Annotated in this window: 51 protein-coding genes and 1 tRNA gene (1 of these 52 only partly in view); 20 read left to right on the top strand and 32 right to left on the bottom strand. The window is 63.9% G+C overall.

The genetic code is table 11. From position 1 onward, the window contains the following. Window positions 1–44: 44 nt before the first annotated feature. Together QUG03_RS02405 and QUG03_RS02400 are read right to left on the bottom strand one after the other, a co-directional pair. The gene (locus tag QUG03_RS02405) at window positions 45–1,019 is read right to left on the bottom strand and encodes a hypothetical protein (RefSeq protein WP_500819267.1); all 975 of its coding nucleotides are present in this window, start codon (window positions 1,017–1,019) and stop codon (window positions 45–47) included. Between the two features lie 726 nt (window positions 1,020–1,745). Further along, window positions 1,746–2,087: an FKBP-type peptidyl-prolyl cis-trans isomerase gene (locus QUG03_RS02400; RefSeq protein ID WP_107800876.1), complete on the bottom strand. Its 342-nt coding sequence runs from the start codon at window positions 2,085–2,087 to the stop codon at window positions 1,746–1,748. A 308-nt stretch (window positions 2,088–2,395) separates the two neighbouring features. Between QUG03_RS02400 and QUG03_RS02395 the strand changes: the two genes are divergently transcribed. The 11 genes from QUG03_RS02395 to QUG03_RS02345 all read left to right on the top strand — a co-directional run bounded on the left by QUG03_RS02395 (window position 2,396) and on the right by QUG03_RS02345 (window position 13,378). Beyond that, window positions 2,396–3,145 carry a sulfite exporter TauE/SafE family protein gene (locus QUG03_RS02395; RefSeq protein ID WP_500819266.1) on the top strand — a complete coding sequence of 250 codons (750 nt, stop codon included), beginning with the start codon at window positions 2,396–2,398 and terminating at the stop codon, window positions 3,143–3,145. A gap of 160 nt (window positions 3,146–3,305) precedes the next feature. Next, window positions 3,306–4,832 (top strand): 4-hydroxyphenylacetate 3-hydroxylase family protein, encoded by a 1,527-nt coding sequence (locus QUG03_RS02390; protein WP_199225936.1) that lies wholly within the window; start codon window positions 3,306–3,308, stop codon window positions 4,830–4,832. Between the two features lie 23 nt (window positions 4,833–4,855). Beyond that, the gene (locus QUG03_RS02385; protein ID WP_500819265.1) at window positions 4,856–5,902 is read left to right on the top strand and encodes an aromatic ring-hydroxylating dioxygenase subunit alpha; all 1,047 of its coding nucleotides are present in this window, start codon (window positions 4,856–4,858) and stop codon (window positions 5,900–5,902) included. A 13-nt stretch (window positions 5,903–5,915) separates the two neighbouring features. After that, entirely contained in the window at window positions 5,916–7,289 is a 1,374-nt protein-coding gene (locus QUG03_RS02380; protein WP_500819264.1) for a diaminobutyrate--2-oxoglutarate transaminase family protein, read from the top strand. Window positions 7,290–7,305: 16 nt separating this feature from the next. After that, complete coding sequence (locus tag QUG03_RS02375) at window positions 7,306–8,622, top strand: lysine N(6)-hydroxylase/L-ornithine N(5)-oxygenase family protein (RefSeq protein WP_500819263.1); 1,317 nt, start codon at window positions 7,306–7,308, stop codon at window positions 8,620–8,622. Then, window positions 8,603–9,916 (top strand): NAD(P)/FAD-dependent oxidoreductase, encoded by a 1,314-nt coding sequence (locus QUG03_RS02370; protein ID WP_500819262.1) that lies wholly within the window; start codon window positions 8,603–8,605, stop codon window positions 9,914–9,916. Before QUG03_RS02375 ends, QUG03_RS02370 begins: the two co-directional genes overlap by 20 nt. Further along, window positions 9,913–10,545, top strand: coding sequence for an FMN-binding negative transcriptional regulator (locus QUG03_RS02365; protein WP_227105466.1), 633 nt, complete (start codon window positions 9,913–9,915; stop codon window positions 10,543–10,545). Before QUG03_RS02370 ends, QUG03_RS02365 begins: the two co-directional genes overlap by 4 nt. Further along, entirely contained in the window at window positions 10,538–11,614 is a 1,077-nt protein-coding gene (gene zapE / locus QUG03_RS02360) for a cell division protein ZapE (RefSeq protein WP_500819261.1), read from the top strand. Before QUG03_RS02365 ends, zapE begins: the two co-directional genes overlap by 8 nt. Beyond that, on the top strand, window positions 11,605–11,994 hold the full coding sequence (locus tag QUG03_RS02355; protein WP_107800885.1) for a tautomerase family protein: 390 nt from the start codon (window positions 11,605–11,607) through the stop codon (window positions 11,992–11,994). Before zapE ends, QUG03_RS02355 begins: the two co-directional genes overlap by 10 nt. Before the next feature lie 2 nt (window positions 11,995–11,996). Beyond that, entirely contained in the window at window positions 11,997–12,500 is a 504-nt protein-coding gene (locus QUG03_RS02350; protein WP_107800886.1) for a flavin reductase family protein, read from the top strand. After that, window positions 12,497–13,378, top strand: coding sequence for an isocitrate lyase/PEP mutase family protein (locus QUG03_RS02345; protein ID WP_227105470.1), 882 nt, complete (start codon window positions 12,497–12,499; stop codon window positions 13,376–13,378). Before QUG03_RS02350 ends, QUG03_RS02345 begins: the two co-directional genes overlap by 4 nt. A 44-nt stretch (window positions 13,379–13,422) precedes the next feature. On the opposite strand, the gene QUG03_RS02340 is transcribed toward QUG03_RS02345, so the two are convergent. Then, window positions 13,423–14,106, bottom strand: coding sequence for a response regulator (locus QUG03_RS02340; protein ID WP_474454855.1), 684 nt, complete (start codon window positions 14,104–14,106; stop codon window positions 13,423–13,425). 583 nt (window positions 14,107–14,689) lie between these two features. Here QUG03_RS02340 and QUG03_RS02335 point away from each other — a divergent pair. Continuing rightward, entirely contained in the window at window positions 14,690–17,050 is a 2,361-nt protein-coding gene (locus QUG03_RS02335) for an ATP-binding protein (protein WP_500819260.1), read from the top strand. Here QUG03_RS02335 and QUG03_RS02330 read toward each other — a convergent pair. The 5 genes from QUG03_RS02330 to QUG03_RS02310 all read right to left on the bottom strand — a co-directional run bounded on the left by QUG03_RS02330 (window position 17,047) and on the right by QUG03_RS02310 (window position 26,476). Continuing rightward, window positions 17,047–17,709, bottom strand: coding sequence for a fimbria/pilus periplasmic chaperone (locus tag QUG03_RS02330; protein ID WP_500819259.1), 663 nt, complete (start codon window positions 17,707–17,709; stop codon window positions 17,047–17,049). The genes QUG03_RS02335 and QUG03_RS02330 overlap by 4 nt on opposite strands. Before the next feature lie 62 nt (window positions 17,710–17,771). Then, window positions 17,772–22,466 carry a fimbrial adhesin EcpD family protein gene (locus QUG03_RS02325; protein ID WP_500819258.1) on the bottom strand — a complete coding sequence of 1,565 codons (4,695 nt, stop codon included), beginning with the start codon at window positions 22,464–22,466 and terminating at the stop codon, window positions 17,772–17,774. Window positions 22,467–22,520: 54 nt separating this feature from the next. Continuing rightward, entirely contained in the window at window positions 22,521–25,010 is a 2,490-nt protein-coding gene (locus QUG03_RS02320; RefSeq protein ID WP_500819257.1) for a CS1-pili formation C-terminal domain-containing protein, read from the bottom strand. A gap of 73 nt (window positions 25,011–25,083) precedes the next feature. Further along, complete coding sequence (locus tag QUG03_RS02315) at window positions 25,084–25,779, bottom strand: EcpB family pilus assembly chaperone (RefSeq protein WP_474454860.1); 696 nt, start codon at window positions 25,777–25,779, stop codon at window positions 25,084–25,086. 64 nt (window positions 25,780–25,843) lie between these two features. Then, window positions 25,844–26,476 (bottom strand): common pilus major fimbrillin subunit EcpA, encoded by a 633-nt coding sequence (locus tag QUG03_RS02310; RefSeq protein WP_500819256.1) that lies wholly within the window; start codon window positions 26,474–26,476, stop codon window positions 25,844–25,846. Window positions 26,477–26,703: 227 nt separating this feature from the next. Between QUG03_RS02310 and QUG03_RS02305 the strand changes: the two genes are divergently transcribed. Both QUG03_RS02305 and QUG03_RS02300 read left to right on the top strand, forming a co-directional pair. Beyond that, window positions 26,704–27,477 (top strand): isocitrate lyase/PEP mutase family protein, encoded by a 774-nt coding sequence (locus QUG03_RS02305; protein WP_500819255.1) that lies wholly within the window; start codon window positions 26,704–26,706, stop codon window positions 27,475–27,477. Beyond that, window positions 27,464–28,537, top strand: a complete 1,074-nt coding sequence (locus QUG03_RS02300) for a bifunctional transcriptional activator/DNA repair enzyme AdaA (RefSeq protein WP_500819254.1) — start codon at window positions 27,464–27,466, stop codon at window positions 28,535–28,537. The genes QUG03_RS02305 and QUG03_RS02300 overlap by 14 nt, the downstream gene beginning before the upstream one ends. Window positions 28,538–28,726: 189 nt before the next feature. Here the strand turns inward: QUG03_RS02300 and QUG03_RS02295 are convergent, their stop codons facing one another. The 18 genes from QUG03_RS02295 to mnmG form a co-directional block, all read right to left on the bottom strand. Further along, window positions 28,727–29,251, bottom strand: a complete 525-nt coding sequence (locus QUG03_RS02295; RefSeq protein ID WP_500819253.1) for a hypothetical protein — start codon at window positions 29,249–29,251, stop codon at window positions 28,727–28,729. 356 nt (window positions 29,252–29,607) lie between these two features. Continuing rightward, on the bottom strand, window positions 29,608–30,204 hold the full coding sequence (locus QUG03_RS02290; protein ID WP_500819252.1) for an HD domain-containing protein: 597 nt from the start codon (window positions 30,202–30,204) through the stop codon (window positions 29,608–29,610). Between the two features lie 2,011 nt (window positions 30,205–32,215). Then, window positions 32,216–34,045, bottom strand: coding sequence for a glutamine--fructose-6-phosphate transaminase (isomerizing) (gene glmS / locus QUG03_RS02285; protein ID WP_279720431.1), 1,830 nt, complete (start codon window positions 34,043–34,045; stop codon window positions 32,216–32,218). Continuing rightward, window positions 34,045–34,836, bottom strand: a complete 792-nt coding sequence (locus tag QUG03_RS02280; protein WP_227105517.1) for a DeoR/GlpR family DNA-binding transcription regulator — start codon at window positions 34,834–34,836, stop codon at window positions 34,045–34,047. Before QUG03_RS02280 ends, glmS begins: the two co-directional genes overlap by 1 nt. Window positions 34,837–35,010: 174 nt before the next feature. Further along, window positions 35,011–36,378 (bottom strand): bifunctional UDP-N-acetylglucosamine diphosphorylase/glucosamine-1-phosphate N-acetyltransferase GlmU, encoded by a 1,368-nt coding sequence (gene glmU, locus QUG03_RS02275; RefSeq protein ID WP_500819251.1) that lies wholly within the window; start codon window positions 36,376–36,378, stop codon window positions 35,011–35,013. A gap of 75 nt (window positions 36,379–36,453) precedes the next feature. Next, the gene (locus tag QUG03_RS02270) at window positions 36,454–36,876 is read right to left on the bottom strand and encodes a F0F1 ATP synthase subunit epsilon (RefSeq protein WP_019103740.1); all 423 of its coding nucleotides are present in this window, start codon (window positions 36,874–36,876) and stop codon (window positions 36,454–36,456) included. An 11-nt stretch (window positions 36,877–36,887) separates the two neighbouring features. Continuing rightward, window positions 36,888–38,285 carry a F0F1 ATP synthase subunit beta gene (atpD, locus tag QUG03_RS02265; protein ID WP_019103741.1) on the bottom strand — a complete coding sequence of 466 codons (1,398 nt, stop codon included), beginning with the start codon at window positions 38,283–38,285 and terminating at the stop codon, window positions 36,888–36,890. Between the two features lie 41 nt (window positions 38,286–38,326). After that, window positions 38,327–39,193: a F0F1 ATP synthase subunit gamma gene (gene atpG, locus QUG03_RS02260; RefSeq protein WP_048410022.1), complete on the bottom strand. Its 867-nt coding sequence runs from the start codon at window positions 39,191–39,193 to the stop codon at window positions 38,327–38,329. A 43-nt stretch (window positions 39,194–39,236) separates the two neighbouring features. Next, a complete protein-coding gene (atpA, locus tag QUG03_RS02255; protein WP_107800956.1) occupies window positions 39,237–40,781 on the bottom strand; it encodes a F0F1 ATP synthase subunit alpha in 1,545 nt (514 codons plus the stop codon). 8 nt (window positions 40,782–40,789) lie between these two features. Next, entirely contained in the window at window positions 40,790–41,326 is a 537-nt protein-coding gene (locus tag QUG03_RS02250; protein ID WP_043589588.1) for a F0F1 ATP synthase subunit delta, read from the bottom strand. A gap of 7 nt (window positions 41,327–41,333) precedes the next feature. Beyond that, a complete protein-coding gene (locus QUG03_RS02245) occupies window positions 41,334–41,804 on the bottom strand; it encodes a F0F1 ATP synthase subunit B (RefSeq protein WP_048410019.1) in 471 nt (156 codons plus the stop codon). 50 nt (window positions 41,805–41,854) lie between these two features. Continuing rightward, the gene (gene atpE / locus QUG03_RS02240; RefSeq protein WP_019101091.1) at window positions 41,855–42,142 is read right to left on the bottom strand and encodes a F0F1 ATP synthase subunit C; all 288 of its coding nucleotides are present in this window, start codon (window positions 42,140–42,142) and stop codon (window positions 41,855–41,857) included. Window positions 42,143–42,219: 77 nt separating this feature from the next. Next, entirely contained in the window at window positions 42,220–43,032 is an 813-nt protein-coding gene (atpB, locus tag QUG03_RS02235; RefSeq protein ID WP_048413016.1) for a F0F1 ATP synthase subunit A, read from the bottom strand. 11 nt (window positions 43,033–43,043) lie between these two features. Further along, a complete protein-coding gene (locus QUG03_RS02230) occupies window positions 43,044–43,406 on the bottom strand; it encodes an ATP synthase subunit I (protein ID WP_048413015.1) in 363 nt (120 codons plus the stop codon). Window positions 43,407–43,496: 90 nt separating this feature from the next. Then, window positions 43,497–44,354, bottom strand: a complete 858-nt coding sequence (locus QUG03_RS02225; RefSeq protein WP_500819250.1) for a ParB/RepB/Spo0J family partition protein — start codon at window positions 44,352–44,354, stop codon at window positions 43,497–43,499. Between the two features lie 5 nt (window positions 44,355–44,359). After that, complete coding sequence (locus QUG03_RS02220; RefSeq protein WP_107800958.1) at window positions 44,360–45,151, bottom strand: ParA family protein; 792 nt, start codon at window positions 45,149–45,151, stop codon at window positions 44,360–44,362. Next, window positions 45,148–45,789, bottom strand: a complete 642-nt coding sequence (gene rsmG, locus QUG03_RS02215) for a 16S rRNA (guanine(527)-N(7))-methyltransferase RsmG (RefSeq protein ID WP_048410014.1) — start codon at window positions 45,787–45,789, stop codon at window positions 45,148–45,150. The genes QUG03_RS02220 and rsmG overlap by 4 nt, the downstream gene beginning before the upstream one ends. After that, window positions 45,786–47,681 (bottom strand): tRNA uridine-5-carboxymethylaminomethyl(34) synthesis enzyme MnmG, encoded by a 1,896-nt coding sequence (gene mnmG, locus QUG03_RS02210; protein WP_227105522.1) that lies wholly within the window; start codon window positions 47,679–47,681, stop codon window positions 45,786–45,788. Before mnmG ends, rsmG begins: the two co-directional genes overlap by 4 nt. Window positions 47,682–47,879: 198 nt before the next feature. Between mnmG and QUG03_RS02205 the strand changes: the two genes are divergently transcribed. From QUG03_RS02205 to QUG03_RS02190, 4 genes are all read left to right on the top strand, one after another. Continuing rightward, on the top strand, window positions 47,880–48,629 hold the full coding sequence (locus tag QUG03_RS02205; protein ID WP_107800960.1) for a GNAT family N-acetyltransferase: 750 nt from the start codon (window positions 47,880–47,882) through the stop codon (window positions 48,627–48,629). Between the two features lie 468 nt (window positions 48,630–49,097). Continuing rightward, window positions 49,098–49,799, top strand: a complete 702-nt coding sequence (gene tsaA / locus QUG03_RS02200; RefSeq protein ID WP_107800961.1) for a tRNA (N6-threonylcarbamoyladenosine(37)-N6)-methyltransferase TrmO — start codon at window positions 49,098–49,100, stop codon at window positions 49,797–49,799. A 56-nt stretch (window positions 49,800–49,855) separates the two neighbouring features. Then, window positions 49,856–50,845 (top strand): Tim44 domain-containing protein, encoded by a 990-nt coding sequence (locus QUG03_RS02195; RefSeq protein ID WP_500819249.1) that lies wholly within the window; start codon window positions 49,856–49,858, stop codon window positions 50,843–50,845. Window positions 50,846–50,989: 144 nt separating this feature from the next. After that, entirely contained in the window at window positions 50,990–52,183 is a 1,194-nt protein-coding gene (locus tag QUG03_RS02190) for a sensor domain-containing phosphodiesterase (protein WP_107800963.1), read from the top strand. A gap of 17 nt (window positions 52,184–52,200) precedes the next feature. Here QUG03_RS02190 and QUG03_RS02185 read toward each other — a convergent pair whose 3' ends face one another. From QUG03_RS02185 to QUG03_RS02165, 5 genes are all read right to left on the bottom strand, one after another. Next, entirely contained in the window at window positions 52,201–52,998 is a 798-nt protein-coding gene (locus tag QUG03_RS02185) for a DNA-binding protein (RefSeq protein ID WP_500819248.1), read from the bottom strand. Window positions 52,999–53,233: 235 nt separating this feature from the next. Further along, window positions 53,234–53,815, bottom strand: coding sequence for a BON domain-containing protein (locus QUG03_RS02180; RefSeq protein WP_227105528.1), 582 nt, complete (start codon window positions 53,813–53,815; stop codon window positions 53,234–53,236). Then, complete coding sequence (locus QUG03_RS02175; RefSeq protein WP_107800966.1) at window positions 53,815–54,405, bottom strand: phosphoheptose isomerase; 591 nt, start codon at window positions 54,403–54,405, stop codon at window positions 53,815–53,817. The genes QUG03_RS02180 and QUG03_RS02175 overlap by 1 nt, the downstream gene beginning before the upstream one ends. A 39-nt stretch (window positions 54,406–54,444) precedes the next feature. Continuing rightward, window positions 54,445–54,780 (bottom strand): YraN family protein, encoded by a 336-nt coding sequence (locus QUG03_RS02170; RefSeq protein ID WP_107800967.1) that lies wholly within the window; start codon window positions 54,778–54,780, stop codon window positions 54,445–54,447. Beyond that, the gene (locus tag QUG03_RS02165; protein ID WP_500819247.1) at window positions 54,780–55,862 is read right to left on the bottom strand and encodes a penicillin-binding protein activator; all 1,083 of its coding nucleotides are present in this window, start codon (window positions 55,860–55,862) and stop codon (window positions 54,780–54,782) included. The genes QUG03_RS02170 and QUG03_RS02165 overlap by 1 nt, the downstream gene beginning before the upstream one ends. 30 nt (window positions 55,863–55,892) lie before the next feature. Between QUG03_RS02165 and rsmI the strand changes: the two genes are divergently transcribed. Continuing rightward, window positions 55,893–56,789, top strand: coding sequence for a 16S rRNA (cytidine(1402)-2'-O)-methyltransferase (rsmI, locus tag QUG03_RS02160; RefSeq protein ID WP_488905418.1), 897 nt, complete (start codon window positions 55,893–55,895; stop codon window positions 56,787–56,789). An 82-nt stretch (window positions 56,790–56,871) separates the two neighbouring features. Then, a tRNA-Leu gene (locus QUG03_RS02155) sits at window positions 56,872–56,956 on the top strand. Between the two features lie 79 nt (window positions 56,957–57,035). Here the strand turns inward: QUG03_RS02155 and QUG03_RS02150 are convergent. Beyond that, on the bottom strand, window positions 57,036–57,340 hold the 3' portion of the coding sequence (locus QUG03_RS02150; protein ID WP_107800970.1) for a DUF2939 domain-containing protein. It continues 256 nt past the right edge of the window; the window shows 305 of its 561 coding nt (coding positions 257–561); its start codon lies off the right edge, out of view; it ends in the stop codon at window positions 57,036–57,038.

Raw genomic sequence — 57,340 nt, 5'->3', positions numbered from 1 at the left:
GACTAAATTGACCTTAACTGCTACTTCACAATCACCCTTTACATTCAGAACCAGTAAGCAAATGCACGAACTGGCGGCTCGCCCCCGAAGCTTGTAGGCGCTTTTCCTCCCACTCGAGGGACAGCAAGCGCGGTGTAGGCCAAGACCGCCTGCCCAGTAGTATTAATTGCAACCTGCGGTTCAGATAGATTTGCTTTATTTGCAATAGTCTCCCATGCAGTCCAACCACTAGCAAAAGTAAAACGACCAATTGCGATAGATTGGTTTAGTGAAGAACCATCCAAGCCATTCACTATAACGCTAGCCACCGCCTTGCCATCCATATTCATGGCCAGCGAAATATGTCCTGAGCGAGGAACTGTTCCCAACGCTCCCAAATCCACCACAGCAGGTATAGACCAAGCACCTCCATAAGATGAACGAGACCACATCAATCTAGTGGTACTCGGTACAGACTCATCAAATGCATGCCCCGTTGACTCCTTCCAAACTGCCAACGCATTACCCAATCGATCTACCGCCACAACTGGCGAAACAGGCAAGAAAGTCGCTGGAGCATTAAGACGTGTGCTGTCTACACGAATAGAACCTGCAGTATAAACTCGATGCAGCTGCAGGTTATGGGTTCTACACCCCACCGCATCAGCGGCAAGAACAGTAAGTACACCTTCAACCTGGGGAGTAATAGCTGCAACTAAAGGGCTGTCATAGGACGGGGTGTAACAAAGTCCTCGATAGGAACCAATAGGAAATGCACTGAAAGCACTGCTATAGACATCCGCTATCTGAGCTTTAATATCCACTTGCCCTGAACCACCAGCTGAGTCGGATAGTTGATAAAACAGGCCATAACCATTGGGCTTGGTCGAGAAAGCAGCATACGGGTAATACTCATTATGATCACCCGTTTTTAAGTTGAGGCTCGGCTGCCCCTGACGATTATTTCTCAAAACGGCACTAGTATAGCCAGAGCTTCCTGATACACGAACCGATGTAGTAAAAGAGTCGTCATCCAGCATGGTCAAATCCCACGCACTGGTACTACCAAAGGTACTGCTGGAGCTCCCCCCTCCCGCATCATAAGCCTGAGCATCCCAACCGGCCCCCTGAATAAACCGTGCGGTCTTATAGCCCCACTTATCCGTGGAGGGAGCCTCCCTCTCTTGATTCACCCACCCTAATACTGCATTACCAGCTGCATTCATTCTCAAAGTTAGGCCAAATTGGATAGATGAGTTGCGGGCCTGTGGTAATGCTTGAGGCTCCCCGAAGGTGCTTGTAGTTGTGAACTGAGTCCAAGATGCCTCTTGCTCCCCACCTCCAGCCGCAGTCACTTGCCATACCGCTAGCGCTCGTCCTTGGTCCGACAAGGCGATAGCTATCTTTGGAGTACCACCATAAGTCGCGCCAGGTAGAGCAGCCTTCCCTAGGTCCATAGTGCCTGTGGCATGGCCAAGCCTGCCCAGCCCATCCGCATCATTGACCAAGCTTGCCCCAGCACCCGGCGAGCTTGAAGCCCCTCCTCCACCGCCGCCACATGCACTCAGCAACAACACTAGCGATGTGGACAAAAGTAGTTGATACCTCAAAATCATTCCCCAAGAATTCAAAACACGGAATTTGCCAACATTTGTCATATGCTGTAAAGAGCTATTCAGTGCCACAACATTAATATGTTTATATTTTGCAACATGCAAAATCGCATCACTTTCGATAGATGAGGCAGAATATGCCGCCGCGCCGCCTCAATCGTCGCGGGTCAGCACTTCCAGCAGCTCGATCTCGAACAAGAGATTGGAATTGGGCTGGATGCGGGCGCCGATCTGGCGCTCGCCGTAGGCCAGATGCGCCGGCACGTACAACCGGCGCTTGCCGCCCGCCTTCATCCCCATCAAGCCCTGATCCCAGCCCTTGATCACGCGGCCGGTGCCGATCACGCACTGGAACGGCCGCCCCTTCGCGTAGGACGAATCGAACTCGGTGCCGTCCTCCAGCCAGCCGGTGTACTGCGTGGTGATCAAGGCGCCCTTGACCACCTCCTTGCCCGTGCCCTCCACCAGATCGGTGATGTGCAGTTCATCGCTCATATGGCTTCCTCGCCTTCAATCTGCCGCGGATGATAGCGGACTCGTCCCGCCGCGGCGAGCCCGGCTCGCCAGCCGGCGCGGTAGTCGCGCGTAAAACTTTTTCTACAAATATATTAATCATTAAATGCAATTCAAATACTACAAGGACAAACTTTCCCATTTGACATACATCATGACAAATCAGTAGGATGCAAACACTTGAGAACGGCTGATCCCATACAAAATAGCCGTCGGAGAAATAGCAGGAGCCGTCAGGCCAACGCCCGGGAGAGTGTTCCAAGCGTGGCAGGCAGGCCAGGAGAACCCCTATGTTGCTGGATTTGCCATGGCAGGACCTGAGCGCCATCTTTGCGGCGGTCACCATTGCTTACGTGATTTTCGGCGTGGCCGGTTTCGGCACCGCCCTGGTCGCCAGCCCGGTGCTGGCCATTTTCATCCCGGTGGCCAAGATCGTGCCGCTGCTGGCGCTGATGGATATGTTCGCCGCCTTCAGCAACATCCTGCGCGACGGCAGCAAGGCGGACCTGGGCGAACTGAAGCGGCTGATCCCGCTGATGGTGGCCGGCAGCCTGATCGGCGCCGCCATCCTGCTGAAAGCCCGGCCTGACGCGCTGCTGCTGGCCTTGGGCGTGTTCGTGGTGGCCTACTCGCTGTATTCGCTCAGCGGCCTCAGCCCCAAGCGGCAATTCCAGCCCCGCGCGGCGGTGCCCTTCGGCCTGGTGGGCGGCGTCTTCAGCGCGCTGTTCGGCAGCGGCGGCTTCATCTACGCCATTTATCTGTCCGGCCGCATCGAGCAGAAAGAACATCTGCGCATCACCCAGACCACGTTGATCGGCCTGAGCACCCTGACCCGGGTGGTGCTGTTCGCGCTGGCCGGCGTTTATATGGACGCCTCCCTGCTGCTGCTGGCGCTGATCCTGGCGCCGGCCATGCTGTGCGGGGTGTTCGCCGGCCGACACATCACCCTGCGGCTGACCCGCGAACAATTCATCCGGGTGATCAATACCGTCGTCCTGTTTTCCGGCATCGTCCTGCTGGGCCGTTACTTCAGCCACTGAGCGGCCCCACTACTCAATACCCGCCGTAGCCATCCGCCGGCCGTGACCACGCGCGGCCGCGCCCATGGCATCGATTCTCTCATCCCTGACGGGAGGGCGTCGTGTCGCCCGCAGTCCGGGAATGTGTTTGCTGCTCTTAAATGACGATGAGGAGTGCCAAGTGAATCATGCTGCATTGAACGAAATGATGACGCCGGAGGAGTACCTGGCCAGTCTCAACGATGGCCGCGAAGTCTACATCTACGGCCAGAAGGTGGCGGACGTCAGCCGGCACCCGGCTTTCCGCAACAGCGCTTACTCGATGTCGCGGCTGTACGAGGCGCTGCACCACCCGGACAGCCAGGAATTGATGACCGACATCGATCCGGAAGGCTATCGCACCCACCGCTATTTCATGCCCAGCCGCTCCTGTGAGGACTTGCTCAAGGCCCGCGACGCCATCGCCCACTGGTCGCGGCTGACTTACGGCTTCATGGGCCGCACCCCGGACTACAAGGCCGGCTTCACCGCCACGCTGAAATCCGACCCCCATCTGTACGCGCCCTTCCACGACAACGCGCTGAACTGGTATCGCCAGAGCGCGCGCAAAGTGCTGTTCCTCAACCACGTGCTGGTGAACCCGCCGGCGGGCCGCGCCCGCGCCGCCTCGGAGATGCGCGATCTTTACCTGCACGTGGAGAGGGAAACCGACGCCGGCATCATCGTGCGCGGCGCCAAGATGGTGGCCACCAGCGCGGCCATCTCCAACGCCACCTTCGTCGCCCAGAACAGCGCCGCCCAATACCAGGCCGGCGGCGAGGAGGACTTCGCGCTGTGCTTCATCCTGCCGATGAACGCGCCCAATCTCAAGATCATCTGCCGCCGCTCTTACGAGGCCGCGGCGCTCAGCCCCTTCGACAACCCACTGTCCAGCCGCTTCGACGAAAACGACTCGGTGCTGATCTTCGACGGCGTGTTCGTGCCCTGGGAAAACGTGCTGATCTACCGCGACATCGAGCGCGCGCGCAGCTTCTATTCCGCCTCCGGCTTCCTCAACCGCTATCCGCTGCAATCCGGCACCCGGCTGGCGGTGAAGATGGATTTCATCTGCGGCCTGCTGGCCAAGGTGCTGGAATCCAACGGCAGCGACGGCTTCCGCGGCGTGCGCGCCCGGCTGGCCGACATCGTGGCGCTGCGCAATCTGATGTGGTCGCTGACCGAATCGCTGTGCCACAACCCGGAACCGCGCCGCGACGGCTCGGTGGTGCCGCGGCTGGAAGCCGCCGCCACGGTGCGCTATTTCGGCACCCAGATGATGTCCCAGCTCAAACCGGTGTTCAACACCATACTCGGCGGCTCGCCCATCATGCAGGTGTCCAGCTGGCTGGACCTGGCCAATCCGGAACTCAAGGACCTGATCGGCTGCTACTTCCAGGGCACCGATCAAGAGGCGGTGGACCGGCTCAAATTGATCAAGCTGCTGTGGGACGCGCTGGGCAGCGAGTTCGGCGGCCGCCACGAACTGTACGAGCACAACTACGCCGGCAACAACGAGCAGGTGCGGCTGGACATGCTACGCCACTGCGAGAGCAGCGGCGTGCTGGAGCAATGCCGCGCGCTGGTGGACGACTGCATGGCCGACTACACGCCGGACGGCTGGGCACGTCCGGGCTGGCAGTTCGACGGCGCTTGCCGCGACCGCGCGTGAACCGGACCGGAAAGGAGGCAAGCATGCTGTACACAGGCAAATGGGACCGCGCCGGTCTGGACTACCAGGCCTTGAAGAACCAATGGCACGTGGTGGCGCGCGCCGACGAAGTCAGCGCAGAACGCCCCAAGGCGGTGCGGCTGCTGGGCGAGGAACTGGTGCTGTGGCGCGACGGCGCCGGCCAGATCCACGCCTGGAAAGACTATTGCGGCCACCGCGGCGCCAAGCTGTCGCTGGGCTGCGTCAAAAAGGGCGAGATCGAATGCCCGTACCACGGCTGGCGCTTTGACGCCGGCGGTCAATGCACGCGGGTGCCCGCCCACCCGGACCAGGCCACGCCCTCGTCGGCGCGGCTGATCTTCCGCCACCACGCGGCCGAACGCTACGGCCTGATCTGGGCCAGCCTGGACGCGCCGCAACGGCCACTGCCGGTGTTCCCGGAATGGGAGGACGACAGCTTCCGCAAGGTCTTCGCCGGCCCCTATCGCTATATGGGCAACGCCTTGCGCTCAGTGGAAAACTTCCTCGACGCCTCGCACTTCCCCTTCGTCCACGCCAATCTCAACGGCGACCCGGACGCGCCGGAGCCCTTGCCGGACTACCAGGTGTTCAAGGACGAACACGGGCTGCGCACCTCGGAAATCTCGGTGTTCCAGCCCTATGGCGACCACCGCGGCATCCCGGTCACCGCGCGCTACACCTACTCGGTGTTCAACCCCACCACCGCCTACTTCGTCAAGAAGACCGGCGACACCGAGCGCTTCTGCACCTTCCTCAACGCCACCCCGGTAGACGAGGCCGAGTGCGTGATCTGGCTGATCGTCGCCATCAACTTCGGCGCCGACTTGAGCGAGGAAAAAATCCTCTATCGCCAGGACATGGTGTTCGAGCAAGACCGGCTGATCGTGGAATCGCAGCGCCCGGCGCGGCTGCCGCTGGACCTCCAGCAGGAAATGCATGTGCGCAGCGACCGCTTGGGCATCGAATACCGGCGCTGGATCAAGGAACTGGGTCAGCGCGCCGACGCGCAGGACCACGCCGAGCCGCGCGCCGCGGCCTTGCTGAACTGACAGGGAGCAAACGATGGACGCCTTTGAACCCCGCCGCCTGCAACTGGCCGAACGCGAATCCAACGCCCGCACCTACGCGCGCGGCATAGACCGCGTGATCAGCCGCGGCGAACTGGCCCGAGTCTACGACAGCGAGGGCCGCGAATACCTGGACTGCCTGGCCTGCGCCGGCGCGCTGCCGCTGGGCCACAACCACCCCTTCGTCCAACAGCGGGTGGCCGATTTTCTGCAATCCGGCCAGCTGCAGCAGGCGCTGGACATCGCCACCCCGGCCAAGCTCGCCTTCGTGGAACAGCTGTACCAGGCCCTGCCGACCGCCTTCGCCGAACACGCCAAAGTGCAGTTCTGCGGCCCGTCCGGCTCCGACGCGGTGGAAGCCGCGCTCAAATTGTTCAAGACCGCCACCGGCCGCCGCCCGGTGCTGGCCTTCCAGGGCGCCTACCACGGCATGACCATGGGCGCGCTGGGCATGATGGGCAATCTGGGGCCGAAACAGGCGGTCAGCGGCTACCCGGCGGAAATCCAGTTCCTGCCGTTTCCCTACGCCTACCGCAGCCCCTTCGGCGCCGACGCCGCCGACACCGAACGTCTGTCGCTGGCCTATCTGGAAAACCTGCTGTCCGACCCGGAAAGCGGCGTAGGCAAGCCGGCCATGCTGCTGGTGGAACCCATCCAGGGCGAAGGCGGCTGCATTCCGGCCAGCGCGGAATGGCTGCGCGGCCTGCGCGAGATCACCGCGCGCCACGACGTGCCGCTGGTGATGGACGAGGTGCAGACCGGCTTCGGCCGCAGCGGCGATATGTTCGCCCATGAGTGGGCCGGCATCGTGCCGGACGCGGTCATCCTGTCCAAGGCGGTGGGCGGCGGTTACCCGCTGGCCTTGGTGGCCTACCACCGGAAATACGACCGCTGGGCACCCGGCGCCCACGCCGGCACCTTCCGCGGCAACCAGATCGCCCTGGTCAGCGGCGCGGCCACGCTGGAATACCTGCGCCGGCCCGGCGTGCTGGAACAGGTGCGGGAAGTGGGCCAGCTGCTGCGTCGGCGCTTGCAGGCGCTGCAAACGCGCTTCTCCTGCATCGGCGAGGTGCGCGGCCGCGGCCTGATGCTGGGCGTGGAACTGATAGACCCCAACGGCGCGCCGGACGCGCTGGGCCACCCGCCGGCCAACGGCCTGCTGGCCAAGGCGCTGAAACGCGCCTGTCTGGAACACGGCCTGATCCTGGAGAGCGGCGGCCGCCACGGCGCGGTGATGCGGCTGCTGCCGCCGCTGATCATCAGCGCCGACGACGCGGAGGACATCGTCCGCCGTTTTGAAACCGCGCTGGCCAGCCTGTGGCCCGCCGCCCCGGCCGCCGCGCACGCCCCGGCCGCAATGGCATTCTGAACCCTGGAGCGACAGCATGACGCACACCGTACACGACATCATCGGCATCGGCTTCGGCCCCGCCAACATCGCGCTGGCCATCGCGCTGGAAGAACTGGCGCCGCAGCTGTCCGTGCGCTTCCTCGAGCGGCGGCCCTCCGCCGCCTGGCAGCCCGGCATGCTGCTGGAAGGCTCGGACATCCAGAACCACCCGCTGCGCGACCTGGTCACCCCGCGCAACCCGCGCAGCCGCTACACCTTCACCAACTTCCTGCACGAGCACAACCGGCTCTACGAGCACCTGAACCTGCCGCTGCACTACCCGCTGCGGCTGGAGTACGCGCAATACGTCAGCTGGGCCGCCGGCTGCTTCCAGCACCTGGTGGAATACCAGCGCGAAGTCATCGACATCCTGCCGGTCAGCGACAGCGACGGCGCGCTCAGCCATTACCGCGTGCTCTGCGCCGACGGCCGCGAATACCTGGCGCTCAGCGTGGTGCTGGCGCCGGGCCGCACCCCCAACATCCCGGAACCGTTCCAGCGCGCGCCGGACCCGCGCGTGGTCCACCTCAACCACTACCTGCCGGCGCTGGAACGATTGAAAGCCAAGGGCGGCGGCCGGGTGGCGGTGATAGGCGGCAGCCAGAGCGCGGTGGAAATCCTGCTGCACGCCAGCGCCGAGCCGGCGCTGACGCGGGTGGTCGGCGTCACCCGCAACTTCGGCTACCGTCAGAAAGACACCAGCCCCTTCTCCGACGAGGTGTATTTCCCCGCCTTCGTCGACGCCTTCTTCGCCGCCAGCCCGGAACACAAGACCCGGCTGCGCCAAGAACTGGTATTCACCAATTATTCGGCCGCCGACATCGACGTGCTCAACCAGCTCTACGTCAAGCAATACGCCAACCGGCTGCAGGACAAGGACAGCCTGGCCCTGCTCACCTGCATGGACACCGAGGCCTGCGAACCCGGCGCCGACGGCGTCACCCTGCGGCTGCGCCACTTCCTGGGCGGAGAAATCGTCAGCGAAACCGTGGACCTGGTGATCTTGGCCACCGGCTTCCTGGATCTGGGGCGCGGCCCCAAGCGCGAACCCTGGCCGCGCGTATTGGAAACGCTGGCGCCGCAGCTGTGCGCCGAGCGCGACACCGTGGACATCGCGCTGGACTACCGCGTGCGCCTGCAGGGCGAGGCCGACCGCGGCGCGCCGCTCTACCTGAACGGCCTGTGCGAATCCTCGCACGGCATGGGCGACGCCGGCTCCTTCAGCCTGCTGGCGCTGCGCTCGCAGGCCATCGTGCAATCGCTGACGGCGCGGCTGGAACAAGGATCGCGGCATGACGGCGCCCGCACTTGAGGCCTTGCTGAGCGCCGCCAGCGGCTGGCAGGCGCGCGCGCCGCGGCTGCTGGCGGCCAAGGCCGACGCGCTGCCGGTCAGTTGCGAACTGGCGGTGATAGGCGCCGGCCTCACCGGGCTGTCGGCGGCGCTGGCCGCCGCCGAGGCCGGCTGCTCGGTGGTGGTGCTGGAGGCCGACGCCGTCGGCGGCGGCGCCACCGGCCGCAACTCCGGCTTCGTGGTGCCGGTGCCCGCGCGCTGCGGCCCGCCGGAACTGCGCGCCTGGCTGGGACCGCAGGCCGACGGCTATCTGGCCGGCCTGAGCGAGGCCGCGGCCGAACTGCTGGCGCTGCCCGAAGCCAGCCCGGTGCGCAAAGGCTGGATGCAGTTGTTCGCCGCCCCCGGCTCCGCGCCGGCCGCCGCGCCGGCCGCCGCGCTGGCCTGGCGCAGGCTGGGCGTGCGCGCCCGCGCGCTGGACGCGGAACAAGCCCAGGCGCTGAGCGCCGCCGCCGGCTACCACGGCGGCCTGCTGTTCGAAGACGGCGGCCAGATCGACCCGCTGGCGCTGGCGCGCGGCCTGGCCGAACGCTGCCGCCGGCGCGGCGTGGTGCTGCTGGAGCGCTGCCCGGCCAAGCTGGTGGAAGGCAGCCCGCGCGACGGCATGCACGTGATCCGCACCCCGCGCGGCAGCCTGCGCGCCGGCCGCGTGCTGATGGCGGGCAACGCCTACAGCCGCGACGGCGTCGCCGAAGTCGCCCGCCACAGCGTGCCGCTGACGCTGGCGCTCGGACAGTTCGAACTGAGCCCGGAACAACAGGCGCGGGTGCTGCCCGCCGACATCCCCTTCTCCGACAACCACCGCGACATGTGGTTTTTCCGCAAAATGCCGGAAGGCCAATTGCTGACCGGCCTGTTCGCGCTGCGCGCCGACGCCGAAGCGGAGCAATACGCCGCCGCCTTGCGCCAGCGCGTCCGCGCCGTCTTCGGGCTGGAGCTCGACGCCGCGCCGCGGCTATGGGCCGGTCAGGTCGGCCTCACCCCGTCCGGCCTGCCCAGCCTGCGCCGCGTCGGCGACGGCGTCCTGGCCTGGACCGGCTGCAACGGCCGCGGCCTGGCGCTGTCTTTCATGCTGGGCCGAACCCTGGCGCGCCAGCTGATAGGCGCCGGCCCGGCCCTCTTGCCCTTCAACTCGCGACCGCTGCGCGGCCGCGCGCTGCTAAAGTGGATGGCCGAAACAGCCATCGCCCACGACCGCCGCCGGCGCGCCCGGCTCGCGCAGACCGAAGCGCCTACGCAAAAGGACACCCTCCAGTGAGTTCATGCGCCTTCCATTATCAGGAATACTGCTGTAGCCGCCCCGAGCTGATAGACCGGATGATCGCCCGCTACCCGCTGGCGCTGATCAGCAGCGAACACCAGGGCCGGCTGCACGCCAGCCACATCCCGCTGTTCCGCGTCGCGGACCGCAGCCTGTTCGGCCACGTCGACCGCCGCAACCCCCAATTCCAGGGCCGCGGCCGCTTTCCCGCGCATCTGGTGTTCATGGGCCCGCAAAGCTATATCCCGCCGGAAGCCTACCGCAGCCGGCTGCTGCCCACCTGGAACTACGTCGCCGTGCATATGGACGTCGAAATCGAAGTGCTGGACGACCTGGAATCCGCCCGCCGCGCGCTGAGCGACACCTGCGAGCGGCTGCAGCCGCCGCAAGCGCCGTTCCAGTACGAGGCCGCCGATCCCCGGGTGATCGCCAACGCGCCGCACATCCTCGGCCTGCGCGTCCATGTGCTGCGCGAGGAAGGCCGCTTCAAGCTATCGCAGGATAAAAAACCGGAAGACCAGCAAGCGGCGCTGGACCATCTGCTGCGCCGCGACGAAGCCGGCGAGCGCGCGCTGCTCGACGCCTTGCTGCGCTTCGCCGAAACCGCGGAGCCGGCGCATGGCTGAACCCTCCGCCCTGAGCCGGCGCTTCATCGATCAGGGCGTCGTGCTGGACCCCGGCCAGCGCCGCGCCGCCGACGCGCTGGACGCGCTGCGCCTCCATGCGCGGCCCGGCCCCGCCTGGCCGCTGCGCCGGCCGTCGCCGCAAACCGGCGCCTATCTATGGGGCGAGCCCGGCCGCGGCAAGACCATGCTGATGGACGGCCTGTTCGCCTTGTCCGCCGAGCCGGCGCAGCGCATCCATTACCACCAGTTCCTGCGCGATCTGCACCGCGGCCTGGCCCAGGCCGGCGGCGAGCAAGCCAACTACCTGCCGGCGCTGGCGCGGCGCGTGGCCGCGCAAAGCCGTTTGTTCTGCCTGGACGAATTCCATCTGCACGACATCGCCGACGCCATCCTGATGGAGCGTTTTCTGACCGTGCTGCTGGAAGAACGGGTGCGGGTGATCCTGACCTCCAACTACGCGCCGGAACAACTGCTGCCGGACCCGCAGCTGCACCGTTACGCGCTGCGGGTGATCGCGCTGATCCAGCGCCATATGCAAGTGCTGCACCTGAACGGCGAGCGCGACTACCGCTACCGCGAAGCCGCCGCCGGCGAACACTATCTGCACCCCTGCGGCGCGGACACGGAACAACACCTGCGCCGGCTGCTGCAAGAACAGGGCCGGACCGTGGGCCCCGCCGCCGCCGTCTCCCTGTCCGGCCGGCCGCTGCCCGCGCGGGCGCATAGCCCGGACTGCGTCTGGTTCGATTTCGAAACCCTCTGCCTGGGCCCGCGCTCGCATCTGGATTACCTGGAAATGTCGGAACGCTGGCACACCGTGGTCGTCTCCGACATCGTCCAGACGCAGCTGAACAAGGCGGACGGCCTGCGCCGCTTCATCTGGCTGGTGGACGTGCTCTACGACCGCCGCCAGCGCCTGCTGCTGATCTCGGAACGCCCGATCGAAACTATGTTGCGCGAAATCACGCTGTCGGCGGACACCCACCGCACGCTGAGCCGGCTCGCCGAAATGCAATCCGCCTCCTTCGCCGCCGCCACCGCCATCGAAATGAGCCCCCTATGCCAATAGTCAGAATCGAAGACGCCGCCGCGCGCACGCCGGCCCAGCGCCAAGCCATCGTCCACTGCGTCTACGACGCGCTGCGCGCCGTGTTCGGCGTCAGCGACGAAGAGCTGCAAGCGCGCTACCAGCGCTACGCGCCGGAAGACCTGCTGCCGCCGGGCGGCGATCCGGACTACCTGCACATCGAAATCACCGTCTTCGCCGGCCGCAAGCCGGAAACCAAGAAAAAGCTCTACGCCAGGCTGGCCGCGGATCTGGCCGCGCTGCTGAACATCGCGCCCGCCTCGGTGCTGATCCTGCTGCGCGAAGAAGCCGCCGACAACTGGGGCATGCGCGGCGGCCAGGCCGCCAGCGAAATCGATTTCGGCTACGCCATCGCCGTCTGACGATGGGCCAAGACCAGCAGGCCCTGCGCCAAACCCTGGGCAGCTTCGCCACCGGCGTCGCCGTCGCCTCCGTCCTGGACCCCGAGCGCGGCCCGCTGGGGCTGACCATCAACGCCTTCAGCGCGCTGTCCCTGGAGCCGCCGCTGATCCTGTGGTGCCTGCGCCGGCAATCGCGCGCCGCCGCCAGCTTTCTCTCCGCCGATCGCTTCGGCATCCAGGTGCTGAGCCGGCAACAACTGGACCTGTGCCGGCTGTTCGCCGGCCCCGATCTCGACGAGCGCAAGCGCGCCCAGTTCACGCTGCGGCGCCACGGCGCGCCGCTGATCGACGGCGCCGCCGCCTGGCTGGCCTGCCGCCGCAAAAGCCATTACGAAGAAGGCGACCACCTGATCTTCATCGGCGAGGTGCTGGAAACCCATCACGACCCCGCGCGCCAGCCGCTGGTCTACTGGCGCGGCCGCTACCATCAAACCCATCCCCTAGCCCCTCTGGAACCGCAAACATGACGCAAAACAGCAAACACGTCCTGCGCAGCCTGATAGCAAGCCGCTCCGGCCTGCTGGTGCCCGGCGCCTACAACGCCCTCAGCGCGCGCCTCGTCGAAGACCTCGGCTTCGGCGCCCTCTATCTGACCGGCGCCGGACTGACCAATATGCAGCTGGGTCTGCCCGATCTGGGCTTCGTCGGCCTGAAGGAAGTGGCGGACCAGACCGCCGCCATCCGCGACGCGGTGTCCATCCCCATCATCGTCGACGCCGACACCGGCTTCGGCAACGCGCTCAACGTGCGCCGCGCCGTGCGCGTGCTGGAACGCGCCGGCGCCGACGCCATCCAGCTGGAAGACCAGGTCTTGCCCAAGAAATGCGGCCATTTCGCCGGCCAGAGCCTGATCAGCGCCGCCGAAATGTGCGGCAAGCTTCAGGCGGCGGCGGACGCGCGCCAGGATGAGAACCTGCTGATCATCGCCCGCACCGACGCCTGCGCGGTGGACGGCATAGACGCCGCCATCGAACGCGCCGGCCGCTACGCCGAGGCCGGCGCCGACGTGCTGTTCATCGAAGCGGTGCGCGAGCTGGACGACATCCGCCGGCTGCCGGCGCTGTTCGACCGCCCCTTGCTGATGAATATCGTCATCGGCGGCAAGACCCCGGCGCTCAGCGCCGCCGATCTGAAAGAACTGGGCTACGGTCTGGTGCTGTACGCCAACGCCGCGCTGCAAGGCGCGGTGCTCGGCATGCAGCGGGCGCTGGGCGCGCTGTCCCGCGACGGCATTCTGCAAGAAGACCCGCAACTGGTGGCCCCATTCGCCGAACGTCAGCGCCTGGTCAACAAGCCGCTCTACGACGAACTGGACGCGCGCTACGGCGCGGCCGGGCGGGAGTGAGCGCGGCCGGGCCGCGACGAAGGGCGGGCGCCCAGCCCGCCCGTCTATTGGATTTCGTCCTTGATGAAATACAGCTCGTGGTCCGACTTCAGACCCAGCTTCTTGATCGCAGCCTGTTTCTGGCCGCTGATGGTCTTGATGCTCTTGGAGAACTTGTCCGCGATTTCGCTGACCGTCATGCCTTCCAGAAAACAGCGCAGCACCTCCAGCTCCCGCGGCGACAAGGCGGACAGGCGGACCACCCGGTCCATCGCGTCCGGCGCATGCGTGGAACTGTCGGCGGGCACGCTGTCCGCCTGCTGGGCCTGCGCCAATTCCAGCGCCATTTCCGCGGTCAGATACACGCGCCCGGACGCCGCCACCCGGACCGCGCGCACCAGTTCGTCCAGGTCCTGCTGTTTGCCGACGAAGCCGCGCGCGCCGGCCCTCAAAGCCAGGGACACCGTGGCCGTGTTGTAATAAGAGGACATGATCAGGATCACCACCTCGGGAAAACGCGCGCGGATGGCACGGATCAGGTTCAAACCATCCATGTCCTGCGGCTGCAGCGCGTAATCCAGCACCAGCACGTCCGGCCGCTCATGATTCAAGGCCGCCAGAAAAGAGCGGCTGTCGCCGAAACTGCCCGCCAAGGCGATATCGCCCTCCTGCGACAATCTAAAGCCCAAGCCCTGTCTGACCACCTCGTGGTCGTCCAATAACATCACTTTGATTTTTCTTTTCTTCATTCCTCCTCCATAACAATAAAAATCATTTCAGCATCAATTCACATTCCCGCCCTTTGAAAAGCACGCTTAAATATAGCATGCGCCATCATCGCATCGCAGCCGGGCTCATCTCTCTTTTCAAGATCCGCCGCAATATTTTAAACATCGACTTTGACCCATGATAAAACCAGGCAAAACAATAAGACGCCGGCCATCAACATCATGCAATAAAATCAAGCAAAATAGATATTTCTCAAAAGATCAAAATACAAAAACATACTCTGCGCGCGCAAGCGCGCTTGCGAACCGGATTCATCAAAATGCTAAATGCCTGGGCAAATAGGCGTCAACAAGACCATTCTCAAAGCTGGGGCATTCGCTAAGCGCTTATTTACCAGGTAAAATAAGCCGCATGCAATTAACCGCCTTCCAGAACGCCGCATCGCCAAAACGGCCGGACCGACTATAATGCCCAAGAAAACACAGCAAAGACGGCGGCCGCATGGCAAACAATACAGCTAAGCAATCTATTCTCCCCTTTGCCGCCCCGCCGCTGCGCCCGCTCCTTAATACCGCGTTTCACGCCCTGCTCTGGCCCGCGCTGTTGATTATCTGGCTGTGCGCGTCCAGCGCGGCCAGTCAGGCGGAGCCGCCGTCCTATACCGCGGAAGAAATCGCCTGGATCAAACAGCACCCCACCATCTACTATTCCATCGATCCCTACTGGCCGCTGGAATATATTGAAAACGGCAGCCACAAGGGGCTGAGCTGCGCCTACCTGAAAGCCATTGCCCAAAAGAGCGGCCTGCGGTTTCAATTAGTCGCCGCGGCGAACACCCAGGACATGATAGGCAAGTTGAAAAGCGGGCAGATCTATCTGGCCACCATGGGCGCGACGCAGCTGATTCCCAAGGAATACGGCATACCGCTGCTGAATAGCCAGCCTTACGCCTCCACCGCCACCATCATCATCACCAAGGCCGGCGCCGAAGGCTTGTTCAACCCGTCCCAACTGGAACGCAAGGCCGTCGCGGTCAAGGGCGGGGGAGGTTATGAGCAGTATCTGCGCGCGCACTACCCTTATCTGCAACTGGTGCTGATCAACGACCCGGTGGCGGCCTTGAAGGCCGTCGCCGACGGCAAGGTGTTCGCCGCCATCGGCGCGGAAATCGTGTTCCGCCCGGTGTTGCAGGGACGCTTCCCCAAAACCCTGCAAATCTCCGGCACCATGCCGGAAATGTTCACCGGTCTGAACATCAAGGTGGCGCAGCAATATCCGGAGCTGCGCTCTATCATCGACAAGTCCCTGCTCCAGCTCAGCCCGTCCGAGACCGACGAGATTTTTGACGATTGGGTCGCCGACATCGACTTCGGCAAACCGTCCATGCATCAGATCAGCCGCTACTACCTGCCGGAAATCCTGCTGGTGATCTGCGTGCTGTCGGTGATGGTCTTCCTGTTCACGCAGGCCCGCTGGGCCAAACGCCGGGCGGTGGCCAGCGAGGAGGCGAAGTCGAAATTCATCGCCATGATGAGCCACGAAATCAGAACGCCGATGAATGCGATACTCGCCGCCATCGAACTCCTGCAGCAAACCCGGCAAAGCAAGCAGCAGCAGGAGCTCGCCGCGCTGGCCGGCTCCTCCGCCCTCAATCTTCTGGAGCTGCTGGACGATGTGCTGGACACCGCCAAGCTGGAAGCGCGGCATCTGGCGCTGGAAAAACTGCCCACCGATCTGCTGGAACTGGCCAGAGGGATCAGCGACAGCCAGCGCCTGAGCGCCAGCCGCAAAGGACTGGAGCTGACCCTGGCCGCGGACGGGCTGGAAAACCGCCTGTTGATCCTGGACCCGTTGCGCATGCGTCAGATCATGACCAATCTGCTGTCCAACGCCATCAAATTCACCGATCGCGGCGAGGTGGCGCTCTTGATGCAGTTCAATCTGCAAAGCGCCAAATCCGGGAAGCTCCTGGTCACGGTGCGCGACACCGGCGTCGGCATCGCCAAGGCCCAACAGGAAAAACTCTTCCGCGCTTATAGCCAGGCGGAGCGCTCCACCAGCCGCCGCTACGGCGGCAGCGGCCTGGGCCTGAGCATCTGCAAGCAATTGATCGAGCTGATGGGCGGCAGCATTCTGCTGGAGAGCGCCGAGGGCAAGGGCACCGCCGTCAGCTTTGTCCTGCATGTCGATGTTGCCGAGCCCTCCGCCGCCGACGCGCAGGCCCCCGCCTCCGGCCCCCCGCCCGACGCCCTGCCGCCGCAACGCCTGCTGGTGGTGGAGGACATGGAGGTGAACCAGCAGGCCATCCGCCGGCAGCTCGCGCAACTGGGCTGCGACGCCGTCATCGCGGAAGACGGCCAGACCGCCTTGCGGCTGCTGCGGCAAGGCGAAACCTTCGCGATGATCCTGATGGACTGCAATCTGCCCGGCATCGACGGCTACGAAACCGCCAGGCGCATCCGCCAGTTGGAGGCGGAGCGGAATCTGACCTTCACCCCCATCATCGCCATCTCCGCGATCACCGATCTGGCGCACAAGAACCGCTGCATCGCCAGCGGCATGGACGGCATGCTGTCCAAGCCGCTCAGCCTGCGGGATATCGAGGACATCTTGCGTTTGTGGTTGACGACGGAAGGCGCCGCGCCGCCACCGCTCGCCCTGCCCGCCTCGGCGCTGGACCTGGCCCGGCTGTACAGCCGCAGCGCGCGGCAGGACCTGCTCCAGTTCCGGCAAGCCGCCGCCGACCAGCTGCCGGACATCATGCTCCACCATGTGCACCGGCTCAAAGGCGGCGCGCTGACGGTGGGCGCGGAGCCTCTGGCGCGGCTGGCCGCCGACATGGAGCAAGCGCTACAGGCCGAGGGCGGATGTCCTGACGAGGCCGCGCTGAGGGCTTGGCATCGGGAGTTCGAGCAGGCCTTGGCGCAATGGCGGCGGCAAGAAGCGCCCGAGGACGGCGCTTAACCGCGCTCGCCGCCGCACTGATCCAACACCACCCGAATCTCGTCGCCCAGGCCCACCCGGACCAGAGAACGTCCCGTCAGCGGCGCCAATCGCGCCGCGCTGCCGGGCGCCTGTATCTTGGTGCTGCCGGTTTTGCCGCCGCAGGCCTCGTCCTGCAACAGCCAGAAGGCCGCGTTGCCGGTATTGCGCAAAACTCCGTGATCCAGATGGAAGTCCAGATAGGCCGCGCGCGGCCGGACAATCAACACGCTGCCCAGCGCCAGCGGATAATCCGCCCAAGCCCCGGCCCGGCGCGCGCCCTGCGCGCCGGCCGCCGCGTCCTCCACCACTTGCAAACGATAGTAGCGCTCCCGCCCCTCCATCGCCGCGCCGCGGTAACGCAGCTTGATCGCGCCGCTGGCACCGGCCTTCAAGCTCAAACGCGCCGGCGCCGCGTCCACCGTGGCCGGTTCGGCGTCCTCGCCCGCGCCGGCCTCCAGGCCGGCCAAGGGCCGCAGAACGATGCGGTAGCTGTGCGGCTGCCGGGAATCGTTTTTCAACTCCACCCGCATCTCGCTCCGGTCGGCGTCCAACTCGATCACCGGGGCCATCTGCAAGGACCAGGCCGACATCGCCGGCAAGGCGCACAGCAGCGCCGGCCAGGCCTTTCGCATATTCATGAACATCTTTCGTTTCCTTCCGCCGATGCGCCGGGCCGTAACGGCCGCGCGCATCCGCCTGCTTATTGGGCGAGCTCCAGGCTCATGTCCACCCGCACCGCGCCCGAGCCCAACGCGCGGCCATACCACGGCGCGCCCTCGGTGGTCAGCAGCGACACCGGATCGTCCAGCTGGAACCACAGGCTGAACGGCAGCTTCCGTTTCTCCAGCCCCTGGGCGGGATCGCTGCCCTCGTCCAGCCAGGCGCCGGCGCTCAAATCGTGGCTTACCGTACCGGAACAATTGTCCGGCTCGCGCCGGCCGCCGCCGGCGGCGTCGAAGGTGAGCCAGGCCGGGAACAACACCCCTTGCCGCACGTCGTGCTGCAGCGCGAAACGGCACATTCCTTCCCGCTGGCTCGCGCCGTGCTTGCCGTCCAGCGACAAGCTCGCCTTGACCGCGCCCAAGCCGCGCTGGCTCAAATAGCGCCGCGTCGCGCCGCGCTCCGGCCCGCCCGCCGGCGGCAGATTGGCCATTTGCGCGCGGATCAGGTAATCCAGCCGAATCCGGCCGTCCGGCGCGCCCACCCAGCCGCCGCCGCGATTCGAACCCTCGCTGGCCGGCAGCACCGAGACGCTGGGCTTGGGCTGATAGATGCGTCCGGTGGCGCGCTTGGCCCCGGCCGGCGGCTCCGCGCCCGGCCTGTCCTCGCTCAACACCGCGCCCAACTCGAGCGCGCGCGTGGCGCGGTCGCCGTCGTCAAAACGCCGCGTCGGCACCTCCACCTCAATGGTTTCGCTGCCCTGCGGCAGGGTCACCGCGCCCCAGTCGCCGGTGTTCAAGGCGGAGGACAACACGCGTTCCCCGTCTCTGACCGTCACCCGGCCGCCCTCATAGCCATCGTCCTGCGCCTGGCCATCCTGCGGCCGGGTCCGCAGCCACAAGGTCAAGGCCTGCGACGCCGGCGCATTCAAGCGCAGCCGGTAGCGCAGCGGCGCGCCGACCGTCACATCGCCGTCGGATGCCAGCGACTCCAGCCGCCAGGCCGGCACAATCGCGAAATCCTTGCCCAGCGTCTTATCCCCCTCCAGGCTGGCCGTGATGCGGTAGCCGTCGCGGCCGCCGCTCACCGACTGAGCCTTGACGCCCAGCGCCAGGGTCACCCGGTCGCCCTTGTCCGGTCGCAAACTGAACACGCAGTCCTTGTCGCAACGCGGCGGGACCTTCACTCCCCCCACCTGCAGCGTCGGCGTCTCCAGTCCCCAGGGCGCGCCCTGGCCCGCCACGGTGACGGTCAGGTCGCGGTCGCCCAGCGACACGCCTTCGGTGAAAATATGGTATTGCAGCGCCTCCCCTACCCGGCCTTCGTCCGGACCATCGATGGAGACCAGCTTCAGATCCTTCTCAACGGCATTGACCGAGGCATAAGACCAGCCGGAATAGTTGTACTCGCAGGAAACGGTTTTAAGGCCGGTGTAACCGCCGGCCTTGGTTCGGAGCTTGAACCTCACCGGAAACGGATGCTGGCTGGGCAGGATTTCCAGCGTCTGGCGGCCCTTCAAGGGCAGCATGCCGATGTGTTGGCCCTGATTATCCCTAAGCTCGACGGCATCGGGATCGCCAAACAGACCAGCGGTCTGATTCAGATCGCACTCCAGCTTGTGGTCATTATTCCCAGCGCCGGGCCCGTCGATGATATCGATGGCGAACTCGACCTCGGTCTCCAAGGCCGTGCTCACCATATCCGGATTGACGCTGACATGCTTGATCCTGGCCTCCTTATTCTCAAACCAGCGGAACCAGTCCGGCACCGCCTGCCCGTTGAAGGTCACGTCGACCCTTTTGACATTGCTGTCCTTATCAATGGTGCATGCCTCATTTTTGAAGCAGGCGTGCTTGAACTCGAAAGTCGCCGCTTGGGTGCCTACCGGCAGTTTCAGCGTCTCCAGCAGGGAGATGTCTTGCTCGCCGAGAATCGCCGGCGAAAACTTCACATGCGCTTGTTTCCCCAATACCGAGTCGCTCACCTGGCCGAACACGATTTCATCCGGCCCGCCCGCCATCACCTGCTCGTTCAGCACCAAATTGATCGAGGCCGGCACCTCCTTCATCACCCCCTCGTGGCGGGTGCCGAAGACGAAGCTCACCCGGCCTCCCGCCTCAAGCGGCTTGGGCGCCTCCAGCGGCAGCGCCAGAACATCCTCGCGCTCGCCGGAGTAAAACACGGCCTCCATCCCCTGCGCCTGGCGGCCACGGCCGGCCAAAGGCAGAAACAGCTCCACGGTCTTGGCGCCGGCGAACTGCGCCAGCTCCACGCTCTCGCCCAGCCTATGCCAAGGCTGCGCGCCCACCCGGAAGCGCGCCTTGGCCAGCGTTTGCCGGCTGCGCACGCTGAAGCGGACGCCGCCGCCGCTCTGGGCCTGGGATTCGCCCGCTACCGAGCGCAGCGCGCAGACCCGCCCATGGACGCCGTCCACCGCCTCCGGACGGCAGCCTGCTGCCGGCGGCCCCAGCCGCAGCGTCGCGCTTTTTTCCGCCTGCGCCCGCAGCGTCACCGGCAGGCCGCCGCGTTCCGCCTCCAGCGTCAACAACTGCCGTCCGCCCAGCGGCTGGCGCAGCCATTCGGCAAAAGCGCGCTCATTGAACACCGGATGGACCTGCCCCGCCTGCCGCTGCGCGCGGCCGACGCTGATCCGCCCCTGGCGATCGGCGAAACCGGCGATCAAGGCCGACGGCAAGGCCTGCCTGGCTTGCAGCTCGCCGCCACGCGCGGCGGCGACGTCCGCTTCCACATACCAGGTGGCGGCGCGCTGACCCGCCCGCGGTCGCCGCGCGCCGTACAGGCTTTGCCCTTGCTCGGCCTGCAAGGTGGTGATGTAGTGCTGCTGGCTGGGCTGGTCCTCTATCGTCAGCAGCTTGAGCGCGGCGGCCTTGGCTTGCGGCGGCGGCAGGATGTTCGCCGTCAGGCTCAGCGCAAAACGGTCGCCCTGATGCTGGCGGCCATTGGAATAGAAATAGGCGTCCACCAGCGTGGCCAAGGGCTCGCCGGCCGCCGGCGCCGATGCTCCGCGCAGCAAGCCGTCCGCGGCCGGCAGGAACAACTCCAGCTCGCGCGCTCCGCTCAATTCGGCGATGGCCACGCTCTCGCCCAGCCTGTGCCACTCGCGGCCGGCGCGGAAACGGCCCGCCGGCAGCGGGCGCTTGGCGCGGACCAGCAAGCGGATGTCGCCGCCCGTCCGGATCTCCGCCGTCAGCCGGCGCAACACGCAGCGCTGGCCGGCCACGCCGTCCACCGTGTCCGGCCGGCAAGCCGGCCCCTCCGGCGCGGCCAGCGTCAGCCTGGCTTGCTGGCTGGCGTTCAATTGATAGCTCACCCCTTCCCCGCCGCGGCGCAAGCCCTCCACCGTCAGCCGCCGCTGCCCGCCCAGCGGCTGATGCAGCAGCGCGGCGAACGCGCTTTCGCTGAACACCGGGTTGAGAAAGGGCGCGGCGGCGCTGAGACCGGCCCGCACCTGGCCCTCGGCGTCGGCAAAGCCGGCGAAGCCGCCGGCGGGACTGGCATGGCCCAGCTGTTGCAGCGCGAACAGCGGCGGCCGGCGGCCGTTTTCCAGATACCAGGCGGCGGCGCGGCTGCCGTCCTGCGGATGGCGCTCGCCGTAAATGGCCTGGTCCTGGCTGCCGTTGACGCTGCTCACGTACTGGCGGCCGCTGGGCTGATCGTCGATCAGCAACAGGCCCAAGCGCGAATAGCGCTGCTGGACTTGCGGCCTGCCGCCGCCCATCGTCGGCAATTGCAGATTGAAGCGATCGCCGTTGAACAAGCGCGAGCGCGAGTAAAAACCGGCTTCCACCAAGGTATTCAGCCGGATCTTGGGATGGGCGGCGACAAAAGCCTGTAGTTGCTCCGCCGGCGGCGGCACAAAAAACACCTCCACCGCCTTGGCGCGGGCGAAAGCGGCGATCGGCACGCTGTCGTTGATATGACGCCATTCGCCGCCCACCCGGAAGCGGGCGTTCGGCGTCGCCATCATCTTGGCGCGCACGGTGAACATCAAATCGCCGCCGCTGCTGGCATTGCTTTGGCCGGAAATGGTGCGCAACACGCACAGCTTGCCGGCGACGCCGTCCACCGTGGCGTCGCGACAGCTATTGGCCGGCGCGGGGTTGAGAATCAGATGGGCGCGCTTGCTGAGCTGGGTGACGAAGCGGCGCTCGCCGCCGCCGGCCAGCGTCTCCACGAAGGACAACTCGCGCGACGCGCCGGGCGCCGCCTTGGCGATGGTGTCAAAGGCCAGCTCGCTCAGCACCGGGTTGACCTGACGACCCTGCGCCGGCTTGAAGCCGTCGCCGCTCAGGCCCACCGCCGCGCCGCGCGCGTCCGCCATGCCGCGAAACGCTTGCAGCGGCTGCAACTGGCTGATATCCCGCACCTGAGCGTCCGGCTTGTGCGTGTACCAGATGGCCACTTTCTTGGCGCCGCCCCGCGGCGCGCGCGCGCCGAAGATGGCCTGGGGCTGGCTGCCGGGCAGGATGCCGCCGCTGCTGCCCAGGGTGCTCAGGTACTGGGTGCCGGCCAGCCGGTCTTCAATCAGGATCAGATCCTGCTGGCTGCGCCACTCCTGCCGGGCCGGCGCCGGGACCGGCCGCGCCGGAATCTGCTCCGGCCGCATGCCGGGCGCGGGCAAGGGCACGGCTTGCAAAGCGCCGGCCGGTGCCGTCTGCGCCAGCCCCGCGCCGATGCCGGCCATCAATATCAGGGTTGAGATCCAGTATTTCATTTCAGTCCGTCTGTCCTGCTGGGAGGGGGTGATGAGGGGATTGCGCATGCCGGTTCAGCCTTCGTCGTCGCGCAGCGGCGCATAGACCCGGCTCGCGTCCCGGCCGTAAACGATCTTGCCTAGCCAGGCCGTGGCGCCGGCGTCCGCCAGATCCAGCTGGACCCGGAAGCGCTCCGCCGCGTCGGGCTCGACGCTGACCTCCGGATGACGCTGGTCCACGTCGATGGCGAAGTTGCCCAGTTCGTCGGTCTGGGCCTGGCCAATGTGGTTGCGCACCATGACATGGCGCAGCGGGGCGCCGTCGGCGCTGGTCAGCTGACCGAACACCGTCACCATCTGTTTGACCTTGGGCGTCACCCGCACCACATTGCCCGGGTAGAGCGTGTATTCGTGGTCGGTATCGGACACCTCGTAGCTGGCCTTGCCGCTTTCCGCGTCGCGCACATAGAAGTGGTAAGTGTTGTACGCCGGCACCGCGATCCAATTGCGGCCCTGGCGCAAGCTGTAAGCCTGCTCGTTCAACACCGCCTCCAGCGCGCCGTCCGGGGTCTCTGGCACGTCGACGACGACGCCGGCCTCCTCCTGCCCGCCGCCGGCGGCGATGGCGCCGCCGCCCCAGGCCAGGCCGCCCTGCAGATTGACGCTGGCGCTGCGGCTGTCCCCGTCGGCATCCACGGCAACATTGCCCTGGCCGTAACGGCCGTTGAAGCCGGCGTAGGCGCCGAAACTGGAAGACCGGCCCTCGGCCTCCTCGCGGCTGATGCTGGCATTGACGCCCACATCGTCGATCACGCTGTTTTCAAACGATTTGCTGGCCGACAGGTCCAGGGTGTCGCCGCCGTCCCGGTGCGACATGCCCACGCTGAAATTGCCGTCGATGGCGAGGTTGAAGGTCAGCATCGCGTAATACTGTTGATCGGCGGCCTTGCCGTTGAGATTGCGGCTGGTGCCGAGCTGCAACTGGGCGCCGCCCCATTTGCCGTTGTACATCTGCCGCGAATAATCGGCGCGCATGTATTGGTAGCCGCTGCCCCGGTCCCGGTCGTAACTGAGATTGAGCGAGCCGGCGTCCACGCCCCAGCCGTGCAGATTGACATTGGCCCCGACGGAATCGTAATCCCGGGCGTAGAAATTCAGCCGCCGGCCCTTGTCGCCGCGCTCGCTGGTCAGCCACAGGCTGCCAATGCCATGGGGCAAGGACAGATTGAGCGTGCCCGCCCGGCGCCGGGTGCCGTCGCTGGCCAGCAGGTTTTGCAGGCTGGCGCGGACCGCGTCGGACAGCTGCCAGGAGGCGTAGCCTTCCTGCACCGTGGTCTTGTCGTTTTGATACAGGGTCAGATTCCAGTCCAGCTGACGCCAGAGCCCGCCCGCCGACAAGCCGAACAAGGGACGGTAAGCCCCGCCCTCGTCCGCCGGCGCGCCCGGGCCGCCGTAGCGGGACATCGCCTCGCCGGCGCCGCCCCACAGCTGCCAGTTCAGGCCGTCGCGCAGGCTGGAGCCGCCCACCGGCTTGTTGATCCGATACAGGCGGCGGCTCTGCACCTGGCCGGCCACCAGCACCTCGACTTCCACGTCGTAAACGCCGGCCTGCAAGGCCGAGGTGTCCAGCCTATGATTGCCCATGCCCAGCCGCTGCGTGCTCAACAAGCGGCCCTCGCGCTTGAGCCGCACCTCGCCGGTGGCCGGCAGATAGACGTCGATGGGATTCAAGGACTGGCTGGCGTCCAGCTTCAGCGTCTGGCTGACGTTGCCGTAGGAAAAACCGTACATCCGGCTGCCGTTCAGCGTGGACACATTGCCCAGGCTCTGCAGATTCCAACCGTCCACCATGCCCAGCGCCAGCCGTTTGCCGTCGATATCGCGCTCATACATGACGCGGTCCAGCGTCACGGACTGATCCGCCGCCGCATCGTCGAGATAGGCGGAACCCATGACATTGAGATGATCAACGCCCAAGGACGTGGTGTCGTCGAAAGTGAGATAGCCGGAGGAATGGCCGCGGCCCTGATTGCGCGAGCTATAACCGTTGAACGCGTACTTCAGCACGCTGGACAAGCCTCCAGACGACGGAGCCCGCAGCACGGATTCCCGCTGATGGGCGCTATCGACGGCGAAGCCCTCCGGATCGAGAAACAGATCCACCCGCATCGCCAGCGCGTCCAATTGCAGACGCTCGTGGGCGCCCAGGCTCAGCGCGCCGTCCAGCCCAAACGTCCGCCCCGTCGCCTGCCGCAAGGCCTGCAGCGCGGCCGGGCTCAACACGCTCTTGTTGTTGGCCAGCAGCGGTTTGACCTTGTCCAGCCGCATCGAACCGTCGGCCTGCAGCCTCACCGTCAGCGTCGCCGACACCATTCCCTCGTCCGAGGCTTGCAGCGCCGAGCGCGCCACCAGCGGCATGGACACGCCTTGGCGCAACAGCTCCTTGATCTCCGTCGACAAGGCAAGCTTGTTTAACTGCACTTGCTGCGCCAGCGGCCGCCGCTCGGCATCCGCCACAGCGGCCAGCGCCGTCTCCGCCAACAGCAGCGCACTTAAAAAAACCATCCCGTTTTTAAGACCGCTGCGCCGCGCGCGCCTCATTCCGCGCCACCCAAACGCCTGGCCCCCATCGCCGCCGTCATGCCTTGCCATGCGCCGCGTCTTTTTCCGCGTCAAAGAACTTCCCATCCCGTTGCAACATCACCTTGTCCTGGTCCTGGCTGCTGTCTATCGTCTTGAAATTCACCGCATAGCCCGGACCAATCCAATAACGCTCCTTGCACACCTCGCCCAGCCGCTTTTCCCGGCACGGCCCGTAGGCGATAGCCTGAAACGACACATTGCCCCGGTTTTCCAGATGGCCGCGGCGATAGGCGTAAGCGAAACGCTGCTGTTTCGGGAACACCAGCAAATTGGTTCTGATGCCGGTCAAAAACTCGACATCGCCGCTTTTCTCGGAATCCGCGCTCTCATCCGCCAAACCCAGCAAGGCGTTTTTCCAGGTCACCTTGTAATAGCGCTCCCGCTCATCCTTGGGGCCGTTGTAAATGAAGCGCACCGCCTGATCCTGCCCCGCCGCCAGCAATACCCGCGCCGGGGTGAATTGCAGGCTGGCGCCATCGGCCTTCACCTCGCGCGCGCCCTCATACGGCGAATCCACCTGCGTCACGCTGACCGACAACAAGGACGCTCGCTGCTCGGTGTTTCTGACATGAATCGCGACCTCCCCCTTATTGGATGGAATCGCCGACGTCATGTCGGAAACCTGAATCGCTCCGGCCAAGGCCGGCAATAGCAAATAGAGCGCAGCGCAAAAATTCAACCACCATGGCATAAACCAGAACTCCTCAAAATAAAAAGGGAGCCAGGCTCCCTTTTATTGGCGCTACCATTTGAAATCAGCGAATGGAAACTTGGCTGCTTTCGTCTTCGCCTTTTACGGTTTTCTGCCAGGAGGCATCCAGAATCAGATCGAATTTGCCGACATACTGGCCATCGCTGAGTTTGGAGGCCTCGGTCACGATGGCGCCGTTGGCGTCCTTGCCGCTAATGAACTCCGCTTTCAATTGCGAAGTGCCGCTATTCTCGCCGGCCATGGCCGCCACTTTCGCGAACTCGCCAAAACCGGACAGGCCGTTCAGGTCCTGCGGCTCCGCGCTCAGTTTCACCTGTTTGCCGGTGTGGTCGGTCACGCTGAGATCAAAATCCATTTTCCCGATGGAGGCGGTATGGCTCAGCTGATGCTGCACCGAGGAGGCTTTCACCTTATAGCCGCTGATGGTGTATTCATCCGAATTCAGCATGCGGATATCGAAATCCAGATTCTTGGATTCGATGGTTTTGGAAATCGGGCTGTACACAAAATGCACATTCGGTTTTTTAGCGGTGATTTCGATAGCGTGCGAGCTATCCTTATCCGCGGTCACGTCCCATTCGGCGGAAGCGCGAGTGGAACCGGGAATGGCGTCGGCGGCATGGGCGCCGACGCTGAATACCGCAGCCAGCAAAGCAGGCAGCACGACTTTATTCATAATTTCGCTTTCAATGGCAATTCAGAAAATAAAAGCTGTAAATACAGCCAACAGCTGTATCTGGCCTGTCATTATCAAAAAGCCGCCAGTCAAATTCTATGAGAGCACTCTCAAATCACGCATTGCGGCCTTTTCATCCTCGCCATCGCCAAAATACTCGTCGGTTTTTCGGTTGTCGCCGCCGCTAGCCAAACCCTAAGCTGTGCGCTTTCAAACCGGAGACATCCATGGACTTCACCGCCCTGCACCATCAAGCCGAGCCGCTGTTGATGGCCAATGTCTGGGACGCCGACAGCGCCCGCCTCGCCGAACAGGCCGGCTATGCCGCCATCGGCACCTCAAGCGCGGCAATCGCCGCCATGCTGGGCTGCGAGGACGGAGAAGGCGTCGGCTTCGACGAACTGCGACAACTGATCGTCCGGCTGCGCGCCGCCTCCCGGCTGCCGCTGAGCGTGGACATGGAGGCCGGCTACGGCGACAGTCCCGCCCGCATCGTCGCCAACCTGCTCGACTTGGCCGCGCTTGGCGTGGCCGGCGTCAATCTGGAAGACAGCGTGGTGCGGCAAGGCCAGCGCCGCCTGCTGCCCGCGGAGGACTTCGCCGCCACGCTGGCCGCGGTGCGCGCCGGCATGACACAAGCGGGCGCCGCGCTGTTTCTCAACATCCGCACCGATATCTTCCTGCTGGGCGCGCCCGACGCGCGGACACAGGCCATCGCCCGCGGGCGCTTGTACGCCGAGCGCGGCGCGGACGGGCTGTTCGTGCCTGGCGTGGTTCAGGAAGAAGACATTCGCGCCATTGCCGAGGCGGTGCCGCTGCCCTTGAATGTGATGTGCATGCCGGCCTTGCCGGACTTCGCCGCTCTGGCGCGGCTGGGCGTCAAACGGATCTCCATGGGCAATGCCGTCCACGAGCAATTGCAGCGGAACTTGCGGAACATGCTGCAAAATATCCGCACCCAACAATCCTTCCAGGCTGTCTTCACCCATGCTGATCACTGACACGGCCCAGGCCGACGGCTATTACCGGGCGCTGCTGGAGCGCGCCGAGGAATACAACGGTATTTTCTTCGTCGGCGTCCGCACCACCGGCGTGTTCTGCATCGCCAGCTGCCGCGCGCGCAAGCCGAAACGGGAGAACGTCGAGTTTCACTCCAGCTTCAAATCGGCGCTGGACGCGGGCTTCCGCCCTTGCAAAATCTGCCGGCCCACCGAAAACGCGCACGCGGCGCCGCCGGCGGTGGCCCAAGTCATGGCCTGGCTGCGCGCCGATCCCCAAAGCCGGATCACGGACGGCTGGCTCAGGCAAAACGGCATCCGCCCGGAACCGCTGCGCCGCTGGTTTCTCCAGCATCACGGCATGAGCTTCCACGCTTTCCAGCGCATGCTGCGGATCAATGCCGCGCTGCAGGAGCTGAAGGGGGGCCGCAGCGCCACCCAGGTTGCATTCGACAGCGGCTACGACTCGCTCAGCGGCTTTGCCTACACCTACAAGAAACTGACCGGCAGCGCCCCCAGCGACCCTGCGCGCCTCATTCTGCTGCACCGCTTCACCACGCCGCTGGGGCCGATGCTGGCCTGCGCGACGGAACAGGGCATCTGTCTGCTGGAGTTCGCCGACCGGCGCATACTGGAAACCGAGTTCAAAGACCTGCAGCGCCTGCTCAAGGCGCGGATCATCGCCGGGGAGAACGAGCACACCCGGCAGGTAGAGCGGGAAATAGGCGAATACTTCGCCGGTAGCCGGCAACAGTTCGACGTGGCGCTGGAAACGCCGGGCAGCGCATTCCAGCGCAGCGTCTGGCAAAGCCTGCGGACGCTGGATTACGGCAGCACCCACAGCTATCAGAGCCTGGCGGAACGGATAGGCCGGCCCAGCGCGGTGCGCGCGGTGGCCGCCGCCAACGGCGCCAACCGCATCGCCATCATCGTTCCCTGCCACCGCGTGCTGGGCAAGGATGGCGCGCTGACCGGTTACGGCGGCGGCCTGGCGCGCAAGCAATGGCTACTGGAACACGAACGCGGTCCGGCCTCGGAGTCGACCTTCCGGCTGGAGGCTTAGAGCCTGTTCAAAGCCTCGCAAGCAAGGGCGAGACAAAGCGAAAGCGGCTGAGAAGGCGGAATGTACGAGTGGTACATGAGCATGTTGAGCTCGTTTTCAACGCCCCTTTCTATCCATCCCGCCGCCGCGCGGCGGACCCTAAGCCGCTTCCAACAGCCAGCCCTACCGGGCCGGCTGCCCCTCCCCGGCTTAGCTCCTCTTCTTCCGCCGTGGCTTCCGCTGCAAGGTTTCCAACTCGTCCAGGCTGAGATGGAAGCGTTGCACCGCCTCCACGTGTTGCGCCAGGTCGACCTGTTGCGCCCCCAAGTTCAGCAGTATCTCCAGATAGTTGAAGAAACTTTTGCACATGCTGCGGCGGTGGCCGCGGTCGCGAAAATCCATGTCGCTGGCAATGCGAAACAACAGCCCGCGCGCCGAGTGCTGGCGGTTGAGCTTCAGCATCTGCGCCAGGTGGGCGGCGTACTGGCGGCCCAAGGCGCAGGCCTCGAACTCATCCTTGGCTTCGGCAGGCTGCCAGTAATGCGGATAGGTGCGGCCTTCAACGCGGCGGATGAAGGGCAGGCTGAGGTCTTTGGCGTGGGGGCCGGCAAAGCGGTAGCGCGAGCGTGGACCTAGCGGCGGGAGTGGGGACACGGAGTCCAGACGGATGTCTTGGGTTTCAGTAGCGGACGGAGAAAGTTCGATGCCTAGCACCGGACGGACAAGCTTTACCATTTGCAACCTCCTGAGCAGAAGGGCCATGCCGCAAAGCGGCAGGGCGGGCACATGACAAGAGTTGGTCTACCGGTGAATGCTTGCACAAGCCGGTGCGCCCATAAGGACGCCACTTGCCACGGCCCGCCCGGATAGGCAAAGCAATGGCAACGGATACGCTGTGGAAACAGCGCATCCGCGACAAGCATTCATTATCAGGAGACCAATCCCGAGCGCCGCGATTGCTGCGGCGCGGGGGCTATTGTTGGGGAGCAGCGGGAGAGCGTCAAGCCAGCGGCATCCGGCCAGACCGGAATAGCCGCGCCTGGCACGCAGCGCGGGGCGGATTCAAGCCAGCGCTTGGGCTAGGAATGGCGTTAAATTGGCTGTTCAGGTTGCTTCGCAAAATGCCGGCGCACCCACTGCTCGCACACAAGCCAAAGCTGCGGCGCGCCTTTCTGGATCACCGGGCCGTAACGGGACAGCACCTGCTCCAGCGAAACATCGTTCTGCGTCCAAGTCCCGCCGCCGGTGAAGACATTGATCAGCAAAGGCTGGAAGCGGTCCAGCGCCTTGGCGAAACAGGCGTCCGCGCTTTCCGCGAGTTCGAACTCCCGCCACAAGGCCAGCAGCTCAGCGCCCTGCTCCGGCGGCAGCAAGCCAAACAAACGCTCCACCGCCCTCGCCTCTACTTCCGCCTGCGCCCCTGGCGCGGCCTGGCCGTGAATGGGGAAATCGCCGGCATCCACCTCCACCACGTCGTGCAGCAGCAGCATCTTGATCACCCGCTCGGTGTTGACCGGACCGCAGGCGTAATCGCCCAGCAGCAAGGCGTACATCGCCAGATGCCAGGAATGCTCGGCCGAGTTCTCCCGGCGGCTCTGGTCCAGCAACGGCGATTGCCGCAGCACCGACTTCAAGCGGTCTATCTCTCTCAGAAAATTCAGTTGCCGTTCCAAGGCCGATACTTGCATCGCTTATCCCGCATTCAGATCTGTTTCGCTACGGAGGGGGATTATAGCTGTGGTCCTCGTCTGACTCCTGTGTCGCCTATGCAATTATTCCTTAGCTCAACAATCTTGGATAACAGGTTGCCTGCCTAGAAACATTCCATTCCAATCGCACCTCAGTAGGTCCGCTCGGGATAGTGCCTGTGCAAGGGGTGTTGCTAGTCTGCCAAGACAGCGTTTGATGGTCTAAAAACCGGTGTACCTACATTCGACCCAACGAATGCCTTCAATAGCCGACGACATACCTCTGCTCCTGAAGGGAAGGCAGCAAGTCAACTTTCGCAGCCATCAGCCACTCACCGTGGCATCGGCAGCGATCAACTTTTAAGCTGCCTTATCTTCATACCCAGCTAGTACGGGGCAAACTAGACCGCCGTTCGCTCGTTGCGAACACTCATAATAGAAATGAGCCTCACTAGGGAGGCTCATCATAGCAGAGGCATAGCCCCCTAATTTTAGTTAGGGACGCATCTCTACTAATCGTTAGACATCAATAGTATGCGTCCAGTGTGACACTCCGCTTCTCGACAGATAATCGACAAGATTTCGGTCTCCATAGAACTGGACCCTACCATTCACTTGATAGGCCAAAGCAGACTGGTCCACCTTGAGCCCTGCGTTCCTAGCGGCGATAGTCAGCTGGTATAGTAGGGTATTGTTGTCGCCGCTCGTAGATTTTGCATCAAATACGGCGAAATCGATCCATCCGCCAGATGTCGATCTCTCTCTCAAATGTGCAAGACTGACTTTCATTTACCTTTCCCCTTTGCTTGGGCAAGCGCGCTGCCAGCCGCAGACTTGGAGGCCGCGCTAGTTCTGCCATCCCGAAGTACTTGAGAGGCGGCTGTTGCTGCAGAGGCCGAGGTCTGCTTACGAGGAGCCTTCGTTTGAGAAAGAGCGCTTCCAGCCGCAGTGCGGGAGTTATTACCTGTAGAAGTGCTTTGCAGGGTTTTAGATGCTGCAGTGGCAGCTTTGTTGCCGGTCGTTTTGGTATTGCTCATGGGCAGAGCCCTCATCCAAGAATTACATCGTAGAGATGTGCCATCCTTCGCTACACCTTGCGAGGAAGCCTTAACCAGAGGTACGCTGCAGGTCCCAACCAAAGCGTTCTGAAAGACTCGTCCCAAGGGCGACCGAGGAACCACCAGAGGCCGACGTTGAGTCGGCCTTTGGTTTTGCACTTTGTCACACAGAAACAACACAACATATTGATTTAATTTCTGCGATCAATACAAATCCTAGCGCCTAGATGCCCAGTTCGCAAGAAAGGCCAACATAGTTACCCACAATCTCCATACAATAGTGCCAAATATGGCCTATCTTGTGGATAAATGACCCCGGAACAAGAAAATCAGTACCTTAGGTTTGCCTCGCATGCCGAGTTACGTGTTTATCTCGCATCCAAGATTCGGCGAGCGCGGACACTTCGCAAAGAGTCCCAAGTAGCGTTTGCCACAAGAGCTGGGATAGCTTTAAGAACCTATAAAAGACTAGAAACACATGGTCTCGGACATCTTGATACCTTTTTGAAGGCTCTGATTGCTCTAGATCGTGGCCAATATCTTCATCTCTTGTTTACACCCGACAATCCATTGCCAAAAGTTCAGTCTCTTCAAGGCAAGCTGGAGTCGATTCGCCAGCGGCAAGGGTGAGGCCTGTTTTCAAATATTGAACAGGTATTACGGCTTACGTACCGGTCTGCTGATGGCTTCTTGTATCTCTTAACTGGACGCCCAAAGTCCAGTGAACGACAAGTTAAGGCTACTTTCCGGAGTATGACGAGCAAGGCCTCGTGGAGTATGAAGTTCTGCTTTGACCGACGAGACCCCCTTACCCTTGCACACCGTCAAACCAAGCAATCTCAAACGCAAAGAGGCCCTACCGGGCCTCTTCGTTTCACTCAACTAGCAACAAGCAGATCAGGTCATCGTCGTGACTGACTTTATTCTTACTGCTCGAACACCAGCCGCAAACCTCACTCCACCGTCACGCTCTTGGCCAGGTTGCGCGGCTTGTCGACGTCGGTGCCGCGCGCCAGCGCCACGTGGTAGGCCAGCATCTGCACCGGGATGGCGTGCACCACCGGGCTGAGCACGCCGACATGGCGCGGGGTGCGGATCACGTGCACGCCGTCGGATTCGCTGAAATGGCTGTCCAGGTCTGCGAACACGAACAGCTCGCCGCCGCGCGCGCGCACTTCCTGCATATTGGATTTCACCTTTTCCAGCAGCGTGTCGTTGGGGGCGATCACCACCACCGGCATGTCCTCGTCCACCAGCGCCAGCGGGCCGTGCTTGAGCTCGCCGGCCGGGTAGGCTTCGGCGTGGATGTAGGAGATTTCCTTCAGCTTGAGCGCGCCTTCCAGCGCGATGGGGAAATGCAGGCCGCGGCCCAGGAACAGCGCATTGTCCTTGGCGGCGAACTTGTCGGCCCAGGCCTTGATCTGCGGCTCCAGGTTCAACGCGTGCTGCACGCTGCCCGGCAGGTGGCGCAGTTCGTCCAGGTAGCGCGCCTCGTCGGCGGCGCTGACCTTGCCACGCATCTTGCCCAGGGTCACGGCCAGCGCGAACAGGCCCACCAGCTGGGTGGTGAAGGCCTTGGTGGAGGCCACGCCGATTTCGGCGCCGGCGCGGGTGAAGAACACCAGTTCGCTGGCGCGCGGAATCGCGGATTCGCGCACATTGCAGATAGACAGCGCGTAGCGGTGGCCTAGTTCCTTGGCGTATTTCAGCGCTTCCATGGTGTCCAGCGTCTCGCCGGATTGGGAGATGGTGGTCACCAGGTAATTGGGGTTGGCCCAGGCGCTGCGGTAGCGGTATTCGCTGGCGATTTCCACGTCGCACTGCACGCCGGCGATGGTTTCGATCCAGTATTTGGCGGTCAGGCCGGCGTAGTAGCTGGTGCCGCAGGCCAGGATTTTGACGCCTTCCAGCTGCGGCAGCACTTCGCCGGCGCGCTCGCCGAACAGCTCGGGATTGAAGCCGTAGTCCTGCACCGCGTCTATGGTGTCGGACAGCGCCTTCGGCTGTTCGTGGATTTCCTTCTGCATGAAGTGGCTGTACGGGCCCAGTTCCAGCGAGGCCAGCGACACGTCGGACACATGCACCGGGCGTTGCGCCGGCTGGTCGTCCTTGTCCAGCAGTTCCACGCCGTCGCGGGTCAGCCGGCCGATGTCGCCCTCTTCCAGGAAGATCACGCGGCGGGTGGCGGACACGATGGCGGAAACGTCGGAGGCGATGAAGTTCTCGCCGTCGCCCAGGCCCACCAGCAGCGGGCAGCCCATGCGCGCGCACACCAGTTCGTCCGGGCGGTCCACCGCGATCACGCCGATGGCGTAAGCACCGGTCAGCTCGCGGCTGGCGCGCTTGACCGCGTCGAACAGGCTGTCGCCGGCTTGGTAGTAGTGATGCACCAGGTGAGCGATGACTTCGGTGTCGGTCTGGGATTCGAAGGCGTAGCCCAGGCCTTTCAAGCGTTCGCGCTGCTCTTCGTGGTTTTCGATGATGCCGTTGTGCACCACGGCGATCTTGCCGAAGGATACGTGCGGATGGGCGTTGGGTTCGGTGACGCCGCCATGGGTGGCCCAGCGGGTGTGGCCGATGCCCACCTGACCTTGCAGGCTTTCTTCCGCCGCGGCGTTTTCCATCTCCGCAACGCGGCCGACGCGGCGCACGCGACGGATGGCGTCGCCGGCCAAGACCGCCACGCCGGCGGAGTCGTAGCCGCGGTATTCCAGCCGCTTCAGGCCGTCCACCAATACCGGAACCACATTACGCGCCGCGATGGCGCCGACAATGCCGCACATTACTTTCTCCTTGGACTATCAGCAGGCGAGGACGCGCAGATCAGCGCAATGCCCTTCGCCTGAATTTGGGTTCTGGCCTCCGCCGACAAGGCGTCGTCGGTCACCAGGGTATGAATGCGCTCCCACGGCAATTCCAGATTGGGGATGCGCCGGCCTATCTTTTCCGACTCCACCATCACGATGACTTCGCGCGCCACTTCGGCCATTACGCGCGACAAGCCCACCAGTTCGTTGAAGGTGGTGGTGCCGCGCTCCAGGTCGATGCCGTCCGCGCCGATGAACAGCTGATCGAAATCATAGGAACGCAGCACCTGTTCCGCCACCTGGCCCTGGAAGGATTCGGAATGCGGGTCCCAGGTGCCGCCGGTCATCAGCAGCGTCGGCTCGTTCTCCAGCTCGCGCAGCGCGCCGGCCACGTTCAGGGAGTTGGTCATCACCACCAGGCCGCGCTTATTGCCCAGCAGCGGGATCATCGCGCTGGTGGTGGTGCCGCTGTCTATGATCACGCGGTTGTGGTCGCGCAGCCGCTCGGCGGCGGCGCGGGCGATGGCGATCTTTCGTTTTGAAACCTGTTCCGCGTCTTCCTCAACCACCATCTCCGACGGCAAGGACACCGCGCCGCCGTAGCGGCGCAGCAGCAGGCCGCCGGTTTCCAGCAGGGCCAGGTCTTTGCGTATGGTCACTTCGGAGGTGGAAAAGCGCTTGGTCAGCTCGTCCACGCTGACCTCGCCGCGTTCCTGCACCAGGGCGGCGATGGCGTGACGGCGTTGCTGAGTGTTTCGCTTGGTCATTTTATGTTTCGTTTCGAAAGTTTCGCGATCATAGCAGCGCCGCTTCGGCTTTGACAAGCGCCGGCCGCGGAAGCGTCGCGCCGCGGCAAGGGGTTGTCGCAAGAATGCCGCCATGAAAAACGGCGCCCATCCTCCAAATCAGGAGAATGGACGCCGCATGGCGATGGAAGGGAATCAGTCGGTTTTTTTCTGCGGCCGCTTCCAGCCCGGCACCGTGACCTGGCGCGCGCGCGCCACCGTCAGTTCGCCGGCCGGCGCGGTCCGGCTGATCACCGAGCCGGCGCCTATGGTGCTGTAGGATTCCAGCGTCACCGGCGCCACCATCAGGGTGCCGGAGCCGACGAAGACGTTGTCGCCGATCACGGTCTTGAATTTGTTGATGCCGTCGTAATTGCAGGTCACCGAGCCGGCGCCCACATTCACCTTGCCGCCGATCTCGGCGTCGCCAATATAGCTCAGGTGGTTGACCTTGGAGCCTTCGCCTATCGTGCTCTTCTTCACTTCGACGAAGTTGCCGATATGCACGTGGCCGGCCAGTTTCGCGCCGGGGCGCAGCCGGGCGTAAGGCCCGATCCGGCATCCCTCGCCCACCACCGCGTCTTCCAGATGCGAGAACGGGGCGATCTTGGTGCCGGCGGCCACTTTGACGTTTTTCAGCACGCAGTGCGCGCCGATGTCCACTTGCTCGCCCAGCTCCACCACGCCTTCGAACACGCAGCCCACGTCTATGCTCACGTCCATGCCGTGGCTAAGTTCGCCGCGGATGTCGATGCGCGCCGGGTCCGCCAGCGTGACGCCGGCTTCCAGCAAGGCTTGCGCCTGGTTGCGCTGCAGGATGCGCTCCAGCTCGGCCAGCTGCACCTTGTTGTTGACGCCGGCGGCTTCCCAGCTGGCGTCCACGCTGGCGCTGTCCACGCTCACGCCGTCCGCCACCGCCAGGGCCAGCACGTCGGTCAGATAGTATTCGCCCTGGGCGTTGCCGTTGTTGAGCGCGGCAAGCCAGCCGGCCAGCCGCGCATTGGGCAGGGCCATCATGCCGGTGTTGATTTCACGGATCGCCAGTTGCGCCGGCGTACAGTCCTTGTGCTCGACGATGGCTTGGAGCTTGCCGTCCGCGCCGCGCACCATGCGGCCGTAGCCGCTGGCGTCGTCCAGCACGTCGGTCAGCACCGCCATGCCGGCGCCGGCGGCGTCGGACAAACGATGCAGCGTGTCCGCCTTGGTCAGCGGCACATCGCCGTACAACACCATGGTCTTGCCGTCCTTCGGCAGGTGCGGCAGGGCCATCTTCAGCGCGTGGCCGGTGCCCAGCTGCTCGGCCTGCTCGGCCCAGATCAGGTCCGCGTCCGGGATGGCCGCCCGCACCTGTTCGCCGCCGTGGCCGTACACCACGATCAGACGCGCAGGCTTCAAGGCGCGCGCGGTGCGGATCACCCGCGCCAGCATCGGCTCGCCGCCTATGGGGTGCAATACCTTGGGTTTGGAGGAGTACATGCGCTTGCCCTTGCCGGCAGCGAGAATGACGATGCTGAGACTGTCCATGGTTTTTTCACGACTCGAAAACGGAAAAAGGCTGCCACTTGCGTGGCAGCCTACTATACACGATTACATCTCTTATCAGTGGGCGCGCTTCTTGAGGAAATCCAGCGCCTTCAACTCCGCGATGGCCACTGCCAGAGCAGCGTGCGCCTTCGCGGTGGAGAGGTCGTCGGTGGCGCGCTTGAGAGAATCCTCCGCAGCGCGTTTTGCCTCATTGGCGCGGGCCTCGTCGAGATCCTCGCCGCGAATCGCCGTATCGGCCAGCACGGTGATCAGGCTGGGCTGCACTTCCATCATGCCGCCAGACACTGCCACCAGTACTTCTTCGCTGCTGCCCGGCACTTTCAGACGCAGCACGCCGGGCTTGATACGGGTCAGGAGCGGCACGTGTTGGGGATACACACCGATCTCGCCTTCGGTAGCCGGCGCAACCACGAACTCAGCTTCGCCGGAGAAGATCATTTGCTCGGTGCTGACCACTTCCACACGCATCTTGGACATCAGCCCTCTCCTTAGTTAAGGGTCTTGGCTTTCTCGGCAGCTTCTTCAATGGAGCCAACCATGTAGAACGCTTGTTCCGGCAGATGGTCGTACTCGCCAGCGAGAATGGCCTTGAAACCCTTGATGGTTTCGCGCAGCGGCACGTATTTGCCCGGCGAGCCGGTAAATACTTCAGCCACGTGGAACGGCTGGGACAGGAAGCGCTGGATCTTACGGGCGCGAGCCACGACCAGTTTGTCTTCCTCGGACAGTTCGTCCATACCCAGAATCGCGATGATGTCGCGCAGTTCCTTGTAACGCTGCAGCGTGGACTGCACGCCACGGGCTACCGTGTAGTGCTCGTCGCCTACCACCAGCGGATCCAGCTGACGCGAGGTGGAGTCGAGCGGATCCACCGCCGGGTAGATACCCAGCGAAGCGATGTCGCGCGACAGAACCACGGTGGCGTCCAAGTGGGCGAAGGTGGTCGCCGGGGACGGGTCGGTCAAGTCATCCGCAGGCACGTATACGGCCTGGATGGAGGTGATCGAGCCATCGCGGGTCGAGGTAATGCGCTCTTGCAGGCGGCCCATTTCTTCCGCCAGCGTCGGCTGATAGCCCACGGCGGAAGGCATACGGCCCAGCAGAGCGGATACTTCGGTACCGGCCAGGGTGTAACGGTAGATGTTGTCCACGAAGAACAGCACGTCGCGGCCTTTGCCGCTTTCGTCTTTCTCGTCGCGGAAGTGCTCGGCCATGGTCAGACCGGTCAGGGCCACGCGCAGACGGTTGCCCGGCGGCTCGTTCATCTGGCCGTACACCATCGCCACTTTGTCCAGTACGTTGGAGTCCTTCATCTCGTGATAGAAGTCGTTACCTTCACGAGTGCGCTCACCAACGCCGGCAAACACGGACAAACCGGAGTGTGCCTTGGCGATGTTGTTGATCAGTTCCATCATGTTCACGGTCTTGCCCACGCCGGCGCCGCCGAACAGGCCCACTTTGCCGCCTTTGGCGAACGGGCACAGCAGGTCGATCACCTTGATGCCGGTTTCCAGCAGGTCGGTGGCGGGGGACAGTTCGTCGAACTTCGGAGCGGGCTGGTGGATGGCGCGGCGAACATCGGTCGCTACCGCGCCGGCTTCGTCCACCGGGTTGCCCAAGACATCCATGATGCGGCCCAGGGTGGCGCTGCCCACCGGCACCGAGATCGGTGCGCCGGTGTTGACTACGCTCATGCCACGCTTCAGGCCGTCAGAGCTGCCCATGGCGATGGTGCGCGCTACGCCGTCGCCCAGCTGCTGCTGGACTTCGAGCGTCAGGTCGGCATCAACCAGCTTCAGGGCATCATAAACCTTTGGCATGGCGTCGCGCGGAAACTCCACGTCGATCACCGCGCCAATGATTTGTACGATTTTACCTTGGCTCATTATCGGTTCCTAAACATTAAACTTTTTCAGTCTGCGACGGCTTACACCGCTGCGGCGCCTGCCACGATTTCAGACAATTCGGTAGTGATCGCCGCTTGACGCGCCTTGTTGTACACAAGTCGCAGTTGCTTGATCGTGTTACCGGCGTTGTCCGTGGCGGATTTCATCGCCACCATGCGGGCAGCTTGCTCGGAGGCCATGTTCTCGGCCATCGCCTCGAACACAACCGACTCGATATAGCGTTTGACCAGGAACTCCATCACGGCAAGGGCGCTCGGCTCGTACAGGTAATCCCACGAGTGCGAGTGCTCCACCACCATGTGTTCCGAGGTCAACGGCAGCAGCTGTTCAGTCGCCGGCTCCTGCTTCATCGTATTGATGAAACGGGAGTAAACGATGTAGAGCGCGTCCAGTTCGCCTTCGGCGTACTGCTTGAACAGCACCGTAAGCGGGCCAATCAGTTTTTCCATCTTCGGCACATCGCCGAGCTGGGTTGCGCTGGCCACAACGTTGAGGCGCGCGCGCTGGCATGCCGCCAGGCCTTTCTGGCCCAGGCAGCAGACATCCACTTCGATGCCCTGGTCCTGCAGATCCTTGACTTGGGCAAAGAAGCGCTTGAGCGTGTTCACGTTCAAGCCGCCGCACAGGCCCTTGTCGGAGGTCATCAGGATGATGCCGGCGCGTTTGACTACGTCGCGGCTTTGCAACAGCGGGTGCTCAAGATCCGTGTTCGCCTGAGCAAGGTGCGCCATGACTGTGCGCACCTTCTCGGCGTAAGGACGGGCAGCGCGCATACGCTCTTGCGTTTTGCGCATCTTGGAGGTCGCCACCATTTGCATTGCGCGAGTGATCTTCTGCGTGTTTTGCACGCTTCGGATCTTGGTGAGAATCTCTTTGCCGACTGCCATTCCTGAACCTTTCCTAGTAACTGTTTGCGTTAACCGAAAAGACTCAGTTGTAGCTGAAGCCAGCCTTGAACGATTCCATCGCCTTGGCCAGGATTTTCTCGTTGTCGCCGGACAGATCGCCGGAAGCGTTCACCGCGGCCAACACGTCGTGGTGGTTCGCGCGCACATAGGCGAGGAACGCCGCTTCGAAAGCCAGGGCTTTCTTCACCGGAACGTCTTCGTAGCTGCCCTTGTTCACCGCCCACAGGGTCAACGCCATTTCGGCGGTGGCCAGCGGCAGGAACTGCTTCTGCTTCATCAGCTCGGTCACCACTTCGCCGTGTTGCAGTTGCTTGCGGGTAGCCTCGTCCAGATCGGAAGCGAACTGCGAGAACGCAGCCAATTCACGGTACTGGGCCAGGGCCAGACGGATACCGCCGCCCAGCTTCTTGATCACCTTGGTCTGCGCGGCGCCGCCAACGCGGGATACCGAGATACCGGCGTTGATGGCCGGGCGGATGCCTGCGTTGAAGAGGTCGGTTTCCAGGAAGATCTGACCGTCGGTGATCGAGATCACGTTGGTCGGCACGAAGGCGGAAACGTCGCCGGCCTGGGTTTCGATGATGGGCAGCGCGGTCAGGGAACCGGTCTTGCCTTTCACTTCGCCGTTGGTCAGCTTGGCCACTTCGTCTTCATTGATGCGGGAAGCGCGTTCCAGCAGACGGGAGTGCAGATAGAACACGTCGCCGGGGTAGGCTTCGCGGCCCGGCGGACGGCGCAGCAGCAGCGAAATCTGACGGTAGGCGACGGCTTGCTTGGACAAGTCGTCGTACACGATCAGCGCGTCTTCGCCGATGTCGCGGAAGTATTCGCCCATCGCGCAGCCGGAGTACGGGGCGATGAACTGCAGCGCGGCGGCTTCGGAAGCGGTCGCGGCCACCACGATGGTGTGGCCCAGCGCGCCGTGTTCTTCCAGCTTGCGCACCACGTTGGCGATGGAGGAGGCCTTTTGGCCAATCGCCACGTAGATGCACACTACGCCGGTGCCTTTTTGGTTGATGATCGCATCCAGCGCCACCGCGGTCTTGCCGGTCTGGCGGTCGCCGATGATCAGCTCGCGCTGACCGCGGCCAACCGGAACCATCGAGTCGATGGCCTTCAGGCCGGTCTGCATCGGCTGGGATACCGATTGACGCGCAATCACGCCCGGCGCGATCTTTTCGATCGGGCTGGACAGCTTGGCGTTAACCGGGCCCTTGCCGTCGATCGGCTGACCCAGGGCGTTGACCACGCGGCCAACCAGTTCCGGACCTACCGGAACTTCCAGAATGCGACCGGTACAAGTAACTTCGTCGCCTTCCGAGATGTGCTCGTACTCGCCCAGAACCACGGCGCCGACAGAGTCGCGCTCCAGGTTCATCGCGAGGCCGAAGGTGTTGCCCGGGAATTCGAGCATTTCACCCTGCATCACGTCTGCCAGGCCATGGATACGAACGATGCCGTCGGTCACGGAAATCACGGTACCTTTGGTACGGGTTTCTGCGCCTTCGGCCAGGTTCTGAATCTTCGCCTTGATCAGATCGCTGATTTCAGAGGGGTTCAACTGCATGATCTCTCCTAATTCTTGAGGCTTACTGCCATGGCTTGCAGTTTGCCGCGCACGGAAGCGTCGATGACATCGTCGCCTACCAACACACGAACCCCGCCGATCAGGTCAGGGTTGTCACGCACATCAATCCGTACGGATTTGCCGTACTTCTTGGAAAGCGTGTCGGTCAGTTCGGCTTGCTGTGCATCGTTCATTGCAAACGCCGTTTCCACCACGGCATCCACAACGCCTTCCGCTTGCGCCTTGAACACTTCAAACTGTTCGGCGATTTGCGGCAGCAGCGTCAAACGGTTGTTCTCGATCAGCGCGGCCAGAAAACGTTTTACGTCTTCGTTGCCGCGCGCGCCCAGAACATCCAGCATCAGCGCCTCAAGCTCTTGTGCGGTATGTTTCGGATTGGTGATGACGGCTTCCAAATCCGGGTTCTTCACCATGGCAGCCAGCCACGACAGCGATTCCGACCATTGCTGGGTGGCGTGCTGCTCGGTGGCGAGGCTGTATACCGCTTCGGCATAGGGCCTAGCTACGGTAATGAGTTCTGCCATGAGTTAATTAAAACTCCGCTTTGATGGAGGCAAGCAGATCAGCGTGCTTGGCCGAGTCGATCTCTTTGCGCAGGATCTTCTCTGCGCCCGCAACCGCCAGGTCGGCCACTTGCGCGCGCAGGGTTTCCTTGGCGCGCAGGACTTCCTGATCGATCTCAGACTTGGCGTCGGCCACAATGCGCGCGCCTTCAACGCGTGCGGCATCCTTGGCTTCGTCCACGATCTGGCTGGCGCGCTTTTCAGCGGCCATCACGATTTCGGTCGCTTGCTGTTTGGCCTTGCGGAGTTCGTCCGCAACGCGCTTTTCAGCGGCTTCCAGATCTTGCTTGCCACGCTCGCCGGCGGCCAGGCCGTCTGCGATGCGCTTGGCGCGCTCATCCATCATGTTGGTAAGCGGAGGCCAAACAAACTTCATGGTGAACCATACCAGGATGGCGAACGTGATCGCCTGGCCCAGTAGTGTTACGTTGAATTCCACGCTTGTTTTCCTCCAGTAGTATTACTGCAACAACCAATTCCGCTTAAAAATTAAGCGCCGGCTTTCAGAGCGGCCAGAGCGGCGGACAGGAACGGGTTATTGAAGGTGTACAGCATGGCGATACCAACACCGATCATGGAGATGGCGTCAAGCAGACCGGCCAGAATGAACAGTTTGGTTTGCAGAACCGGGATCATTTCCGGTTGACGGGCGGAGGACTCGAGGAATTTGCCACCCAGGATGGCAAAACCCAGAGCAGTACCGATGGCGCCCAGGCCAATGATCAGGGCAGCGGCCAGTACGGTCATGGACTGGATCTGAGAAACGAGTGCTTCCATTGTGTATCTCCTAAGACTTAATCAAGGATGGTTGGTAAAAAAGCTAAAAAAACAAAGGTAAAACAAAGAAACCGGTATTAGTGCGCTTCCACCGCCAGGCTCAGGTACACGATGGTCAGCATCATGAACACGAAGGCCTGCAGGGTGATGATCAGGATGTGGAAGATCGCCCACGGCGCGCCCAGCAGCCATTGCAGGCCCCAGGGCAGCAGCGCGATCAGGATGAAGATCATTTCGCCGGCGTACATATTGCCGAACAAACGCAGGGACAGCGAAATCGGCTTGGCCAGCAGTTCCACCATCTGCAACAGGAAGTTGGCCGGAGCCAGCAGGATCTTGCCCACGGTGCCTTCCGCGTGGAAAGGCGCGGTGAACAGTTCTTTGGTGTAACCGCCCACGCCCTTGGCGCTGATGGAGAAGCCGATGATGCAGAACATCACGGACAAGGACATCGCGAAGGTGGCGTTCACGTCGGCGGACGGCACGACGCGGAAGTAAACATGATGCGGCTCGGCGCCGAAGAAGGTGTAACCCACCCACTGGGCCAGCGTCGGCAGCAGATCCACCGGCAGCAGGTCCATGAAGTTCATCAGGAAGATCCAGCAGAAAATGGTCAGCGCCAGCGGAGCGATCACCTTGCTCTGGCCGTGGAATACGTCGCGCACCTGCTTGTCCACCATCTCCACGATGCTTTCCACAAACAGCTGCAGCCGGCCCGGATTCTCCAGCTTGGCCTTGCGCGCCACGACAGCGAACACGCCGGCGAAGATGAAGGCGAGAACCAGCGAAATGGAGAAGGTATCAAGGTGCAGGCTCCAGAAGCCGGCGGAAGGATCCGAATTCCAGAAGGTGAGGTGGTGCTTGATGTAGTCAGTTGCGTTGCTTGCCATCGCTCATTTTCTCAATTTTTGATTAAAAGCCCGAACCAGTAGCCGGATACGGCGGCAAAAAATCCGCCAAAAAGACCGACTATCGATAAATCCTTGAAAAATACCAAAGTCGCACCAAATATCAGGATGGTGAGGACGTATTTGACGGCCTCTGCCCTGAAATGCGCTTTCATCAGTTCCGCGGGAGCGACATGGCGCTTGGCGTAGGCGATTCTGGCGTACACCAGAGCCGGCACCAAGGCCGACAATCCGCCAAGCAAGACAGAAACCGGAACGGCCAGGTTTCCTCCCCCTGCAACCATTCCGATCAGCAGCGCGACCCCCACCAGGGTGCACTGCAGGCGCAGTATACGCTTAACTTCTGGATTAACCATGTTTACCCAGCAAAAAAACCGCCGAATTATAGGCTTCACGCTTGATTTGCGTCAACTTGCCTGTCATTGACATGCTGCGTTGCAACAGTCTCATTTGCTTGAAGTTTTCTGCAGCTTTTCCAGCAAGCCTTCCAGCTCGTCCAGCGTTGCATATTCTATGACCAGCCTGCCGTTGCCGCGGTTTGCGTGACGGATGCTGACGCGCGCGCCTATGCGTTCCGACACCTGTTCCGCCAGCCGGCTCACGTCCGGGTCTGTCTGTTTTTGCTGCGGTGCAACTGTGGTTTTTTCCACAGCTTTCTGCTGTACCCTGCGCTCCACCTCGCGCACGGACAGGCCTTTCTCGCCCACCTCCTGCGCCAGATCCAGCTGCTCAACCACCGGCAGCGCCAGCAAGGCGCGCGCATGACCCATCTCCAGCCGCCCCTGATGCAGCATGGTCTGCACCGGCTCCGGCAGGGCCAGCAGGCGCAATAGATTGCTGACCGCGCTGCGCGAACGGCCCACCGCGTCGGCGGCGGCCTCGTGGGTCAAGCCGAACTCGTCGATCAGGCGCTTGAGGCCCTGGGCCTCCTCGATGGGGTCCAGTTCCTGGCGCTGAATGTTTTCGATCAGCGCCATCGCCAGCGCCGCTTCGTCCGGCACGCTCTTGATCACCGCGGGCACTTCGGACAAGCCGGCCTTGCGCGAGGCGCGCCAGCGCCGCTCGCCGGCGATCAGTTCGTAATCGCCAAAGCCGATTTCGCGCACCACCAGCGGCTGAATCACGCCCTGGGAGCGAATGGACGCGGCCAATTCGTCCAGCGCGCCCTCGTCCATGAAGCTGCGCGGCTGGTATTTGCCGGGACGGATGCTGTCGATGGGAAGGGAAGTCAATCTGTCGTCCACTGTCTCGGCAGTGGACAGGAGCGCGTCCAGGCCGCGCCCCAATCCTTTTAATTTGGCCATATCGCTTAGACGGAGGGGGTTGTGGTTGCGGGCTCTAGCCTGTCCGCCAGCTCTTGCGCCAGCGCAAGATAGGCTTGCGCGCCGCGCGAGGCGCGATCGTAGACCAGGCCGGGCAAGCCGTGGCTGGGCGCTTCCGCCAGCCGCACATTGCGCGGTATCACGGTGTCGAACACCTTGGCGCCGAAATGGCGGGCCAGTTGCTCGGACACCTGCTGCGACAAATTATTGCGCGCGTCGAACATGGTGCGCAGCAGGCCCATGATCTCGATCTTGGGATTCACCGCCACCCGCACCTTGCGCAAGGTCGCCACCAGATCGGACAGGCCTTCCAGCGCGTAGTATTCGCACACCATCGGGATCAGCACGCTGTGCGCCGCCACCAGCCCGTTCAGGGTCAGCAGATTCAGCGAGGGCGGGCAGTCTATCAGCACGTAGTCGTACTGCTCCTCCACCGCCTGCAGCGCGTTCTTCAGCCGCGCCTCGCGCGCCAGCTCGTTGACCAGCTCCAGCTCCGCGCCGCCCAGATCGCGGTTGGCGGGCAGCACGTCGTAACCGCCCTCCTTCGCCGGCTGGCGCGCGTCTTCGATCGACGCCTCGCCCAGCAGCACGTCGTAGCCGGACAGTTTCAGGGATTGCTTGGCGATGCCGCTACCCATGGTGGCATTGCCCTGCGGGTCGAGATCGACAATCAGCACGCGCCGGCCCAAGTCGGCCAGGCCCGCCGCCAGATTCACCACAGTCGTGGTCTTGCCGACCCCGCCCTTCTGGTTGGCGACCGCGATCACCCTTGAATTCATTGCGCACCCACCCCTTCCAGGCGCATTCTCACCAGATGCCGTTCGGCATCCAGGCCCGGCACTGTCACCGGCAATACTTCGGAAACCACCGTACCCTGCGGCAACAAGGCGATTTCCTCGTAAGGATAGACACCCTTCATTGCTACATATTGACCGTGATCCGCCAGCAGGTGGCGGGTCAGCTTGACGAACTCGGCCAGCTCGGAAAACGCCCGGCTGGTGATGCGGTCGAACTTCTGTTCCGGCTGGTAGGCCTCCACCCGCTCGGTCATCACCTGCACATTGGGCAGGCCCAGTTCCACCACCACCTGACGCAGGAAGGTGGTTTTCTTATGGTTGGAATCCAGCAGCACCACTTGCAGATCCGGGCGAGCGATCGCCGCCGGAATGCCGGGCATGCCGCCGCCGGAGCCGACGTCCAGCAGACGGCTGCCGCCGTCCAGATGCGGCACCAGGCTCAGGCTGTCCAGCAGATGGTAGCTGACCATGCGCTTTTCCTCGCGCACCGCGGTCAGGTTATAGGTCTGGTTCCACTTGGCCAGCAGCGCCAGATAGCGGTCCAGCAAATCGATTTGCGCGTCGCTCAGTTCCAGTTTCAACTGCGACAGGCCTTGTTGTAGTTCTGCGTTATGTGTCATGCGGTTTTCGTTGCGTCGGCAAAGCCGCGTTTCAGGTGGACCATCAAAAGAGCAACCGCCGCCGGGGTAATACCCTGGATGCGCGAAGCCTGCCCCAGGGTTTCCGGGCGTTGCTGGTTCAGTTTCTGCTGCACTTCCTTGGACAGGCCCTTGACCAGACCGTAGTCGATGTCGGCCGGCAGGCGCACGTCTTCAAGGTTGTCGCGGCGCGCCAGTTCTTCGTTCTGGCGGTTGATATAGCCTTGGTATTTGACCTGAATTTCCACCTGCTCGGCAACCGCCTCGTCCGCCACCGCGCCGCCGGCCTCCGGCAGCGTCATCAAATCGGCGTAGGCGACATTGGGCCGCTTCAGCAAATCGTACAGGCTGTATTCGCGCTCTATCGCCTTGCCCAGCAACGCTTGCAGCGCGGCGGCGTCGCTCAGGCGCGCCGGATGCAGCCAGGTGGCCTTCAGGCGGGCCTTCTCCGCCTCCACCGCGTCGCGCTTGCGGCAGAAGCTGTCCCATTGGGCATCGCCGATCAGGCCGTGTTGGCGGGCAATCTCGGTCAGGCGCAGGTCGGCGTTGTCTTCGCGCAACTGCAGGCGGAATTCGGCGCGGCTGGTGAACATGCGGTAAGGCTCGGCCACGCCCTTGGTGATCAGATCATCCACCAATACGCCCAGATAGGCCTCGTCGCGGCGCGGACACCAGCTAGCCTGATCCCGGGCGAACAGGGCGGCGTTCATGCCGGCCAGCAGGCCTTGGGCGGCGGCTTCTTCATAGCCGGTGGTGCCGTTGATCTGGCCGGCGAAGAACAGGCCCTGGATCGCCTTGGTCTCCAGCGAGGCCTTCAGGCCGCGCGGGTCGAAGTAATCGTATTCGATCGCGTAGCCGGGCCGCAGGATGTGGGCGTTTTCCATGCCGCGGATCGAACGCACCGCCGCCAGCTGGATGTCGAAGGGCAGGCTGGTGGAAATCCCGTTAGGGTAGAACTCGTGCGTGGTCAGGCCTTCCGGCTCCAGGAAGACCTGGTGGCTGTCCTTGTCGGCGAAGCGGTTGATCTTGTCTTCGATGGACGGGCAGTAACGCGGGCCAACGCCTTCTATCACCCCGGTGAACATCGGGCTGCGGTCGAAGCCGGAGCGGATGATCTCGTGGGTGCGTTCATTGGTGTGGGTGATCCAGCACGGCAGCTGCTTGGGATGCAGCGCGCGGCTGCCGCGGTAGGAGAACACCGGCTCCGGCGTGTCGCCCGGCTGCTCTTCCATCACAGAGAAGTCGACGCTGCGGCCGTCGATGCGCGGCGGCGTGCCGGTTTTCAGCCGTCCCACCGGCAGGGCCAGTTCGCGCAAGCGCGCGCCCAGCGTGGACGCGGCCTGATCGCCGGCGCGGCCGCCGGTGTAGTTTTCCATGCCGACGTGGATCTTGCCGGACAGGAAGGTGCCGGCGGTCAACACCACGGTCTTGGCGCGGAAGGTGATGCCGATGGCGGTGATGGCCCCGGCGACGCGGTCGCCCTCTATCAGCAGATCGTCCACCGGCTGCTGGAACAGCGTCAGATTGGGCTGGTTCTCCAGCATCTCGCGGATCGCCGCCTTGTACAGGATGCGGTCGGCCTGCGCGCGGGTGGCGCGCACCGCCGGGCCCTTGGAGGCGTTGAGGGTGCGGAACTGGATGCCGCCAATGTCGGTGGCCAGCGCCATCGCACCGCCCAGGGCATCCACTTCCTTGACCAGATGGCCCTTGCCGATGCCGCCGATCGACGGATTGCACGACATCTGACCCAAGGTCTCGATGTTGTGCGTCAAAAGAAGGGTGTCGCAGCCCATGCGCGCGGCCGCCAGCGCGGCCTCGGTGCCGGCATGGCCGCCGCCCACCACTATCACGTCGAAGTTTGTCGGATAAATCATGGCTTTGTCGGAAAGAGCAAATCGAACGGAAAAACGGCCTATTCTACGCCAAATCCTGAACCAGCGTAAGTCGTTGATTTCAATAAACCCAGCCGGTAACGACGGCGTCAAGCGCCGGTCACCCGATAGTCATATTAAAGACATCGCCGCGTCAAACAAGCTGCCTAGCATGGGACTCACCACAAAAGGGAGCAAAACATGCTGCTAAATGAACAGCTTGCCGTGAGCGCCAAACCGCGCCTAAGCGTGCGCGTGGCCAGTGAAGCGCGGGATATCCGCCGCGCGCAGAAGCTGCGCTTCGATGTGTTCGCCGGGGAAATGGGCGCGGAGCTCGGCTCCCGCGACCTGGGCATCGATTGCGACGAATACGACGAGTTGTGCGATCACCTGATCGTGGAGGATGCCGCCAGCGGCCTGGTGGTGGGCACTTACCGCATGCTGTCCCCGGCCATGGCGCGCCGCGCGCCCAGCCTGTATTCCGAACACGAATTCGATCTGACCCGGCTGGCCCACCTGCGCGCCGGCCTGATCGAAGTGGGCCGCTCCTGCGTGCACCGCGACTTCCGCTCCGGCGCAGTGATCGCCCTGCTCTGGTCCGGCCTCGCCGATTACGTGCAACAGCACGGCGGCCAATACCTGGCCGGCTGCGCCAGCGTCTCGCTGAGCGACGGCGGCCACCAGGCGGTCAGCCTGTACCGCCAACTGGAGGCCAAGCATCTGTCGCCGCCGGAATGGCGGGTGTTCCCCCACCTGCCGCTGCCGCTGGACCGGGTCCGCGACGACGCCCCCTCCGCGCCGCTGCCGGCGCTGATCAAGGGCTATCTGCGCGCCGGCGCCTATATCTGCGGCGAACCGGCCTGGGACCCGGACTTCAACTGCGCGGATTTCTTCATGCTGCTGCCCATGGGCCGGCTGAGCAGCCGCTACAACAAGCACTTCGTCGGCTGATCTGTACCAAGCTGCCAATGTAGATGCGCCGTCAGGCGCATCTTTCATTTTGCAGCCACAAGCCGCATGATGGACGAATTCACTGTCCGCCCAGCACCATCATGCCCAGGCCTCCCTCGGTAACCCTCGCCATTGCGCCCATCCTGCTCTTGCTCCTAATCCTCGCCAGCCTGCTCCAGAGCGCTTACCCGATGCTACGCGGCTGCGCCCTCATCGCCTTGCTGCTTTTTCTTGCTTGTGCCTCCCTGAGCCATACCCGCACAGCCATCCATACCGGTGTATTCCATGATTACAGATCACGGACAAACATCTTGAGACAAGACCGGTCCTTCCGTTTCTGGCTCCACGTTTCGATCTCTCTGATATTGGGCATAGGCGCATTGGCGGCTGCCGTTGCTTTACTTGCGCGGCTGTTCTCTTCGGCATAGCGGGAATAAAGCGGTGGGGCAGCAATGCTACAATCCGGCCATGAGCTACACCTTCGACACGGTGGGCGTGATCCGCTCGCCCTACCGCGAAAAATTCGGCATCCCGCGCCAGCCCTCGCTGGTCAACGCCGCCCGCATCACGCTGGAGCTGCTGCCGCCCTACGACCACCCCGACATGGTGCGCGGGCTGGACGCGTTTTCCCACGTCTGGATCAGCTTCGTGTTCCATCAAACCGCCGAGCGCGGCTGGCAGCCGCTGGTGCGGCCGCCGCGGCTGGGCGGCAACGCCAAGGTCGGCGTGTTCGCCAGCCGCGCCACCCATCGCCCCAATCCGCTGGGCCTGTCCCTGGTGCGGCTGCTGCGCGTGGACACCCAGCCCAAGGTGGTGCTGACGCTGGAGGGCGCCGATCTGCTGGACGGCACCCCGGTGCTGGACATCAAGCCCTATATTCCCTTCGTCGAAGCCCGGCCGGAAGCCCGCGGCGGCTTTGTCGACGGCCCGCCGCCGCAATTGAGCGTGGGCTGGGACCCCGCCGCGCGCGCGCAGCTGGCCGCCGAAGCCGACCTGCCGGGCGATTTCGCCGCGCTGGTGGAACAGGTGCTGGCCCAGGACCCGCGCCCGGCCTATCAAGACGACCCGCAGCGGGTCTACGGCGTGGCGCTGCACCACTGGAATGTGCGTTTCCGCGTGGAAAAAAACCATGCGCAAGTCATTGAAATTCAGCCGTTGACCCCGAACTAATCTTTTGCGCCCCAGTCATACCGGGGCGATACCAACCACTCAGGAAAAAAGCAAATATGACCACCCGCGCGAAGACGATCATGCTCGCCTTCACCATGGTTTCCATGTTGGCCGCTCCGTTCGCGGAAGCGGCCCGCCTAGGTAAAGGCAAGAGCGCCGGCATGCAGCGCTCGGCCCCCACCCGTTCTTACCAACAACAAACGCCGGCGCGCCCGGTTGCGCCGCCCGCGCAAGCGCCCGCTCCGGTTCAAGCTCAACCCAAGTCCGGCCCGGGCATCGGCACCGCCGTAGCCGCAGGCGCCGCGGGCGCGGCCGCCGGCTATATGCTGGGCTCCGCCATGAGCGACAAAGGCGGCCAGCAACAAGCGCCGGCCGCAGCCAACGGCAACGCCGATCCGGCGCTGGCGGCGCAAGCCCAAGGTCAGCAGCCGCAGAAGAGCGGCGGCATGCCCTGGGGCACGCTGGCCCTGCTGGGCCTGGTGCTGGCAGGCGGCTACATGTTCTTCCGCCGCAAGGCCGGCGCGGCGCGTCCGGCCATGGCTGCGCCGCAAGCAGCGGGCATGCCGCAGAATATGGGCGGCTATCAAGAACCGGCCCGTTTCGACTCCATCCCGAAAATCGGCTCCGGCCTGGGCGGCGCGCAAGCCGGCTTTGGCGGCGGCGCGATCAGCGAGGCGCCCGCGCGCCTGCCGGACGGCACCGAGACCCCGCACTTCCTGCGTCAGGCCAAGGCCACCTTCTTGCACCTGCAAAACCTGAACAGCACGGAAAGCCTCGAAGAAGTGCGCAAGTACATGACGCCGGACCTGTTCAACGCGCTGCGCGAAGACATCGCCGCCAATACCGAAGTGGCCGATTTCCCGCAACTGGACTGCCAGCTGTCCGAAGCCAGCATGGAAGGCGGCCGCTACATCGCCAGCGTGCGCTTCTCCGGCACGGTCAGCGAGGCCGTGGGCGCGTCGGCGGAGCCGTTCTCCGAATACTGGCACTACATCAAGGACGACAGCACCAACGGCAAGTGGTTGGTGGCGGGCATCCAACAGTAGCAAGCTTCTTAACATCTTTATCCAAACGGGCCGCATGGCCCGTTTTTTATTTTTAATGGCGATGCACTAAACTGGAATGCCGATTGCTTCAGGCAAAAAAACAATACCGGCCGTAGAGTCCGCGCCACGGAGGGCAGCTATTCCATGAAAGAATTCGAGCATGCCGGCTTGAAACTCGGCAGTCACTTCCAGCCTATCTACAGTCTGGCGCATCGCCGCACGATAGGCATGGAAGCTTTGCTGCGCGCCAGACAGGACACGTCCCCGCTGACGCCGGCGGAGGCTTTTTATTCCGTCGTCTCGCCCGAACGCCGCCACCAGCTGGATCTGGCGGTGAGCGAAGCCCATGCCGTCCGTTTCAGCCAGATGCAAAGCGATCATCCCTGCTGGCTGTTTCTCAATATCGACGCCGCGTCCTTGTCGCGGCCGGAACGCGCGATGGCACTGGCCAACGGCATCAAGGCCGCCGGGCTGGACCCCAGCCAGGTGGTGCTGGAAGTGTTGGAACATGTGCTGGAAGTGGACGAGGCCTTGATCGAAGGCGTCAATGTGCTGAAAAGCAGCGGCTTCCTGATCGCCATCGACGACTTCGGCGTCGGCCATTCCAATCTGGACCGCGTCTGCCAACTGGAGCCGGACCTGGTCAAATTCGACCGCCATTTGCTGCGCGCCGCCGTCCACCAGCCGCGCACCCGCAACCTGCTGGCCAAGCTGGTGCGGCTGATGCACGAAATTGGTGCCTTGGTGGTGGAGGAAGGGATAGAAACCGATCAGGACGTGCTGATCGCGCTGGAATCGGGCTGCGATTTGGTGCAAGGCTATTTCGTCGCCCACCCCAGCGATCAGCCGGATCAGGACCACGTCATCACGCCGCGCATCGACGAACGCTGGGACGAGCTGATGGCGCGCGAGCTGCTGAAACGCAAACTGACGCGACGCCAGATCGAGCTGGCGCGGCAATCCTTCGTGCAAAGCGCCATCTCGCTGATGCAGGGCACGCCGTTCGATCTGGCCGCCAAGCCCATGCTGGCGCTGCCGGACGTGGTGCGTTGCTTCCTGCTGGACAGCGCCGGACGCCAGATCGGCCGCAACCTGAACAGCCGCCAGCCGCGGGCCGCCGCCAATCCCAAGTTCGCGCCGCTGGTGGACACCACCGGCGCGGTCTGGTCGCGGCGCAGCTACTTTCAACACGCGGTGGATCAGCCCGGCGTGCTGTATATGAGCGAGCCTTATCTGTCCATGACCGACACCCGCTCCTGCGTCACCATCTCGATGGCGATAGAAATCGACGAGATCATGCACGTGCTGTGCGCCGACGTGCTGATTCCCCAGCACTGACGGCGGCCGCGCCAGGATCAGCGAAACTTCAGGATGTCCTCGGCCGCGGGCTGCGGCGTGTAGGCGGCCTTCAAGGATTCGTCCTCCTCGCCGGCCTCCGGCGCGGCGCCTGCCTTGGGCGACATCTTGATCCGGGCCACTTCCGCCTTCATTGCGGCGCTGGCGCTGGATTGCAGCAATTCGCCGCGCAGTTTGGCCAGCGCCATTTCCGCCGCCTGGCCGTCGGCGGCGCTCAGGCGCAACTCGTTCTGAGACCGCAACAACAGGCTTTTCGCCTCGGACAGCTCCCGCTCCAGTTCGCCAACCCGGACCTCGGCCTTGTCCATGCGCTCCCGAAACGCCTCCGCCTGCGGCTGCGCCACCGCCAGGTCCTGCGCCTGCTGCGCGGTCAAGGCCAGGGAGGCCGACAACTGGCGGCGCGTGGCGTCCAGCTCCGCCGCCTGGCGTTCGAAAGCGCTGGCGAGTTCGGCGCGCAGATGATCCAGTTCGGCCCGCTCGCGCTCCCAGGCCGTCTGGGCGGCGCTCAGGCTGTCGTTGGCCAGCGCCTTGGCCTGGGTCCAGATCGCCTCCAGCGCGGCCATCCCCGCCTGGCTGACGCCTTCCGGCACCTCGCCGTCCAGGGCCGCCGCCGTCGCCGGCTGCACCCGTCGCCAGTCTTTCAGCACCACGCTGGCGGCATCCATGTCCACCCCCGCCAGCTGGCGGACCTGGTCGACGGCAGGGTGCCGCTGGCGGCCGGACTTCTCGTATAGTTCCGTCGCCGCCGCGATGATGCGCTCCCGCGCCTCCGCCGATATCTTGCCCGCCTGGTTCATAAAGCCGCGTCCTCGCCCATCTTTGCCAACTGCGTTGCCGGTACCGCCCGGCCAAAACCGGGCGTCAGAAATTGCGCCGAAACGCGAGGTTTCGGCAGCAAGGCAGATTGCAGCAGAAGCGCCGGCGAGCGGACATAGGATTTTTCCTAAAAAACCCAGGAATTCTCCGCCGCCCCGCCGCCGAACAATGAAAAAGCCCGGCCTAAGCCGGGCTTGTGATCGCGGGACATCCGCCTTACTGCGCGATGTCGTTGATGTATTCGAACAAGGTCACCACTTTCTGCACGCCGGAGGTCTCGCTGACCACCTTGGCCGCCGCCGCGCCTTCCGCCTGGGTCACCATGCCCAGCATGTAGACCACGCCGCGCTCGGTCACCACTTTGACGTTGTTCGGGTTATAGCCCTTGCCGTCCAGCAGGCGGGTGCGCGCCTTGCTGGTCACCCAGGTGTCGCTGCTGCGCTCGGAGAAGCCGGACGCCGGCGCCACCACGGTGTAGTTGAACACGCGGCGCACATTGGGGATGCCGCGCGCGGTCAGCTCCGCCTGCTGGCGCGCCTGCTCGCTGGGCACTTCGCCGGTCAGCAACACCGCGCGGTTGAAGCTGGTGGTGTTGACGTGGGCGGACGGCAACAGCTTGCCGATCTGGTCGGCGGCTTTCAATTCTATGCCCTGGTCGTCCACATAGGCGCCGCTGGTGCGGCGATCCGTGGCCACCAAGGCGCCGCCGGCCGCGCCCGCCGCCACTACGCCGAAACAACCGCTCAGAGCGCTGCTGAAGCCAGCAGCCAGCAATACCGCGAATACGCGACGCTTCATCATTCACCTCCCAACAACATGTAATCGATGGTGTCGCACAGGGCGTGGACCATCAGGGTGTGCACTTCCTGAATCCGGCAACGACGCAGCGCCGGCACAATCAGCTGTATGTCTTCCGGCGACAGGATTTCGGCCACCTTGCCGCCGTCCATGCCGGTCAGGGCGATCACGCTCATGCCGCGCTCATGCGCCGCGTAGATGGCCTCGATCACATTGGCGGCGTTGCCGGACGCGGAAATCGCCAGCAGCAGGTCGTTGGTGTGGCCCAAGGCCCTGACCTGTTTGGAAAACACCATGTCGAAATCGTAATCGTTGCCGATCGCGCTCAGGACCGAGCTGTCGGTGGCCAATGAAATCGCCGCCAGGCCCGGGCGTTCCTTCTCGAAGCGCCCGACCATTTCTGCGGCGAAGTTCTGCGCGTCCGCCGCCGAACCGCCGTTGCCGCAAGTCAGAATCTTGCCTTCGTTCATCAGGCAAGCCACCATCTGTTCCGCCGCCGCGGCTATCGCCGGCGACAACAACTCCATCGCCTCTTGCTTGACGGCGATGCTTTCCAGGAAATGCCCGCTGACGCGGTCAATCAAATCCATGGGACATCCTTATCTTTTAGGGTCGGTCGACCCATCGCACTACATGAAAATATTCTGCAACCACTGCGGCTCCGCCTCGCCCACGGTCAATACCGCGTCAAAACGGCATGGCGCGTCTATTCCCTTTTGGGACAGATAGACCTCGGCGGCCAGCATGAGTTTCCTTTGCTTGGCCGCCCCTATGCTGGCGGCCGCGCCGCCGAAGGCCGCGCTGGCGCGATGGCGCACCTCGATAAACACCCAGTAGCGCCCATCGCGCATGATCAGATCGATTTCGCCGCCGCGGCAGGACCAGTTGCGCTCCACCAGCGTCAGGCCCCGCCTCAGCAGCCAGGCCAGCGCCTTGTCCTCGGCAAGCCGGCCTTGAAGATTCACTACGGCTGCTCCACGCTCAGCACCGCCATCGGCAGCTGGCGCTCGAACAGGCGGTCGCGCCCCAGCCTCAAATCGCCGGTGACGCCGTCCAGCCTCAGGCCCAGCGGCTGCCGCGCGCCCGCCAGCAGCACCGCCAGCCGCCAGGCGTCCACGCCCAGCGCGTACAGACGCTCGGTCTGCATCGTCAACGCCGCCGCCGGCCGCGGATAGCGTTTCACCGCCGGATGCTCCGGCATCAGGAACCAGGGCATATCTATCACCCTCACCCCGGCCAGCGCCACCGCGCTGCCGCGGCCGTTGAGCTGGGAGGTGCCGTACACCGGCAGTTCCGGCGCCAGCGCGGCCTTGACGATGCCGGCCTCATGCGCGTCCAGCGCCATGAACACGGCGTCGGCGCCGACCGCCGCCTGCAGAATCGCCGGCAGGCTGTCCGGCTTGGCTTCCAGCGCCATCGGGGATTTGCCGCGGCTCAAGCTTCGCCATTCGTCGATGAAGGCCTGGCGCAGCCGCTGCGACAGGCTGTCCGCGCCGAACAGCAGCAAGGGGTTGGCGCGGCCGTCTTCGTACATCAGGCGCGCCACCTGGCGCGCCTCGCCCTCGACGATCAGCGACAGCGAGAACAGCTTGGGATTGGCTGGCACTTCGCGGCCTATCGAGTTCAAAGCCAGCGTAGGCACCGTGACCGCGGGCGCCACCGCGGCGATGGCCCCGCGCGACAGCGGGCCGATCACCACATTGACCCCGCTGGCCAAGGCCTGCTTGTAGCCGGCCACGGCGGTGTCCTCGGACGCCTCGATGGGCACCAGCTCGGCGTTCTGATCCACGCGCGCCGCCGCCTCCACGCCGCTGCGCACCACCGCGGCGGCCTCGCCCAGGGTGGCGGAGCCGGTGGGCAGCAGCAGGCCGACGCGCAGGCGGCCGCCGGCCGGCTGTGGTTTCGCCGCCGTCGCGCTGGCGTCCCGCGGCGCGGTCGCCGGCACGGCCGGTTTCGGCGCCTGCTGGCCCAACAACTTGAGCGGCGCGGTATTGCTTTGGATGATATAGTCCGGGGTTTGCGCCATTGTCGGCGTCAACCAAGTCATCAAGACGCCAACCAACAGCGGAGTCAGTCTTTGCATACTTCGTTCGCTCATCTGCTTGAATCAGCCAGGGAAAGTTTCTGTCGCGGCACATTATATGTGGTGGCCACGCCCATTGGAAATCTGGCCGACATCAGCGCCCGCGCCTTGGCCGCTTTCAGCGCCGCCGACGTGGTCTGCGCCGAGGACACCCGCGTGACCGGACAGCTGTTGTCCGCCTACGGCATTCACGCCAAACGCCTGGTCAGCCTGCGCGAGCACAATGAGCGCGGCATGTCGGAACAAGTGGTGCGCTGGCTGTCCGAAGACCAGATCGTGGTGCAGGTGTCCGACGCCGGCACGCCGGCGGTGTCTGATCCCGGCGCGCGGCTGGCGGAGGCGGTGCGCGCCGCCGGCCTGCCGGTGCGGCCGGTGCCCGGCTCCAGCGCGGTGATCGCCGCCTTGTCCGCCAGCGGCCTGACCGCGCCGTCCTTCCTGTTCCACGGCTTCTTGCCGCCCAAGAGCGGCGAGCGCCGCAAGACGCTGCGCCAATGGCTGTCCGCGCCGCATCTGACCGTGTGCTACGAGGCGCCGCACCGTATCGTCGACACCTTGCGCGACATCGTCGCGGAGCTGGGCGCGGAGCGCCGGCTGCTGCTGGCGCGCGAGTTGACCAAGACTTTCGAAACCTTCCGCAATCTGCCGGCCCAGGACATGCTGGAGTGGGTGGAGTCCGACTCCAATCAGCAGCGCGGCGAGATCGTGCTGATTCTGGACGCCGCGCCGGCGCGCGAGGACGCCGACGACGCGGTGCCGGAAGACACCGTGCGCGTGCTCAAGCTGCTGGCGGCGGAACTGCCCACCAAGCAGGCGGCGTCGCTGACCGCGCAGATCTGCGACGGCAACCGCAAACAGCTCTACGACTTGGCGCTTAAATTGAAGCAGGAGTGAACCGCGGCCAAGCGCCGGGGAAAAAAGGATTTACAAAGCGATTTGCTATCGCTATTATTCTCCTTCTCGGAATGCCGAAGACGCCCGGATGGCGAAATTGGTAGACGCAGGGGATTCAAAATCCCCCGCCGCAAGGTGTGTCGGTTCGAGTCCGACTCTGGGCACCAGCGATTTTGGCAGGCCGAACATCAAAAACCCCGCACAGCGCGAGCTCTGCGGGTTTTTTGTTGTCTCAAGCAGCCCTTCTTATTCCGGCAGGCGCACCGCCGACAGTTTCCAGCCCAACCAGCCGTCGCGCTTGAACACCAGACCCAGCGACTGTTCGGCTTTGTCCTTCTGCTTGACCGTCACCACGAAACGATCGATGTCTTCATAGCCCATGGCCGTGTCGACGCCGGCGCGCGGCTCCGTCGACGCTGCGCCGCCTCCGCCGGCCGCCGGCTCATCCGCGCCGCCTTGCGGCAGGCCCGGCTTGGGCTTGATCCCTCGCATCATCAAGGCCAGGCTTTCCGGCGTCACCATGGCGTCCACCACCGGGGCGACCACCGCGT

It is taken from the genome of Chromobacterium sp. CCUG 30098 (assembly GCF_059916605.1).
This window is presented reverse-complemented; position numbering and strand designations above follow the sequence as displayed.

Bases quoted from the DNA above. Each gene is read 5' to 3' on its own strand.
- QUG03_RS02405 (WP_500819267.1), bottom strand. From the start codon at position 1,019: ATGCTGGATGACGACTCTTTTACTACATCGGTTCGTGTATCAGGAAGC.
- QUG03_RS02400 (WP_107800876.1), bottom strand. From the start codon at position 2,087: ATGAGCGATGAACTGCACATCACCGATCTGGTGGAGGGCACGGGCAAG.
- QUG03_RS02395 (WP_500819266.1), top strand. From the start codon at position 2,396: ATGTTGCTGGATTTGCCATGGCAGGACCTGAGCGCCATCTTTGCGGCG.
- QUG03_RS02385 (WP_500819265.1), top strand. From the start codon at position 4,856: ATGCTGTACACAGGCAAATGGGACCGCGCCGGTCTGGACTACCAGGCC.
- QUG03_RS02380 (WP_500819264.1), top strand. From the start codon at position 5,916: ATGGACGCCTTTGAACCCCGCCGCCTGCAACTGGCCGAACGCGAATCC.
- QUG03_RS02375 (WP_500819263.1), top strand. From the start codon at position 7,306: ATGACGCACACCGTACACGACATCATCGGCATCGGCTTCGGCCCCGCC.
- QUG03_RS02370 (WP_500819262.1), top strand. From the start codon at position 8,603: ATGACGGCGCCCGCACTTGAGGCCTTGCTGAGCGCCGCCAGCGGCTGG.
- zapE (WP_500819261.1), top strand. From the start codon at position 10,538: ATGGCTGAACCCTCCGCCCTGAGCCGGCGCTTCATCGATCAGGGCGTC.
- QUG03_RS02355 (WP_107800885.1), top strand. From the start codon at position 11,605: ATGCCAATAGTCAGAATCGAAGACGCCGCCGCGCGCACGCCGGCCCAG.
- QUG03_RS02350 (WP_107800886.1), top strand. From the start codon at position 11,997: ATGGGCCAAGACCAGCAGGCCCTGCGCCAAACCCTGGGCAGCTTCGCC.
- QUG03_RS02345 (WP_227105470.1), top strand. From the start codon at position 12,497: ATGACGCAAAACAGCAAACACGTCCTGCGCAGCCTGATAGCAAGCCGC.
- QUG03_RS02340 (WP_474454855.1), bottom strand. From the start codon at position 14,106: ATGAAGAAAAGAAAAATCAAAGTGATGTTATTGGACGACCACGAGGTG.
- QUG03_RS02330 (WP_500819259.1), bottom strand. From the start codon at position 17,709: ATGAATATGCGAAAGGCCTGGCCGGCGCTGCTGTGCGCCTTGCCGGCG.
- QUG03_RS02325 (WP_500819258.1), bottom strand. From the start codon at position 22,466: ATGAAATACTGGATCTCAACCCTGATATTGATGGCCGGCATCGGCGCG.
- QUG03_RS02320 (WP_500819257.1), bottom strand. From the start codon at position 25,010: ATGGTTTTTTTAAGTGCGCTGCTGTTGGCGGAGACGGCGCTGGCCGCT.
- QUG03_RS02315 (WP_474454860.1), bottom strand. From the start codon at position 25,779: ATGCCATGGTGGTTGAATTTTTGCGCTGCGCTCTATTTGCTATTGCCG.
- QUG03_RS02310 (WP_500819256.1), bottom strand. From the start codon at position 26,476: ATGAATAAAGTCGTGCTGCCTGCTTTGCTGGCTGCGGTATTCAGCGTC.
- QUG03_RS02305 (WP_500819255.1), top strand. From the start codon at position 26,704: ATGGACTTCACCGCCCTGCACCATCAAGCCGAGCCGCTGTTGATGGCC.
- QUG03_RS02300 (WP_500819254.1), top strand. From the start codon at position 27,464: ATGCTGATCACTGACACGGCCCAGGCCGACGGCTATTACCGGGCGCTG.
- QUG03_RS02295 (WP_500819253.1), bottom strand. From the start codon at position 29,251: ATGGTAAAGCTTGTCCGTCCGGTGCTAGGCATCGAACTTTCTCCGTCC.
- QUG03_RS02290 (WP_500819252.1), bottom strand. From the start codon at position 30,204: ATGCAAGTATCGGCCTTGGAACGGCAACTGAATTTTCTGAGAGAGATA.
- glmS (WP_279720431.1), bottom strand. From the start codon at position 34,045: ATGTGCGGCATTGTCGGCGCCATCGCGGCGCGTAATGTGGTTCCGGTA.
- QUG03_RS02280 (WP_227105517.1), bottom strand. From the start codon at position 34,836: ATGACCAAGCGAAACACTCAGCAACGCCGTCACGCCATCGCCGCCCTG.
- glmU (WP_500819251.1), bottom strand. From the start codon at position 36,378: ATGGACAGTCTCAGCATCGTCATTCTCGCTGCCGGCAAGGGCAAGCGC.
- QUG03_RS02270 (WP_019103740.1), bottom strand. From the start codon at position 36,876: ATGTCCAAGATGCGTGTGGAAGTGGTCAGCACCGAGCAAATGATCTTC.
- atpD (WP_019103741.1), bottom strand. From the start codon at position 38,285: ATGAGCCAAGGTAAAATCGTACAAATCATTGGCGCGGTGATCGACGTG.
- atpG (WP_048410022.1), bottom strand. From the start codon at position 39,193: ATGGCAGTCGGCAAAGAGATTCTCACCAAGATCCGAAGCGTGCAAAAC.
- atpA (WP_107800956.1), bottom strand. From the start codon at position 40,781: ATGCAGTTGAACCCCTCTGAAATCAGCGATCTGATCAAGGCGAAGATT.
- QUG03_RS02250 (WP_043589588.1), bottom strand. From the start codon at position 41,326: ATGGCAGAACTCATTACCGTAGCTAGGCCCTATGCCGAAGCGGTATAC.
- atpE (WP_019101091.1), bottom strand. From the start codon at position 42,142: ATGGAAGCACTCGTTTCTCAGATCCAGTCCATGACCGTACTGGCCGCT.
- atpB (WP_048413016.1), bottom strand. From the start codon at position 43,032: ATGGCAAGCAACGCAACTGACTACATCAAGCACCACCTCACCTTCTGG.
- QUG03_RS02230 (WP_048413015.1), bottom strand. From the start codon at position 43,406: ATGGTTAATCCAGAAGTTAAGCGTATACTGCGCCTGCAGTGCACCCTG.
- QUG03_RS02225 (WP_500819250.1), bottom strand. From the start codon at position 44,354: ATGGCCAAATTAAAAGGATTGGGGCGCGGCCTGGACGCGCTCCTGTCC.
- QUG03_RS02220 (WP_107800958.1), bottom strand. From the start codon at position 45,151: ATGAATTCAAGGGTGATCGCGGTCGCCAACCAGAAGGGCGGGGTCGGC.
- rsmG (WP_048410014.1), bottom strand. From the start codon at position 45,789: ATGACACATAACGCAGAACTACAACAAGGCCTGTCGCAGTTGAAACTG.
- mnmG (WP_227105522.1), bottom strand. From the start codon at position 47,681: ATGATTTATCCGACAAACTTCGACGTGATAGTGGTGGGCGGCGGCCAT.
- QUG03_RS02205 (WP_107800960.1), top strand. From the start codon at position 47,880: ATGCTGCTAAATGAACAGCTTGCCGTGAGCGCCAAACCGCGCCTAAGC.
- tsaA (WP_107800961.1), top strand. From the start codon at position 49,098: ATGAGCTACACCTTCGACACGGTGGGCGTGATCCGCTCGCCCTACCGC.
- QUG03_RS02195 (WP_500819249.1), top strand. From the start codon at position 49,856: ATGACCACCCGCGCGAAGACGATCATGCTCGCCTTCACCATGGTTTCC.
- QUG03_RS02190 (WP_107800963.1), top strand. From the start codon at position 50,990: ATGAAAGAATTCGAGCATGCCGGCTTGAAACTCGGCAGTCACTTCCAG.
- QUG03_RS02185 (WP_500819248.1), bottom strand. From the start codon at position 52,998: ATGAACCAGGCGGGCAAGATATCGGCGGAGGCGCGGGAGCGCATCATC.
- QUG03_RS02180 (WP_227105528.1), bottom strand. From the start codon at position 53,815: ATGAAGCGTCGCGTATTCGCGGTATTGCTGGCTGCTGGCTTCAGCAGC.
- QUG03_RS02175 (WP_107800966.1), bottom strand. From the start codon at position 54,405: ATGGATTTGATTGACCGCGTCAGCGGGCATTTCCTGGAAAGCATCGCC.
- QUG03_RS02165 (WP_500819247.1), bottom strand. From the start codon at position 55,862: ATGACTTGGTTGACGCCGACAATGGCGCAAACCCCGGACTATATCATC.